Here is a 57,281-nt window from a genome sequence, read left to right on the forward strand (position 1 = left end):
CTCCCCGGTCACGGCCGCGCACAGCAGGACGCCCAACGACCACAGATCGGCCGCCGGTCCGGCCTCCGCGCCCTTCATCCGCTCGGGGGCGGTGTACTCCGGTGATCCGACGAAGGCCCCCGCCTCGCTGATGGTCGTCGCCCCGGCGAGCCGGGCGATCCCGAAGTCGGTCAGCACCGCCCGGCCCGTGCCCGCTTCGATGAGCACGTTGGCCGGCTTCACGTCCCGGTGCAGCACCCCGCGCTCGTGCGCCGCACCGAGGGCGCCCAGCAGCGAGATCCCGAGCCGGGCCGTCTCCCGGGGCGTCAGCGGTCCGGCAGTGGCGAGCCGGTCGGCCAGGGAACCGCCCTCGACGAGCTCCATGACGATGTGGGCGACGCCCTCGTGTTCCACGACGTCGTGCACGACCACGACGTGCGGATGCCTGATCTGTGCGACGACCCGGGCCTCCCGCAGGGCCCCCATGGCCCGGGTGCCGGCGTCGACGTGGAGCTCTTTGACGGCCACGGCCCGCCCGAGCAGCTCGTCCGAGGCCCGCCAGACGGTCCCCATGCCACCCCGGCCCAGCCGCTCCTGAAGCCGATAACGGCCACCGATCACCGTGCCGTTGCCCGGACCGCCCTGCGTCACTCCGATACCCCCCGTCCGCTGGTCAGGGGCCATGATGCCGTACCGGCCGTGCCGCACACCGCACGGGGCGAACGCAAAGAACCCCACCGAAGTGGGGTTCTCGCTCTTGTGTCCGAGGGGGGACTTGAACCCCCACGCCCGATAAAGGGCACTAGCACCTCAAGCTAGCGCGTCTGCCATTCCGCCACCCGGACAAGGTGTCTGTCTCGCGTCCCTCGCGGGCCGTTCCGACGTGGAAAACATTACCAAACATTCCGGGGTCCTCGATCACACCCCCCGGTGGCCGGGGATCTCCCTTGGGGAGAGCGGCCCGGAGCGGGAGGATGGGGGCAGTTCGGTACCGATCAGTGGGAGGAAGCAGCGTGAGCGAGTCGAACGCGGGCAGGACCGTCTCGGGCGAGGACGAGGTCGTCGACCTCTGCCGGGACCTCATCCGGATCGACACCAGCAACTACGGGGACCACTCCGGCCCCGGCGAACGCAAGGCGGCCGAGTGGGTCGCGGAGAAGCTCGCCGAGGTCGGCCTGGAGCCGCAGATCTTCGAATCGCACAAGGGGCGCGCCTCCACGGTCGCGCGGATCGAGGGCGAGGACCCCTCCCGCCCGGCGCTGCTCATCCACGGGCACACCGACGTGGTTCCGGCCAACGCGGTCGACTGGACGTACGACCCCTTCGCCGGCGAGATCGCCGACGGCTGCGTGTGGGGCCGCGGCGCCGTCGACATGAAGGACATGGACGCGATGACGCTGGCCGTCGTCCGCGACCGCATGCGCAGCGGCCGCAAGCCCCCGCGCGACATCGTGCTCGCCTTCCTCGCCGACGAGGAGGCCGGCGGCATCTACGGGGCCCGGCACCTCGTCGACAAGCACCCGGGGCTCTTCGAGGGGGTCACCGAGGCCATCGGCGAGGTCGGCGGCTTCTCCTTCACCGTGAACGAGAACCTGCGCCTCTACCTGGTGGAGACCGCCCAGAAGGGCATGCACTGGATGCGGCTCACGGTGGAGGGCACCGCGGGCCACGGCTCCATGACCAACACCGACAACGCGATCACGGAGCTGTGCGAGGCCGTGGGGCGCCTCGGCCGCCACCAGTGGCCGGTGCGCGTCACCAAGACCGTGCGCAGCTTCCTGGACGAGCTCTCGGACGCCCTCGGGACCCCCCTGGACCCGGACGACATGGACGCCACGCTCGCCAAGCTCGGCGGCATCGCCAAGATGGTCGGCGCGACCCTGAGGAACTCGGCCGCCCCGACGATGCTCGGCGCCGGCTACAAGGTCAACGTCATCCCCGGCCAGGCCACCGCGCACGTCGACGGCCGCTTCCTGCCCGGATACGAGGACGAGTTCTTCGCGGACCTCGACCGGATCCTCGGCCCGCGCGTGAAGCGGGAGGACGTGCACGGGGACAAGGCCCTGGAGACGGACTTCGACGGCCGGCTCGTGGACGCCATGCAGGGCGCCCTGCGCGCGGAGGACCCGATCGCGCGCGCGGTCCCGTACATGCTCTCCGGCGGTACGGACGCCAAGTCCTTCGACGACCTCGGCATCCGCTGCTTCGGCTTCGCGCCGCTGCAGCTGCCGCCGGAGCTGGACTTCGCCGGGATGTTCCACGGGGTCGACGAGCGGGTGCCGGTGGACGGGCTGAAGTTCGGGGTTCGGGTGCTCGACCGATTCATCGACAACGCCTGACGCCGAGGAATCGGGAGGGTGTGCGGATTCCACTGAGAAGAGTGAATGCGCTCATACGCTCGTAGCCCCGGTGATCCCTCCTCGTTACAGGTGTTGCGGTCCGCGGCTGGGACCGCATTGCCTACTAGGAGGAACAATGATCAAGAAGGTTGTCGCCGCTGCGGCTGCCACCGGTGCTGTGGTTCTCGCGGGTGCGGGCCTGGCCCACGCCGATGCCGGTGCCCAGGGCGCGGCCGTCGGTTCGCCCGGTGTCCTGTCCGGCAACGTGCTCCAGGTCCCCGTCCACGTTCCGGTGAACGTGTGCGGTAACACGGTGAACGTCATCGGCCTGCTGAACCCGGCCTTCGGCAACACCTGCGTCAACGCCTGACGCGTCTGAAGTCTTGGGCCCCGGAGCGCATTCCAGCGCTCCGGGGCCACCGGCCTTTCAGGCCCCGAATTTCTTATCGTCTTCGGCGCGACAGGCAGGGGAGCCTGGCCGAAACACATGCAGGAGGGGACGAGCACACATGCGACGACGACCGGCACAGGCCACCAGGAAGACCCTGATCACCATGGCTGCCGCGGGAGGTGTCCTCGCCCTGGGCGGGGGGTACGCGCACGCGGACTCCGGCGCCTCCGGGCACGCGGCGAACTCGCCGGGCGTGCTGTCCGGGAACAACGTGCAGGCACCGGTGGACGCGCCGGTGAACATCTGCGGCAACACCGTCTCCGTGGTCGGCCTGCTCAACCCGGCCTTCGGAAACCACTGTTCCAACGACTCGGGCCACGGCGGGAAGCCGGGCCCGGAGCAGCCCCCGTGCGACGACCACGGCCCCGGCGGCCACCCGGGAGGCCCGGGCACACCCGGCCACCCGGGCAACCCCGGAAACCCGGGCACGCCGGGCGGCCACCACCCGGGCAACCCCGGGAACCCGGGCACGCCCGGCGGCCACCACCCGGGTCAGCCCGGGAACCCGGGTACGCCCGGCGGACAGCACCCGGGCAACCCCGGCACTCCGGCCCAGCCGGGGAACCCGGGAACGCCCGGTACACCTGGTGGTCAGCTCCCGGGCAACCCCGGCACTCCGGCCCAGCCCGGGAACCCGGCCACTCCGGGTCAGCCGGGCGGCCCGGGGGCGCCCGGTACCGGCGGCACCGGCGGATCCGGCGGCGACGCCGCGGCAGGGGGCTCCGTGACCCCCGTCACCTCGCCGGGGACGGGACTGGCCGCCACCGGCACCGGTGACGTCCTCACCGCCGGGCTCCCGCTCGCCGGCGGGCTCCTGCTGGCCGGCAGCGTGCTCTACCGCCGCGTCCGCAACGCCGCCTGACGGACGATCAGGACGCGGGCCCCGACGCCGGGGCCCGCGTCACACCACGTCACCAGGTCGCGCGGACCTGGCGGATGATCCGGCGGCGCAGCCGCACGCGGCGGCTGCCGTCCCGGTGCAGGGTCAGCCGGTCGAGCTCCCAGTTCCCGTACTCGGCATGGTCGGTCAGCAGGCGGGTCGCCTCTTTGCGGGGGACCCCGCGAGGCACGTACACGTCGACAAATTCGTATTCCGGCATCGGTATCTATTGTGCGGGCAGAGGCCTGCTACGGATAGCGTCTGCCCTATGTCTGATGCCGCTCTGCCCACTGTTGCCGAGGTACGTGCCGCCGCCGAGGCGGTAAAGGCCGCCCTCGACCGTCACCTCGCCGCGGTCGAGCGCAGGACCGGGGACGAGGACCCGGCCGTCTACGCCGCCTTCAACGAACTCGCCGCCGCCGCCGAGGAGTACGACGAACTCCTCTACGACCGCTACGACGAGGTCACCCCCTTCGAGATCCCCACCCCCGAGGACGGGGTCCCGTACAGCGGCCCCGCCGAGCCCGCCGCGTTCAGCGTGCTCATCCGCCGTGACTACGCCGTCGTCGAACCGCCGCGGCTGATCGCGCAGGCCGAACGGGTCGCCGCGCACGACCGCGACGCCGAGCTCGTCCACGGCGGCACCGCCGGCGCGCTGGGCGTGCTCTTCGGGGAGTACGAGCCCGACGAGATCGCCTCCCGCTACAAGGAGTTCGGCCTCGAGGAAGGCGATTCCACCCTCTGGATCGCGGCCTCCGAGGAGATGGCCGAGCCGGGGGAGTGGCTGGCCTCGCCCTTCGGGCACACGGACGCGGAGGACGTCCTGCACCGGTTCGACGTCAGCTCCGTCTTCGACGAGGAACTGGACGAGTTCGACGAGGACGAGGAGCCGGGGCTGACCCCCGCCTGACGCGGGCCCGACCCCCGGTCGGCCCTCGCTCGAACCCCGCTCGGTCCACACCGGAGGCCGTGGCGCCACGCCCGCAGGGGCCGGCGCCACGGCCTCCGGCCGTTGCCGCTCTACTCCGGCTGCTGCGCCGCTGCCGCCGCGAGGGCCGCCAAGAGGCCCGTCAGACGCGTCGTACGCGGCTTCGGCAGCACCTCCGCGACCGCGCGGGGCAGCGCCTGGTCGACGCCGTGCACCACCGACAGGTGCCGCTCGGCCCGTCCGAACGCCGTGTACACCCAGTCCCGTGACAGCGCCTGCGCCGCGTCACCCGGCAGTACGACGACCACCGCGGGCCAGCGGGCCCCCACGGCCTGGTGCGCCGTCACCGCCCAGCCGTGCCGCACCTGCGCCTCGACGAGCTCCTTCGGTACGACGACCCGCGCTCCCGCCCGGTCCAGGTGCAGGCCCGCCGCGTCGGCCGACACCACCCGGGCCGGCAGGGCCCGCCCGGGCGAGGGCACGTGGACGACCCGGTCACCCGGGTCGAAGCCGCCGAACCGGCCGGGGCCCGGGTTCAGCCGCTCCTTCAGCGCCGCGTTCAGCGCCCGGGTCCCCGCGGAGCCGCCGTGGCCCGGGGTGATCACCTGCACGCTGTCGGCCGGGATCCCGAACGCCCGCGGCACGGACTCGGCCACCAGCTGAACGGCCCGGTGCACGGCCTCCCCGGCGTCGCGCACCGGGACGATGACGACCTCCTTGCCGGGGGCGTCGACCTGGGCCAGCTCGCCGATGCCGACCCCGGAGACCAGCTCGCCGAGGGGGCCCGGGTCGGGCACGCGGGAGACCACCTGAGGACAGAACCGGGCCGCCAACAGATCGGCGAACACCCGCCCGGCCCCCGCCGACCCGAGCACGGCGGGATCGCCGGACAGCACCAGCCGGGCCCCGTCGGGGACGGACTCCACCAGCGCGGCCGCCGTCTCCACGTCCAGCTGCGGGGCGTCCAGGACGATCAGGAGGTCGAGCGCGAACTGCCCGTCCGCGTCCCGGCCGGGACCCTCCGCGCCCGACAGCAGCCCGGCGACGGTGACGCCGTCCGGGGTGGGCGCGTGCGCGGCGAGACAGGCGCGCAGGCCCAGTTCGCGGGCCGCCGCCAGCAGGGCGAGGGGTTCGGCGCGGGCGGCCTCGCCGCCGGTGTGGGTGACCAGGCCGTGGCCCGCGACGGCGCGGATCAGCTCCGAGCCGTCCCAGTCGGCCGCGCCCTCGAAGGTGTTGGCCAGCCGGGCCAGGCCGTCGGCGAGGCTCTCCTCGGCCATGGCGGAACCCTCCAGGCCCACGAGCACGCGCACGGGCTGCTCCTCGCCCTCCTGGGCGGGCGGGCCGAGGGGCTCGTGGAAGACCAGCACCGAGCCCTCGCCGATCGCCTGCTCCAGGGCTTCGGCGGGATCCGGCACCCCGTACTGGACCAGGGCCTTCTCCAGCACCGGGGCCTCCAGCGCGGTGTGCCCCTTCAGCCCGGCCTGCGCCAGCAGCCAGCCCACGAGGGCGGTGGTGCGGCGCTCGTCGGCCGGGCCGGCCCCGGGGCCCAGCAGGGCGCGGGCGAAGCCGTCGGCCTGGGCCGGGCGGACGGCGGCCACGGCCAGCAGTCGCCAGGGGTTCTCGGCGAGCTGCTCGGCGGCGCCGTCCCCGAGCGCGGTCGCCGCGGGGGCGGCCAGCGCCTCCGGGGCGCCGCCGCGGGCCAGCACGGCCCGTACGGCGTCCACGTCGGCGGGGGTGGCCGCGGCCACGGGTGCGGGTGCGGGCCGCGGGGGCTGAGCGGGGGCGGCCGCGGCCTTGCGCGGGGCGGCCGCGGTCGTGCCCTCGTCGAAGTACACGGCCCCGCCCGGTGCCTTGGCGCCGCTCTCGACGGCCCGTACGGCGGCCAGCAGGTCGGCGGCCTTCCCGCTGAGCTTGGCTCCCGCCTCCACGGGGCCGGCGCGTTCGGCCTTGCGGCGGGCGATGCGCTCGCGCTCGATCTTCTGCGCGGCCAGTTCGGCCTGCGCCTCACTCAACTCGGGCGCCGTCGCGGCCGCCTCGCCGCCACCCGCCGCCGTCTCGCTGCTCGTGCCGCCCTCTGCCTCGCCGTCGCCGTCGGCGCCGTCCGCGTCCTGCGCCTGATCGGAGTCGGGCTCGGCGGGGCCTTCCCCCTCCCCGCCCCTTCCCGAAACCGAGGGCTCAGCCTCCGGCCCCGCGGCCTGCGACCCACCGTCCTCGGCCGCGCCATCCGCTGCGGCCCCCAGCCGGTCCGGGACCTCCGGACCGTCGTCCTCGGCTCCGACGACGGCACCGGGCCCCGGCTCACCGTCCTCGGCGTCCGGGCCGCCCCCGGCCTGCGGCCCGCCACCCTCGGCTCCGCCGTGGAGCCCGGCACCGGCCTCCCGCCCGTCGGCGCCGGGGTGCGGGCCGTCGGTCGCGGGGTCTTCCGCGTCAGCGGGCCCGGCGTCAGCGGGGTCGGCGTGGTGGTCCGTGCTCACAGGGTGCTCCAGTCCTGATCGGGGTAGCGGTGCACGGGTGCTGAGACGTCGTCCAGCGCCCGGCAGATCTCCTCGGGAAGGGTAAGGGTCTCCACCGACAGTGCCTCCGCGAGCTGCGCCGACGTCCGTGCGCCGACGATCGGCGCGACCACCCCCGGCCGGTCGCGGACCCACGCCAGCGCCACCTGGAGCGGGGTGACGGCCAGGCCGTGGGCGGCCGTCGCGACCGCGTCCACGATCCGGCCCGCCGCCTCGTCCAGGTACGGGGCCACGAACGCGGCCAGGGACTCCGACCCGCCCCGGGAGTCCGCCGGGACGACGCCGGAGCGGTACTTCCCCGTCAGGACCCCGCGCCCCAGTGGGGAGGACGGGAGGAGGCCGACCCCCAGGTCCAGGGCTGCCGGGAGCACCTCGCGTTCGACCCCGCGCTGGAGGAGGGAGTACTCCATCTGCGTCGAGGCGACGCGAGTGCGTGCGCCCGGTGCCGACAGCTGCCACGTCGCCGCCTTCGCGAGCTGCCAGCCGCTGAAGTTGGAGACCCCCGCGTACCGGGCCCGCCCGCTGCTCACCGCCAGGTCCACCGCCTGCAGGGTCTCCTCCAGAGGCGTCGCCGGGTCGAACGCGTGGACCTGCCACAGGTCGACGTAATCGGTGCCCAGCCGGTCCAGCGAGGCGTCGAGCGCGGCGAGGAGGTGCCCGCGCGAACCGTCGAAGCGCCGCTCCCGGTCGGGCACGCTGCCCGCCTTCGTCGCGATCACCACGTCCCGACGCGGTATCAGCCCGCCCACCAACTGCCCGAGGAGGTACTCCGCCTCCCCGCCGCCGTACACGTCCGCCGTGTCCACGAGCGTGCCGCCCGCGTCCCAGAACGTCTTCATCTGCTCGGCGGCGGCTTCCTCGCCGGTGTCGCGGCCCCAGGTGAGGGTGCCGAGCCCGATCCGGGAAACACGCAGTCCGGTGCGGCCGAGATGCCTCTGCTCCATGAGCGCTGAGACTACTGGGGCGCTGACGAATGGGACCCGGGCGCGCTACAGTCCCCGCACATACACGTTACTGATCGGTAAACCGGTAAGGGGACGACTTATGCGGCTCGGCATCAATCTCGGCTACTGGGGTGCGGGCATGGACGCCGACAACCTCGCCGTCGCCCAGGAGGCCGACCGCCTCGGCTACGACGTCTGCTGGGCCGCCGAGGCCTACGGATCGGACGCCCCGACCGTGCTGGCCTGGGTCGCGGCCCAGACCGAACGCATCGACGTCGGCTCGGCCATCATGCAGATCCCGGCGCGCCAGCCGGCCATGACCGCCATGACCGCGGCCACCCTCGACTCCCTCACCAAGGGCCGCTTCCGCCTCGGCCTCGGCGTCTCCGGCCCGCAGGTCTCCGAAGGCTGGTACGGCGTCAAGTTCGACAAGCCCCTCGCGCGCACCCGCGAGTACGTCGAGATCGTCCGCAAGGCCATGACCCGCGAGCGCCTCAGCTACGACGGCGAGCACTGGACCCTGCCGCTGCCCGGCGGCCCCGGCAAGCCGATCAAGCTGACCGTGCACCCGGAGCGCGAGCACATCCCGCTCTACATCGCCGCGATCGGTCCCAAGAACCTGGAGCAGACCGGCGAGATCGCCGACGGCGCCCTGCTGATCTTCCCGGCCGCCGAGCACCTGGAGGAGACGGCCCTGCGCCACATCCGCGCCGGACGCGAGAAGGCCGGGCTGACCATGGACGGCTTCGACGTCTGCCCGACCGTGCCGCTGGCCCTCGGCGAGGACGTGAACGCGCTCGCCGACATGTTCCGCCCCTACACCGCCCTGTACGTCGGCGGCATGGGCAGCCGCAAGCAGAACTTCTACAACCAGCTCGCCCAGCGCATGGGCTACGAGAAGGAAGCCGCCGAGATCCAGGACAAGTACCTGGCGGGCGACAAGACCGGGGCCGCCGCCGCCGTCCCGCACTCGCTGATCGACTCGACCACCCTGCTCGGCCCGGTCGAGCGCATCGCGGACGGGATGCGGGCCTACGCGGAGGCCGGGGTCACCACCCTCACCCTCGCCCCGGCCGGCTTCACCCTGGACGAGCGGATCGCCGCCCTGCGCGCCGGCACCGAGGCCATGGAGCGGGCCGGACTCGCCTGACCCGCGAAGTCTGCGGCCGTGGTGGGGGCTCGGGGGGTCTTCCCCGCCACGGCCGACACAGCCAACAACGCTCCGGGCGGCCCCCGGGTTACGCACCCCGGGCAACGGCCTCGTTTCGTTCATTCGGACGAGCGCGGCGAGCCCTCGGTTGCCCGTCCCCGTGACCGGGGTTTGACTCGATGCATGCTCTCTGCCCGCAGCGTGTTCCAGGAGATCGTCGACAACGACGACGCCTTCCAGCTGTTCTGCTCCATCGCCGCCAGCGGGGAGGCCCAGGGCGGCTGGGAGAACGGCCGCATCGCGGCCCTGGTCCCCGACTCCATGCGCCACCTCGCGCCCAAGATCGCCCGGCACGGCGCCGACGAGGACAAGCACGGACGGATCTTCGACGCGCTGCTGCGCAAACGCGGCCTGCGGCCCGTCCCCGTACCGCCCGAGACCGACTACACGATGCTGCTGGAACGCGCCGGCATCGGCCTCGCCCACGAGAAGCTGCGACGGGACGAACCCCTCAGCGAGCGGGACGTCGTCGTCTACCTCGCACACAGCCGCGTCACCGAGCAGCGCGCCGCCGACCAGATGGACCGGCTCGTCAAGGACTTCGGCGACCACCCCGAGCTCGGCAGGGCCGTCCGCATGATCAGCAACGACGAGGTCAACCACCTCGCCTACTGCCACGAGGAGTTGCTGCGCCTGGCCCGCCAGGGACACGGCCACACCATCCGGCGGGTGCTGCGGGACAGCGCGCTCGTGGAGATCCGCGTCTACCGCGACGTCAGCCTCGCCGTCATGGGCCACATGGGACGCCTGCTGAACTGGCCCGCCCCCAAGACGGCCGCGTTCGCCGCCGGCATCCGGGGCGTGCACGCGTACGAGCGCTTCAGCGGCTGGCACCGGGCGTTCGGCCTGCGCATGCCCGAACGACGCGACGCGCTGGGAGGAGCGCCGACGGCCGCCCCCGAGTTCGCCTGAACCGGCCCCCGCGCGGACGGGCTACAGCCAGCCCCGGCGCTTGAACATCCGGTGCAGGCCCAGACACGCCCCCACCATGACCGCCAGCACCACGGGGTAGCCCCAGGTCTGCTTCAGCTCCGGCATGTCGTCGAAGTTCATCCCGTAGATCCCCGCCACCATCGTGGGGACGGCCGCCATGGCCGCCCAGGCCGAGATCTTGCGCATGTCGTCGTTCTGCCGCACGCCCATCTGCGCCAGATGCGCCGCCAGAGCGTCCGACAGCAGCCGGTCCAGCCCCTCGATGTACTCGTTCGCCTTCGTCAGGTGGTCCGCGACGTCGCGGAAGAACGGCTGCGCGTGGTCGTGGACGAAGGGCACGTCCCCGAACGCGAGCCGGTCCATCGGCTGGAGCAGCGGGCTCGTCGCCCGGCGGAACTCCAGGACCTGCCGCTTGAAACCGTAGATGCGGGCGGCGGTGTTCTTGGTGTCCGACGCGTTCGGCGCGAACACGTCGGCCTCCAGTTCCTCCAGGTCCGCCTGGAGCTCGGCCGCCACCTCGATGTAGTGGTCCACCACCGCGTCGGACACCGCGTACAGGACGGCCGTCGGACCGTGCCGCAGCACCTCCGGCTCGTGCTCCAGCCGGCGGCGGACGGCGGCCAGCGGGGCGCCCTCGCCGTGCCGGACCGTGACCACGAACGAGTCGCCGATGAACACCATCAGCTCGCCCGCGGTCACCGTGTCGGTGTCCTCGTCGTACAGCACCGGCTTGAGGACGACGAACAGCGAATCGTCGTACACCTCCAGCTTCGGGCGCTGGTGCGCGGTCAGCGCGTCCTCCACCGCCAGCGGGTGCAGCCCGAACTCCTCGCGGACGTGGTCGAATTCCTTCTCCGTCGGCTCGTGCAGGCCCAGCCACAAGAAGGCGTCACCGGTCGCCCGCGCCTCGTCGAGGGCATCGGAGAAATCCGCCGGCCCTTCGGCGCGAGCACCGGACTTGTAAATCGCGCAGTCCACAATCACCCGGGGCATTCTTCCCTGCCCACGGCCCGCCCGCACTCCCACCTCACCGCGCCGCGCCTTTCCCGGCGGCCCTAGGCTGTACCCCATGGCCACGCTGATCCTCGTACGACACGGGCGGTCCACCGCCAACACCGCCGGGTTGCTCGCCGGATGGACTCCGGGAGTCGCCCTCGACGAGCGCGGCGCCGAACAGGCCGCCAAGCTGCCCGGACGACTGGTCGGCGTGCCCCTCGCCGCCGCCGTCACCAGCCCGCTGCAACGCTGCCGCGAAACCCTCGCGCCGCTCCTGGCCGCCCGACCCGAGCTCGAACTGCACACCGACGAGCGGATCGGCGAATGCCACTACGGCGACTGGTCGGGCCGCAAACTCTCCGAGCTGGCCGATGAACCCCTGATGAAGATCGTCCAGCAGCACCCGTCGGCGGCCGCCTTCCCCGGCGGCGAGTCCATGCGCGCCATGCAGGCCCGCGCGGTGGAGGCCGTACGGGAATGGAACGCGCGCATCGAGCAGGAGCACGGCGCCGACGCCGTCTACCTCATGTGCTCGCACGGCGACATCATCAAGTCCCTTGTCGCCGACGCCCTCGGCATGCACCTGGACCTCTTCCAGCGCATCCACGTCGACCCCTGCTCGGTCACCGCCATCCGCTACACGCCGACCCGCCCCTTCGTCTTCCGGCTCGGCGACACCGGTGACTTCGGCTCGCTCGTCCCCGGCGACCAGGCCCGTACCGCCGACAAGGCCGCCGAGGACGCCGGGAACGCCGTCGTGGGCGGCGGCGCGGGCGCGGCGTGATCGAACGGCGCAGTAGGGTGGACTGGCCATAGCAAAGAGCACAGCCACGCGCAGAGCACCCCCTGCCGCCGAGACTTGGAGACTGGACGTGCCCCGTCAGGTGTTCCTCTACGACCCGCCGGACCGCTTCGTGGCCGGCACGGTCGGTCTGCCGGGACGCCGTACGTTCTTCCTGCAGGCCTCCGCCGGCCCCCGCGTCACCAGCGTCTCCCTGGAGAAGACCCAGGTCGCGGCGCTCGCCGAGCGGATGGACGAGCTGCTGGACGAGGTCGTACGGCGCACCGGGGGCAATGCCCCGGTCCCGGCCGTCGCCCCCGCCGAGGCCGCCGACACCGCCCCCCTGGACGTTCCCGTCGAGGAGGAGTTCCGCGTCGGCACCATGGCCCTGGCCTGGGACGGCGAGGAACAGCGGATGATCGTCGAGGCCCAGGCCCTCGTCGAACTCGACGCCGACTCCGACGAGGACCTCGCCGAGGCCGAGGAGCGGCTGCTCCAGGACGAGGAGAACGGCCCGCCCATGCTGCGGGTCCGCCTCACCGGCGCCCAGGCCCGCGCCTTCGCCAAGCGGGCCCTGGACGTCGTCAACGCCGGCCGCCCGCCGTGCCCGCTGTGCAGCCTCCCGCTCGACCCGGAGGGCCACGTGTGCCCGCGCCAGAACGGCTACCGGCGCCAGGCGTGAACGCGACGGGGGAACTGGAGGAACTGCTCGCCAAGGGCGAGCTGACCGTCGTCGGCCGGATCCGGGAGGCGTCCAACGCCGTCCTGCTGTGCACCGTCACGTACGGGGGCGAGAGCGCCGACTGCGTGTACAAGCCGGTCAAGGGCGAGCGGCCCCTGTGGGACTTCCCCGACGGCAACCTCGCCCAGCGCGAGGTGGCCGCCTACCTGGTCTCCGAGGCCACCGGCTGGGGACTGGTGCCCACCACCGTGCTGCGCGACGGCCCCTACGGCGAGGGCATGGTCCAGCACTGGATCGAAGCGGCGGGGGAGGACGACCCGGCGGCCGGGCTCCTCGCCCTCGTGGACGGCGAGGAGGCGGGGGAGGGCTGGAAGGCCGTCGCCTTCGCCGACGTCGGAGAGGGCCGCACCGCCCTGCTCGTCCACGCCGACGACCCCAGGCTGCGCCGGCTCTCCGTACTCGACGCCGTGATCAACAACGGCGACCGCAAGGGCGGCCACCTGCTGCCCGCGCCCGACGGACGGCTCTACGGCATCGACCACGGCGTGAGCTTCCACACCGAGGACAAACTGCGCACCCTCCTGTGGGGGTGGGCGGGGGAACCGCTGACCGACGAGGCCCGCGAGGTCCTGACCGACCTCGCCGCCCGCCTCGCCGAGGGAGCGCCCCTCGCCACCCGGCTGGCCGAACTGATCACACCCGTCGAGCTGGCCGCCGTACGGGAACGGGTGGCACGGCTGCTGGACACCGGGACCCACCCGGAACCCTCCGGGCAGTGGCCGTCGATCCCCTGGCCACCGGTCTGAGGCACCGGTACGAACCGGCCAGTACGAGACGCACAGATCCGGCCAGACCGCAAGAGTGCCGATCAAGACAACAGTGCAGGTCCGGTTCGTTTAAGGAACACCCGTCCGGTTAGGCTCGACACATGCATGCCTGGCCCGCTTCTGAGGTCCCCGCCCTTCCCGGCAAGGGCCGCGACCTCCAGATCCACGACACCGCGACCCAGGGGACGATCACCCTCGACCCCGGTCCCGTCGCCCGTATCTACGTCTGCGGCATCACCCCGTACGACGCGACCCACATCGGTCACGCGGCGACCTACAACGCGTTCGACCTCGTACAGCGCGTGTGGCTCGACACCAAGCGGCAGGTCCACTACGTCCAGAACGTCACGGACGTGGACGACCCGCTCCTGGAGCGGGCGCTGCGCGACGGCCACGACTGGACCGAGCTCGCCGAACGCGAGACGGCCCTCTTCCGCGAGGACATGACCGCCCTGCGGATGCTGCCCCCGCAGCACTACATCGGCGCCGTCGAGGCCATACCGGGCATCGTGCCGCTCGTGGAGCGGCTGCGGGACGCCGGCGCGGCGTACGAGCTGGACGGCGACGTCTACTTCTCGGTGGAGTCCGACGCGAACTTCGGCAAGGTCTCCCACCTCGACGCCGAGGCGATGCGGCTCCTCTCCGCCGAACGCGGCGGCGACCCCGACCGCCAGGGCAAGAAGAACCCCCTCGACCCGATGCTGTGGATGGCCGCACGACCCGGCGAACCGAGCTGGGACGGCGGCTCGCTGGGCCGCGGCCGGCCGGGCTGGCACATCGAGTGCGTCGCCATCGCCCTGGACCACCTGGGCATGGGCTTCGACATCCAGGGCGGCGGCTCCGACCTGGCGTTCCCGCACCACGAGATGGGCGCCTCGCACGCGCAGGTCCTGACGGGCGAGTTCCCGATGGCCAAGGCGTACGTCCACGCGGGCATGGTCGCCCTGCACGGCGAGAAGATGTCGAAGTCGAAGGGCAACCTGGTCTTCGTCTCCGCGCTGCGCCGGGCCGGGGTCGACCCGGCGGCGATCCGCCTGGCGCTCCTGTCGCACCACTACCGGGCCGACTGGGAGTGGACGGACGAGGTCCTCGCCGAGGCGGTGGCCCGCCTGGAGCGCTGGCGCGCGGCGGTGTCCCGCCCGGACGGCCTGCCGGCCGACGCCCTCGTAGAAGAGGTCCGCGAGGCCCTCTCCAACGACCTGGACGCCCCTGCCGCGCTGGCGGCGGTGGACCGCTGGGTGGACGCACAGAACGCCTCCGACGGCGACGACGAGTCGGCCCCCGGCCTGGTCTCCCGCACGGTGGACGCGCTGCTGGGCGTGGCCCTGTAGCCCCGGGCGGGTGGCGGGGCCGCTGCGCGGAGCCGGTCCCCTACCCGCCCTTTCACCGTTTCCCGGGGCTCCGCCCCGGACCCGCGCCTCAAACGCCGGCGGGGCTGGACAATCCAGCCCCGCCGGCGTGGTCTTTCCCCCGGCCCCCGCCCGACCCGCTACGCCTGCGGCGGGGACTCGGGGGAGTCGTCCCCCGGAGCGGCGTCGTCCGGCGGGGACGCCGGGGGCTCCTCCGCCGAGGAGTCCGGCTTGCGCTTCGGCGGCCGCGTCAGCCCACTGGACGTGTCCCGCAAGTACGACCCGTCACCCGGCTCCCCACCCGCGGCCGGGTCGCGACGGCGCAGGTACCGCTCGAACTCCCGCGCGATGGCGTCCCCGGACGCCTCCGGCAGATCGGCCGTGTCCCGCGCCTCCTCCAGCGTCTGGACGTACTCCGCCACCTCGCTGTCCTCCGCCGCGAGTTGGTCCACGCCCAACTGCCACGCCCGCGCGTCCTCGGGGAGTTCACCCAGCGGGATCCTGATGTCGATCAGATCCTCCAGCCGGTTCAGCAGCGCCAGCGTCGCCTTCGGGTTCGGCGGCTGCGACACGTAGTGCGGCACCGCCGCCCACAGCGACACCGCCGGCACCCCGGCGTGCGTGCAGGCCTCCTGCAGCACGCCCACGATCCCCGTCGGACCCTCGTACTTGGTCTCCTCCAGGTCCATCGTCCGCGCCAGGTCCGCGTCCGAGGTGACCCCGCTCACCGGCACCGGCCGGGTGTGCGGGGTGTCCCCGAGCAGCGCGCCGAGGACGACGACCATCTCCACGCCCAGCTCGTGCGCGAAACCCAGCAGCTCGTTGCAGAACGACCGCCACCGCATGGACGGTTCGATGCCCCGCACCAGCACCAGGTCGCGCGGCTTCGCGCCGCCGATCCGCACCACCGAAAGCCGGGTCGTCGGCCACGTGATCTTCCGTACCCCGTTGTCCAGCCACACCGTCGGCCGGTTGACCTGGAAGTCGTAGTAGTCCTCGGCGTCGAGCGCCGCGAACACCTCGCCCTTCCACTCCCGGTCCAGGTGCGCGACCGCACCGGAGGCCGCGTCACCCGCGTCGTTCCAGCCCTCGAACGCGGCCACCATGACCGGGTCGATCAGCTCGGGCACGCCCTCAAGCTCGATCACCCAGGTCTCCTTCCGAAGTTCCCTTGTGTACGTGGGTCAGCCTATGCCTTGAGACGACACCGGCCACAGCCCACGACAGAGGGGCGGTTCCCCCCTGGAACCGCCCCTCTTCCCCACCTGTGGGAGACCTATGCCTTGCGGCCCAGCATCTCCTCGACACGGGCCCGCACGGACTCGTCGTCCAGGCCCCGGATCGTCACCGTCGTACGCCGGCGCAGCACGTCGTCGACCGTCTCGGCCCACTCGTGGTCACGGGCGTACGCGACCTGCGCCCAGATCTCCGGACCGTCCGGGTGGATGCGCTCGGCCAGCGCCGGGTCCTCGTTCGCGATCCGCGCGATGTCGAAGGCCAGCGAACCGTAGTGCGAGGCCAGGTGGCGCGCGGTCAGCGGGTCCATGCGGGCACCGGGCTCGCGGTCCACGAGCAGTCGGTGCGCGACCGCGTTCGGGTTCGCGACACCGGGCAGCGGCACCCGGCGCACCAGGGACTTCACCGGCTCCATGTCCTCGGTCAGCGGGCTGCCCGGGAGCTTGGCCAGCTTGTCCATGACCACACGGCCGATGTGGCGGTACGTCGTCCACTTGCCGCCGGCCACCGACAGCATGCCGCCCGCGCCCTCGGAGACCACCGTCTCGCGCTTGGCCTTCTCGACCCCGCCGGGGCCGCCGGGCAGCACCCGCAGGCCCGCGAAGGCGTAGGTCATCAGCGAGCGGTCCAGGTCGGCGTCCTTCACCGAGAAGGCCGCCTCGTCCAGGATCTGCTGGATGTCGGACTCGGTCGCGCGCACGTCGGCCGGGTCGCCCTCGTACACCTCGTCGGTGGTGCCGAGCAGGAGCTGGTCCTCCCACGGCAGGGCGAAGGTGATGCGGTACTTGTCGATCGGGGTGGCCATGGCGGCCTTCCACGGCGACTTGCGCTTCATGACGATGTGCGCGCCCTTGGAGAGGCGGATCGACGGCAGCGAGTGCTTGTCTTCCATGCGCCGCAGGTGGTCCACCCACGGGCCGGTGGCGTTGAGCACGACGCGCGCGTCGACCCCGAACTCGGTGCCGTCCAGGCGGTCCTTGAGCTCGGCGCCGGTGACCCGGCCGCGCGTCATGCGCAGGCCGGTGACCTCGGCGTGGTTGAGGACGACCGCGCCCGACTCGACGGCCGCGCGGACCGTCATGACGGCGACGCGGGAGTCGTTCATCTGGTGGTCGTAGTAGACCGCGACGGCCTTGAGGTTGTCGGTCTTCAGACCGGGGTTGTCGGCGACGGCACGGGCCGGGGATATGACCTTGCCCATGCCGTCGCCGAAGGCCGAGAGGGCGGAGTAGGCGAAGACGCCCGCGCCCAGCTTGGCCGCACCCACCGGACCGCCCTTGTAGACCGGCAGGTAGAACGTGAGCGGGTTGACCAGGTGCGGGGCCACGTCCTTGGCCAGCACCCGCCGCTCGTGGTGGTTCTCGGCCACCAGCTTGACCGCGCCGGTCTGCAGGTAGCGCAGGCCGCCGTGGACGAGCTTGGAGGAGGCGGAGGAGGTGGCGCCGGCGAAGTCGCCGGCGTCCACCATGGCGACCCGCAGACCCGACTGCGCGGCGTGCCAGGCCACCGAGGTGCCCAGGATGCCACCGCCGATGACCAGGAGGTCGTACGTGGCCTTCGCCAACTGCTCGCGGGTCTCGGCGCGGCTCGCGTTCGAACCGGCGGTCGGGTGCGTGCCCAGTGCGGTCACGCTCTGCAGGCTGCTCATATCTCTCTTAGCTCCTCGTCGATAGCGTCGGCTGAGTGAGGTCAGCTGGCGTCTTCGTCGTCGACCCAGCCCATGGACCGCTCGACGGCCTTGAGCCAGCTCTTGTACTCGCGCTCCCGCTGCTCGGCGGGCATCCGCGGGGTCCACTCGGCCGCGCGGCGCCAGTTGGCGCGCAGGGCGTCGGTGTCGGGCCAGAAGCCGACGGCCAGGCCGGCGGCGTAGGCGGCGCCGAGGCAGGTGGTCTCGGCGACCATCGGGCGCACCACGGGGGCGTCCAGGAAGTCCGAGAGCGTCTGCATCAGCAGGTTGTTGGAGGTCATGCCGCCGTCGACCTTGAGGGCCGTCAGCTCGACGCCCGAGTCCTTGGTCATGGCGTCGGTGATCTCGCGGGTCTGCCAGGCGGTGGCCTCCAGGACGGCACGGGCGATGTGCGCCTTGGTGACGTACCGGGTGAGGCCGGCGATCACACCACGGGCGTCGGAGCGCCAGTACGGGGCGAACAGGCCGGAGAACGCCGGGACGAAGTACGCGCCGCCGTTGTCCTCCACGGAGGAGGCCAGGGTCTCGATCTCGGCCGCGGACTTGATCAGGCCCATCTGGTCGCGCATCCACTGGACGAGCGAGCCGGTGACGGCGATGGAGCCCTCCAGCGCGTAGACCGGCTTCTGGTCGCCGATCTGGTAGCCGACCGTGGTCAGCAGACCGCTGTAGGAGTTGATGATCTTGTCGCCGGTGTTCATCAGCATGAACGTTCCGGTGCCGTACGTGGACTTGGCCTCGCCCTCGGCGAAACAGGTCTGGCCGAACAGGGCGGCCTGCTGGTCACCGAGCGCCGAGGCGACCGGGACACCGGCGAGGACGCCCTCCTTGACGTGGCCGTAGACCTCGGCGGAGGACTTGATCTCCGGGAGCACGTTGAGCGGGACGCCCATGGACTCGGCGATCTTCTCGTCCCAGGCCAGGGTGTGCAGGTTCATCAGCATGGTGCGCGAGGCGTTGGTCACGTCGGTGACGTGGTGACCGCCCTGGGCGCCGCCGGTGAGGTTCCAGATGACCCAGGAGTCCATGGTGCCGAAGAGGATGTCCCCGGCCTCGGCGCGCTCGCGCAGGCCCTCGACGTTGTCGAGCAGCCAGCGGACCTTCGGGCCGGCGAAGTAGCTGGCCAGCGGCAGGCCGGTCTCGCGGCGGAAGCGGTCCTGGCCGACGTTGCGGCCGAGCTCCTTGCACAGGGCGTCGGTGCGGGTGTCCTGCCAGACCAGCGCGTTGTGGACCGGCTCGCCGGTGTTCTTGTCCCACAGGACGGTGGTCTCGCGCTGGTTGGTGATGCCGACGGCCTTGACGTCGGCGGCGGTGATCTCGGCCTTGGCGATGGCCCCGGCGACGACCTCCTGGACGTTGGTCCAGATCTCGGTGGCGTCGTGCTCGACCCAGCCCGGCTTCGGGAAGATCTGCTCGTGCTCCTTCTGGTCGACGGCGACGATGCGGCCGTCGCGGTCGAAGACGATGCAGCGGGAGGAGGTGGTGCCCTGGTCGATCGCGGCGATGAAGGGGCCGGTGCTGCTGGTCATGTGGCTGCTCCTGGCAGGTCTATGAGTAGGCGGAATCAGGATGCGGTGCGGATCTTACGAGCGCGGGCCGATGCTGATCAGGCGAACGCGATGTTGTACAGACCGCCGGCGAGTGCGGCACCGACGAGCGGGCCGACGACCGGGATCCAGGAGTACCCCCAGTCCGAGCCGCCCTTGTTGGGCAGCGGGAGCAGGGCGTGGACGATGCGGGGACCGAGGTCGCGGACCGGGTTGATGGCGTAGCCGGTCGGACCGCCCAGCGAGAGGCCGATGCCGACGACCACGAACGAGGTGATCAGGACACCGATGACGCCGAGGCCCTTGCCGCCGTCCTGGAGACCCTGGGTCAGGATCGCGATGACCAGGACGAAGGTGCCGATGATCTCCGTCGCGAGGTTCTGGACCACGTTGCGGATCTCGGGGCCGGTCGAGAAGATGCCGAGCACCGGGCCGGCCTGGTTGTGCGGGTGCGGGTCCTCGGGGCCGAGGCGCGCGTCCTTGATGTTCTCCGGGTCCGCCAGGTGCGCGGCGAACTGGCCGTAGTAGGCGACCCACATCACGACCGCGCCGAGCATGGCGCCGAGGAGCTGGCCGGCGAAGTACACGGGGACGTCGCCCCACTCGCCGGTCTTGATGGCTATGCCGACCGTGACCGCCGGGTTCAGGTGCGCGCCGGAGAGCGGTGCGGAGACGTAGGCGGCGATCAGGACCGCGAAGCCCCAGCCGAAGGTGATCGCGAGCCAACCCGCGCCGCGGGCTTTGGAGCTCTTGAGCGTGAGGGCGGCGCAGACGCCACCGCCGAGCAGAGTGAGCAGGGCGGTACCGATGGTCTCGCCGATGAAGATGTCGGAGCTGGACACCCGCGACTCCTTTGTCTTACGTCCAGGGGTGGGCGGACACCGGGTACCTCCGGTGGTTCCGCGCACTCGGTGAGTGCTGCACCGGTCCTTGGCCTTGTCGCATCCTAACGCGTATTGCCGGTAGGTGTTCGACATTGCCGACCGATGAACGGCAGTTTTCCGCCTGTGTGAAGAACCCGTCAAGGCCTGGCCAGGTCAAAGAATCGGATCGTTACCACTAGGTACGATCGACCAAATCCAGCCACTTCATGATCAGTAAACGACGAAACCCACCCATATGCAGCCTGAAGCTGCACGGGGTGGGTCCTGGTTGGGGCGAACGAGTCAGGTCAAGCTCAGAACCGGCCCGCCCCCAGATCGCGTGAAACCGACCGTGCGCAGTCCCGCACGGAGGCCACCAGGGCCGCCCGGGGCTCCCCGGACTCCCCGCAGACCCGCTCCACGGCCCCCGCCACGGCGACCGCGCCGACCGGCATCCTGCGCCGGTCGTGGATGGGCGCCGCGACCGAGGCGATGCCCTCCCAGGTCTCCTCCACGTCCGAGGCCCAACCGCGCGCCCGCGTCAGCCCGAGGACCTCCTCGAAGCCGAGTGGATCCGTGACCGTACGCGGAGTGAACGCCTCCCGCTCCACTTCCAGGGCCTCCGTGTGCGCCACCGGGTCGTAGGCGGACAGCACCTTGCCCAGCGCCGTGGAGTGCAGCGGCTGCATGGCCCCCACCTCCAGCACCTGGCGGCTGTCGTCGGGCCGGAACACGTGGTGCATGATCAGCACCCCGCTCTTGTGCAGCACCCCCACGTACACGCTCTCGCCGCTCGCCCGGGCCAGGTCGTCCGTCCACACCAGCGCGCGGGCGCGCAGCTCGTGCACGTCCAGGTAGCTGTTGCCCAGGCGCAGCAGCTCGGCGCCCAACTGGTAGCGGCCCGAGGCCGGGTCCTGCTCGACGAAACCCTCCGCCTGCAGGGTGCGCAGAATGCCGTGCGCCGTGCCCTTGGCCAGGCCCAGGGCGGACGCCACGTCCGACAGTCCCAGCCGGCGCTCCCCGCCCGCCAGAAGTCGCAGCATCGCAGCGGCTCGTTCGAGCGACTGGATGTTCCGTGCCATCGCGCAGCCTCCTGCTGACGTAGTTCGACAATGCTGAACACTATCGGTCGATGCCGACCTTTTGCATGGGAAGGCCGTCACACCGTGAGCCCCGGCACCCCCACCCACCCGGAGCAACCCGTCGGACGTCCCGCGCAAAGGATGCAGTCCGCCAAGTGGGACGACCGCACCGGGGCAGGTCCGCCCGGTTACCCTGACCGAGTGCACCCCTGACGAAGCGGGGGTGCAAAGCCGACAGCCGTCGCATCCCAGGGAGCCCCGCCATGGCCTCGTTGCCGAACCCGCCCGCAGACACCACGACCCGGGTCGACGCCCTCCGAGAGGCCCTCGCTACCCGAGTGGTCGTCGCCGACGGAGCCATGGGAACGATGCTCCAGGCGCAGGACCCCTCGATGGAGGACTTCCAGCAGCTCGAAGGCTGCAACGAGGTCCTGAACATCACCCGGCCCGACATCGTGCGCACGGTCCACGAAGCGTACTTCTCGGTGGGCGTCGACTGCGTCGAAACGAACACCTTCGGTGCGAACTACGCGGCGCTGGCCGAGTACGACATCGCCGAACGCAACTTCGAGCTGTCCGAGGCGGGCGCCCGGATCGCCCGCGAGGTCGCCGACGAGTTCACCGCCTCCACCGGTCAGCAGCGCTGGGTGCTCGGCTCCATGGGCCCGGGAACCAAGCTGCCCACGCTCGGACACATCACGTACGACCAGATCCGCGACGCCTACCAGGAGAACGCCGAGGGCCTGCTCTCCGGCGGCTCCGACGCGCTGATCGTGGAGACCACGCAGGACCTGCTCCAGACCAAGTCCGCCATCATCGGCGCCCATCGCGCCATGGACCGACTGGGCCTCACCGTCCCCCTGATCTGCTCCGTGACCGTGGAGACCACCGGCACGATGCTGCTGGGCTCGGAGATCGGTGCGGCGCTGACCGCGCTGGAGCCGTTGGGCATCGACATGATCGGTCTGAACTGCGCGACGGGCCCGGCGGAGATGAGCGAGCACCTGCGCTACCTCGCCCGCAACTCCCGCGTCCCGATCTCCTGCATGCCCAACGCCGGCCTCCCGGTGCTGGGCAAGGACGGCGCGCACTACCCGCTCTCCGCCTCCGAGCTGGCCGACGCCGAAGAGACCTTCGTCCGCGAGTACGGGCTCTCGCTCGTCGGGGGCTGCTGCGGCACCACGCCCGAGCACCTGCGCCAGGTGGTGGAGCGGGTCCGCGGCATGGTCCCGACCGCACGGACCCCGCAGCCGGAGCCGGGTGCGGCGTCGCTGTACCAGACGGTGCCGTTCCGGCAGGACACCTCGTACATGGCGATCGGTGAGCGGACGAACGCGAACGGGTCGAAGAAGTTCCGCGAGGCGATGCTGGAAGCGCGTTGGGACGACTGTGTGGAGATGGCGCGGGACCAGATCCGCGAGGGCGCGCACATGCTCGACCTGTGCGTGGACTACGTGGGTCGTGACGGCGTCGCGGACATGCAGGAGCTGGCCGGCCGCTTCGCGACCGCCTCCACGCTCCCCATCGTCCTGGACTCCACCGAGGTCCCGGTCATCCAGGCGGGTCTGGAGAAGCTCGGCGGCCGTGCGGTCATCAACTCGGTCAACTACGAGGACGGCGACGGCCCCGAATCCCGCTTCGCGAAGGTGACCCGCCTCGCGCGGGAGCACGGTGCGGCGCTGATCGCGTTGACCATCGACGAGCAGGGCCAGGCCCGCACGGTCGAGCACAAGGTCGCGATCGCCGAGCGCCTCATCGAGGACCTCACCACCAACTGGGGGATCCGCGAGTCGGACATCCTCATCGACACCCTGACGTTCACGATCTGCACCGGTCAGGAGGAGTCCCGGGGCGACGGCATCGCCACGATCGAGTCGATCCGCGAGCTCAAGCGCCGCCACCCCGACGTCCAGACGACGCTGGGTCTGTCGAACATCTCGTTCGGCCTCAACCCGGCCGCCCGTGTGCTGCTGAACTCGGTCTTCCTCGACGAGTGCGTGAAGGCCGGCCTGGACTCGGCGATCGTCCACGCCTCGAAGATCCTGCCGATCGCCCGCTTCGACGAGGAGCAGGTCAACACCGCGCTCGACCTGATCTACGACCGCCGCGCCGAGGGTTACGACCCGCTGCAGAAGCTGATGGCCCTCTTCGAGGGCGTCAACACCAAGTCCCTGAAAGCCGGCCGCGCCGAGGAACTCCTGGCCCTGCCGCTGGACGAGCGCCTCCAGCGCCGCATCATCGACGGCGAGAAGAACGGCCTGGAGGCCGACCTCGACGAGGCGCTCCAGGAACGCCCCGCCCTGAACATCGTCAACGACACGCTCCTGGAGGGCATGAAGGTCGTCGGTGAGCTCTTCGGCTCGGGCCAGATGCAGCTGCCGTTCGTGCTCCAGTCGGCCGAGGTCATGAAGACCGCGGTGGCCTACCTGGAGCCGCACATGGAGAAGTCGGACGCGGAGGGCAAGGGCACGATCGTGCTGGCCACCGTCCGCGGCGACGTCCACGACATCGGCAAGAACCTCGTCGACATCATCCTGTCCAACAACGGCTACAACGTCGTCAACATCGGCATCAAGCAGCCGGTCTCCGCGATCCTGGAGGCCGCGCAGGAGCACAAGGCCGACGTCATCGGCATGTCGGGTCTGCTCGTGAAGTCGACCGTGATCATGAAGGAGAACCTGGAGGAGCTGAACCAGCGCAAGCTGGCCGCCGACTACCCGGTGATCCTCGGCGGCGCCGCGCTTACCCGCGCCTACGTCGAACAGGACCTCCACGAGATCTACGAGGGCGAAGTCCGCTACGCCCGCGACGCCTTCGAAGGCCTCCGACTCATGGACGCGCTCATCGCCGTCAAGCGCGGAGTCCCCGGCGCCACCCTGCCCGAGCTGAAGCAGCGCCGCGTCGCCAAGCGGGACACCCCCGTCCTCCAGGTGGAGGAGGCGGACGAGCCCGGAGGCCGGTCCGACGTGGCCGTCGACAACCCGGTGCCCGCCCCGCCGTTCTGGGGCACCCGCGTGGTCAAGGGCATCCCGCTCAAGGACTACGCGTCCTGGCTCGACGAGGGCGCCCTGTTCAAGGGTCAGTGGGGTCTGAAGCAGGCCCGAGCGGGCGGGGCGACGTACGAGGAGCTCGTGGAGGGCGAGGGCCGTCCGCGGCTGCGCGGGCTGCTGGAGAAGCTGCACACCGACAACCTCCTCGAGGCGGCCGTCGTCTACGGCTACTTCCCGTGCGTCTCCAAGGGCGAGGACCTGATCATCCTCGACGACGCCGGCAACGAGCGGACCCGCTTCACCTTCCCGCGCCAGCGCCGCGGACGCCGCCTGTGCCTGGCCGACTTCTTCCGCCCGGAGGACTCCGGCGAGACCGACGTCGTCGGCCTCCAGGTCGTCACCGTCGGCTCGAAGATCGGCGAGGCCACGGCCAAGCTGTTCGAGTCCGACTCCTACCGCGAGTACCTCGAACTGCACGGCCTGTCCGTGCAGCTCGCCGAGGCCCTCGCCGAGTACTGGCACGCCCGGGTCCGCGCCGAGCTCGGTTTCGGCGGTGAGGACCCGGCGAAGGTCGAGGACATGTTCGACCTGAAGTACCGCGGCGCCCGTTTCTCCCTCGGCTACGGCGCCTGCCCCGACCTGGAGGACCGCGCGAAGATCGCCGACCTCCTCCGGCCGGAGCGGATCGGCGTGCACCTCTCGGAGGAGTTCCAGCTCCACCCCGAGCAGTCCACCGACGCCATCGTCATCCACCACCCCGAAGCGAAGTATTTCAACGCACGCTGAGGCGGATCGGCGTACACTGGTCGGTCCCAAACAGGCCGGTCACCTGTTCCCCGAGGGGGTATCCCCGCGGGTCGAGGTGGCCGGCCTTGTCGTCCCCGGAGAAAGGCGTAACAGATGACCAGCACCGTTCCCGCTCCCGTCGCCCGCACGGCAGACGGGCACGCCCTGCAGGCGGTGCTGCTCGACATGGACGGCACCCTCGTGGACACCGAGGGCTTCTGGTGGGAGATCGAGGCGGAGATCTTCCACGAGCTGGGCCACCGGCTCGACGAGGCCTGGCGTGACGTGGTCGTCGGCGGCCCCATGAGCCGCAGCGCGACCTTCCTGATCGAGGCCACCGGAGCCGCCATCGGCCTGGCCGAGCTCAGCGTCCTGCTCAACGAACGCTTCGAGGCCCGCATCGCCGACCGCGTACCGCTGATGCCCGGTGCCGAGCGGCTGCTGAGCGAGCTGGCCCGACACAACGTGCCCACCGCCCTCGTCTCCGCCTCGCACCGCCGCGTCATCGACCAGGTCCTGCTCACCCTGGGCCGCGACCGCTTCACCATGACCGTCGCCGGGGACGAGGTCGTCCGTACGAAGCCCCACCCCGACCCGTACCTGCTCGCCGCGAGCACGCTGGGCGCGCACCCCTCCCGATGCGCCGTCATCGAGGACACCGCCACCGGCGTCGCCGCCGCGGAGGCCGCCGGCTGCCGCGTCGTGGCCATCCCCTCCGTCGGCAGCATCGACCCCGCACCGGGCCGCACCATCGTGGGCTCGCTGGAGGACGTGGACCTGGCCTTCCTGCGCTCCCTCATCGTCCCCATGAACTGAGCGCACACACCACCACACGCTCCGTACCGAACGAAACACCGCCGGGCCCCAGGTCCTGCGGAAGAATCTTCCGCCACAGGCAGCGGAGGCTGAAATTCCATCCTGTCCGGCGGAGTTGCCCAGGGTGACCTTGGTCACCCGTCACCGCCCCTACGGACCTGTCTCGGGCCCCCTGCGCCTACCGCTCTGTCCGGATTGATCAGCACCTGACCGAATCCGGACAGAGCGTCGCGTGAACAGCCGGTTCACTCCCGTCACGGTGCGATTACACCGCATGTCCGGCCGGTTCAAGCCATCCCGTCCCGGACCACTAGTGTCATTGCGGGCACTGCGCCGCACCTCAGCCGCCCCGGACACACACCCCTGTGCCGGGACCGCGTGGACCGATCGTCACTACACCGGCCCGATCGTTCCGCCCTGAACGGGCGACCGCCGCGAAGTGCCCTTCACACCGCTTTGAGCAAGTGCCGGTAACAGGGAGTACTTCCAGCATGAACCGCAAGACCATGGTGCTGACGGCCGCGGCCGGACTGCTCACCCCCACGCTGGCCGCCTGCGGCACCGCGACGGGCGGAGGAGCGGGATCCGGAGCGATCGTCGTCGGAACCACCGACCGGTTCGAGGCCGCCGAATACGCCCCCGCCCCGTTCGACCCGGCGTACGCCTACGACGCCGGCGCCTGGAACGTACTGCGCCAGACCGTCCAGACCCTGATGCACACCCCGCGCGCCGGCGGCCAGCCCGTCCCCGAAGCGGCCTCCGACTGCCGCTTCACCGACACCGGCAACGAGAGCTACCGCTGCACCCTGCGCCCCGGCCTCAAGTTCGCCTCCGGCGACCCCCTCACGGCCAAGGACGTCAAGTTCTCCATCGACCGCGTCCTCACCATCAAGGACGAGAACGGCCCCTCCTCGCTCCTGGCCAACATCGACTCCGTCGAGGCCAAGGCCGCCGACACCGTCGTCTTCCACCTGAAGACCCCGGACGCGACCTTCCCGTACAAGCTCTCCACCCCCGCCACGGGCATCGTCAGCGAGAAGAACTACGACGCCAAGAAGCTCCGCGAGGGCTTCGCCGTGGACGGCTCCGGCCCGTACACGATGAAGGCCGAAGTCAAGAACAACCAGCTCGTCCGCGCCGTCTTCAGCAAGAACCCGAACTACAAGGGCGACCTCAAGCTGCAGAACGACAAGGCCGAACTGCGCACCTACGCCGACTCGACGGCCATGGGCAGGGCACTCGCCGACGGCAAGATCCACATGATCTCCCGCACCCTGTCGCCCGCCCAGATCGGCGAGTTCTCCACCAAGCCCCCCAAGGGCGTCAGGCTCACCCCGCTGTCCGGGCTGGAGATCCGCTACATCGGCTTCAACACCGACGCCCCCGTCGTCAAGGACAAGGCCGTACGCCAGGCCCTCGCCGCCGCGGTCGACCGCAACGCCCTCATCGACAAGGTCTACGGCAAGTCCGCCCAGCCCCTCTACTCGCTGGTCCCCACCACGGTCACCGGCCACGTCAACTCCTTCTACAACAAGTACGGCGCCCCCAACACCGCCAAGGCCGCCGGCCTGCTGAAGGACGCCGGGATCAAGACCCCGGTCAAGCTCACCCTCAACTACACCAACGACCACTACGGCGACGGCACCGCGGCCGAGTTCGAGGCCCTCAAGGCCCAGCTGAACTCCACCCAGCTGTTCGACATCACCGTCCAGGGCAGCGACTGGGCCGACTTCCGCCCCGCGCAGAAGAAGGGCGACCACGCCGCCTACGGACTCGGCTGGTTCCCCGACTACCCCGACGCCGACAACTTCCTCGCCCCGTTCCTGGAGCAGGACAACTTCCTGGGCACCCCGTACGCCAACGCCGCCGTACGCACCCGCCTCCTTCCCGAATCCCGGCGCGCCGCCGACCGCAACGTCGCCGTCCCCGCGATCACGGAAATGCAGGACATCGTCGCCGAGGACGTACCCGTCCTGCCCCTGTGGCAGGGCAAGCAGTACGTCGCCGCACGCGACGGGATCACCGGAGTGGAGTGGTCCGTCAACGCCATCTCCGACCTCCAGCTGTGGGAACTCGGCCGCGGCGTAAGCGGCTGACGCACCGAACCACCGGCAGCGGGTGTCGCGGGCCGGCCCGACGAATCTGTACGACTGAGAAGGACGTGACCGTGAATCGACGTAACCAGTGGCTGGCGGCCCCGCTCGGCGCAGCCACCGCCGCCGCGCTGCTGAGCGGTTGCGGCTCGACCGATGGCTCCAACGCCGGCAGCGGCAAGGGCGTGGTCATGGGCATATCCGACAAGGTGAAGGCCACCGACCCGGCCTCGGGCTACGACCCGGGCTCCTGGGTGCTCTTCAACAACGTCTTCCAGTCGCTCCTCAGCTTCCCCAAGGGCGGCACCACCCCCGAGCCCGACGCCGCGGAGTCCTGCGGCTTCGAAGGCGCCGACAGCAAGACCTTCAAGTGCACCCTGCGCGGCGGCCTGAAGTTCAGCAACGGCCACAGCCTCACCTCGAAGGACGTCAAGTACTCCTTCGAGCGCACCCTGAAGATCGGCGACGCGAACGGCCCCGCCGTCATGCTCGCGTCCATCGGCTCCATCGACGCCCCCGACGACAAGACCGTCGTCTTCCACCTCAAGACCTCCGACGCGACCTTCCCCAGCAAGATCGCCTCGGGCGCCGGCTCCATCGTCGACCACGCCGAATACCCCGCCGACAAGCTCCGCACCGACGGCAAGGCCATCGGCTCCGGCGTCTACAAGCTCGACTCGATCAACGAAAAGAGCGCGAGCTTCTCCGTCAACGAGTCCTACACCGGCAAGGCCAAGGTGCGGAACTCCGGCGTCACCATGAAGTTCTACAACGACGACCAGGCCGGCCTGAAGAAGGTCCTCGAAAGCGGAGGCGTCGACTTCGCCTTCCGCGGCCTCGCCGCCAAGGACATCGCCGGCCTCTCCGCCAACACCGGCGACAAGAAGGTCGAGGTCGTCCAGGGCACCGGCGCCGAGGTCCAGCACCTCGTCTTCAACATGGCCGACCCGGTCGCCGGAAAGATCCACGTCCGCAAGGCCATCGCCTACCTCGTCGACCGCGAAGCGCTGGTCAAGGAGGTCTACCAGGGAACCGCGACCTCCCTCTACTCCATCGTCCCGGCCGGCATCCCCTCCCACACCACCCCCTTCTTCGACCGCTACGGCGGCAGCCCCCAGCCGGAGAAGGCCAAGGCCGTCCTGCGCGCCGCCAACGTCAAGGACAAGGTCAAGATCACCCTGTACTCGACGGCCAGCCGCTACGGCTCCTCCACCGACCAGGAACTCCAGCTCATCGCCAAGCAGCTGAACGACAGCGGCCTCTTCGAAGCCGACGTCAAGTCCGTCGAGTTCGAGCAGTACGAGAAGGACATCCAGGCCGGCAAGTACGGCGTCTACGTCAAGGGCTGGGTGCCCGACTACCCGGACGCCGACAACTTCACCCAGCCGTTCTTCGGCCCCGACAACGTCCTCGGCAACAACTACGACAACAAGGAGATCACCGGGACCATCATCCCCTCGACCTCCGCGAAGTCCGACCGCTCCACCGCCAACACGGACTACAACCGCCTCCAGGACATCGTCGCCGACGAACTCCCGATCCTCCCGCTCTGGCAGAGCAAGCAGTACGCCGTCACCCGCCCGGACGTGACCGGCCTGCAGTGGTCCCTCGACGCGTCGACCGTCTTCCGCTTCTGGGAGATCCGCAAGGGCTGATCCCCACCCCCGGAGCACGACGGGCCGGCAGCCGCACCACGCGGCTGCCGGCCCGTTCGCCGTACAGAAGCCCTACCGGAGAAGCCCTACCGGAGGAAGTCCCACCCGCCCTACTGGCCCGCGCCCGGACGCACCAGACCGCTCTCGTACGCGTAGACCGCGGCCTGCACCCGGTCCCGCAGCCCCAACTTCGTCAGCACGTGCCCCACATGCGTCTTCACCGTGGTCTCGCTCACGAACAGGTCCGCCGCGATCTCCGCGTTCGACAACCCCCGGGCCACCAGCTTCAGCACCTCGACCTCCCGCTCCGTCAACGAGCCCAGCGTGTCCGGCACGCTCTCCTCACCCGACGGCAGATGCCCCGCGTACTTGTCCAGCAGCCGCCGCGTGATGCTCGGCGCGAGCATCGCCTCGCCACCCGCCACCACCCGGATCGCCTGCACCAGCTCATTGGCCGGCGCGTCCTTCAGCAGGAACCCGCTCGCCCCCGCCCGCAACGCCTCCACCACGTACTCGTCCAGATCGAACGTGGTCAGCACCAACACCTTCGCCGGACCGTTCCGCTCCGGACCCGTGATCTGCCGGGTCGCCTCCACCCCGTCCATCCGCGGCATCCGGATGTCCATCAGCACCACGTCCGGCTGGAGCGCCCGCACCTGATCCAGCGCCTGCAGACCGTCCCCGGCCTCACCGACCACCGCCAGATCCTCCTCGGCCTCCAGGATCATCCGGAAGCCGGTGCGCAGCAGCGGCTGGTCATCGACCAGAAGGACGCGGATCGCCACGGGGTCTACCTCGTATTCGTACGGCGGACGGACGCCGCCCATTCTGCCCTGACCGACCGACGACCCAGCGGCCTACGACCTAGCGGGGAACGATCGTCAGAGGATAGGCCGGGGGAGTGCCCCCGAACTCCGGACACACCGCCTGATGATCACACCAGCCGCACAGCTTCGTCGGCCGCGGCCGCCAATCACCCGACTCCGTCGCCTCCCGGATCGCCTCCCACAACGCGTGCAGCTTGCGCTCCACCCGCTCCAGATCCTCCACGACCGGGTCGTACGTCAGCACCTCACCACTGCCCAGATACACCAACTGCAACCGCCGCGGCACGACCTGCTTCAGCCGCCACACCACCAGCGCGTAGAACTTCATCTGGAACAACGCACCCTCGGCATACTCCGGCCGCGGCGCCTTGCCCGTCTTGTAGTCGACGATCCGCACCTCACCCGTCGGCGCCACGTCCACCCGGTCGATGATCCCGCGCAGCCGCAACCCCGACGCCAGCTCCGTCTCCACGAAGAACTCCCGCTCCACCGGCTCCAGCCGCGTCGGGTCCTCCAACGTGAACCACCGCTCCACCAGCGCCTCGGCCTCCGTCAGCCACCGCGCCAGCCCCGCCCCCTCGTCCCCTGACGGAAACAGGTCCGCCAGCTCCGGCTTCGATTCCAGCAACCGCTCCCACTGCCCCGGAATCAACGCCTTCGCCACCGGAGCCGTACGCTCCGCCGCAGGATGATCGAAAAGCCGCTCCAGCACCGCGTGCACCAGCGTCCCGCGCGTCGCGGCCGCACTCGGCTTCTCCGGCAGCTTGTCGATCACCCGGAACCGGTACAACAGCGGACACCGCATGAAATCACTCGCCCGCGAAGGGGAGAGCGAAGAAGGCGCCACAGCGGCCGGCGCCACCGCGACATCCGCGGCGACACCCTCATCGGCGGCACCCGACACGGCACCCGAGCTCGTCGTCATGCACAAAACCCTACGACCCGCCACCGACAGCCCACGCCATACCATCGACGACGGACCCCCTCGCACTGCATGATCGGAACATCACAACCCGCTACACACCGGCCAAAGCGCCATTCGAGCCACACCTGAACCACACTGGAAACACCAGCACCGACCGAAGGACAGCCGTGGCAGACACCGACGAAACCGGCGAGCGCGCAGACCGGCGCTCAGGACCGGGCGGCGGAATCCTCATGGGCCGCCCCTTCGGCGTGCCCGTCTACGTCTCGTCCAGCTGGTTCCTCGTCGCCGCCCTCATCACCTGGGTCTTCGGCAACCAGCTCGACCGCGTCCTGCCCGAACTCGGACCGGTCCGCTACCTCGTCTCCCTCTTCTTCGCCGTCGCCTTCTACGCCTCCGTACTCGTCCACGAACTCGCCCACACCGTGGCCGCCCTCCGCTTCAAACTCCCCGTCCGCCGCATCCAGCTCCAGTTCTTCGGCGGAGTCTCCGAAATCGAGAAGGAATCCGAGACCCCCGGCCGCGAATTCGTCCTCGCCTTCGTCGGCCCCCTCCTCTCCCTCCTCCTCGCCGGCGCCTTCTACCTCGGCATGAAGGCCGTCGACCCCGCCACCGTCCCCGGCGTCCTCCTCGCCGGACTGATGATCTCCAACCTCCTCGTCGCCGCCTTCAACCTCCTCCCCGGCCTCCCCCTCGACGGCGGCCGCATGCTCCGCGCCGTCATCTGGGGCATCACCGGCAAACCCATGACCGGCACCATCGCCGCCGCCTGGATCGGCCGCGCCCTCGCCATCACCGTCCTCATCGGCCTCCCGCTGCTCACCCACACCGGGACCCTCGGCAACCGCACGGACGACACCGGCGGCATGAACACCGTCATGGACGCCCTCCTCGCCGCCATCCTCGCCGCCATCATCTGGACCGGAGCCGGCAACAGCCTCCGCATGGCCCGCCTGCGCGAACACCTCCCCGAACTGCGCGCCCGCACCCTCACCCGCCGCGCCGTCCCCGTCGAGAACACCACCCCCCTCTCCGAGGCCCTCCGCCGCGCCAACGAAGCGGGTGCCCGCGCCCTCGTCGTCGTCGACGGCCAAGGACACCCCACCGCCATCGTCCGCGAAACCGCCATCGCCTCCGTACCCGAACACCGCCGCCCGTGGGTCGCCGTCAGCACCCTCGCCCAGGACCTCACCGACGGCATGAAGGTTTCCGCGGACCTCACCGGCGAAGAACTCCTCGACCACCTCCGCGCCACCCCCGCCACCGAATACCTCGTCCTCGAACCCACCGGCCAGATCTACGGCGTCCTCTCCACCCTCGACGTCGAAAAGGCCTTCGTGAAAGCCATGGCACGGCCCCAGTCCTGAAGCCAATACACTGGTCACATGTCCGAACCGACCGGTGCCGCCCGCCGACGCGGGCCCTTCGAGGTCGGGGACCAGGTACAGCTGACCGACCCCAAGGGCCGCCACTACACGTTCACGCTCGAAGCAGGGAAGAACTTCCACACCCACAAGGGTTCCTTCCCGCACGACGAGCTGATCGGCGCACCCGAGGGCAGCGTTGTCCGCACCACCGGCAACGTCGCCTACCTCGCGCTGCGCCCCCTGCTCCCCGACTATGTCCTGTCCATGCCCCGCGGCGCCGCCGTGGTCTACCCCAAGGACGCCGGCCAGATCCTGGCCTTCGCCGACATCTTCCCCGGCGCCCGCGTCGTGGAAGCCGGCGTCGGCTCCGGCTCCCTGAGCAGCTTCCTGCTCCGCGCCATCGGCGACCAGGGCATGCTCCACAGCTACGAGCGCCGCGCGGACTTCGCCGAGATCGCCACCGCCAACGTCGAGCGCTACTTCGGCGGCCCCCACCCGGCATGGAAGCTCACCGTGGGCGACCTCCAGGACAACCTGGACGAGACCGACGTCGACCGCGTCATCCTCGACATGCTCGCCCCCTGGGAGTGCCTGGAAGCGGTCAAGAAGGCCCTCGTCCCCGGCGGCATCCTCTGCTGCTACGTGGCCACCACCACCCAGCTCTCCAAGACCGTCGAGTCCATCCGCGAGATCGGCTGCTTCGCCGAACCGCAGCCCTGGGAATCGATGATCCGCAACTGGCACGTGGAAGGCCTCGCCGTCCGCCCGGACCACCGCATGATCGGCCACACCGGCTTCCTCGTCACCGCCCGCCGCCTCGCCGACGGCGTCGAGCCCCCCATGCGCCGCCGCCGCCCCGCCAAGGGCGCCTACGGCGAGGACTACGAGGGACCCGGCAGCGACCGCTCCGCGTAACCACCCCGCACACCCAACACCAAGGCGCTGTGGCGCAGTTCCCCGCTCACCCCGGGAACTGCGCCACAGCGCCTTTTCGTTGTCGGGTCAAACGCCCCGCCGGAGCCGGACCCGACCGTTCCACCATCGTGTGAGGTATGGCACGATGCTGGCTCCCCGTCACCCCTCGCACAGGAGACACCCAGCGTGCTGCACAGCCCCGCCGAGCCGGCACTGGGACACACCCGCACCAAACCCGTCCACTGGATCGCCACCGCATCCGCCATGGCCGCCGTCATAGCCGGCGCGGGACTTCTCCAACCGGCCGCCGCCGGAACCGCCCCACAGGCCGCCGAAGGCCCCCGCGCCACCGCCCCCGACCCGGCGGGGGTCACCTACCCCCTCGACTGCAAGGGCGCCCCCCAGACCGTCACCGCCACCGCACAGGGCGACCTCGACGGCGACGGCCGCCCCGAAACCGTCGCCGCCGTCCGCTGCGACGCGGGATCCGGCACCCCGCCCCACGCCATCTACGTACTCGTCCAGGACCGCACCGCGGGAGCCCGCCCCCGCGTCGTCGCCACCCTGCTCGAAGCCGGCCTGCGCAAGACCGCCACCGACCTCACCGTGCGCGACGGAGTCGTCACCGCGAGCCTCGTCGGCTACTCCTCACCCGACGTCCCCCGCTACAGCCCCGACCTCAAACAGCGCGCCAAGTGGCGCTGGAGCGACGGAAAATTCCGCCAGGAGCTGACGGACTCGGCCGCCAGGAGTGTTTGAACCCTCACTCCGCGTCCGGACCGAACACCTCCACCCGGTCCGAAACACGCCTCACGTGGATGCAGTCACCCGGACATTCCTTCGCCGAATCGACCACGTCCTGCAACAGCACCAGCGGAACCGGAGTCGTCGCCCCCGCCTCCTGCAGCAGCTCGTCGTCAGCACCCTTCACGTACGCCAGACCATCGATGTCCAGCTCGAACACCTCCGGCGCGTACTGCACGCAGATGCCGTCCCCGGTGCACAGGTCCTGGTCGATCCAGACCTCGAGCGGCTCGCCCGACCCGCCCGCGACGCCCGCCGGAGCCTCCTGCTGCACGCTCATATCTCCTGCCGTTCCCTGCCCTGAGTGATCCATCCCGGTCGCAACTCGCGGCAAGTCGCGCGAGCCCTGACGGGTGTTGAACGGTTCGACCTTACAACCGGCCGCTTTCAGATGTTGATGGGTGGGTATTTCCTTGGCGTGAGGGAGTACGCAAGGGTGAAGATCGGACACGCCTCTACCGTCTTTGTGATCTAGGGGTTTCAATCACCACCAGCCCAGGTAGGGTCAGGAAGCGTCCAGCTCCCCTTGGAGGAGGTGAGGACCGTGGCAGCCCACGACGACGACATCAACCGCGGCATCCGGCCCGGGCGAGGGTCTGAGGACCCCGCCGGCCAGGTTGCCTATCTCGAGCAGGAAATCGCCGTCCTGCGCCGCAAGCTCGCCGACTCTCCGCGACACACGAGGATTCTCGAAGAGCGGATCGTCGAGCTTCAGACAAATCTGGCCGGCGTCTCCGCACAGAACGAACGACTCGCGAATACCCTCCGTGAGGCCCGCGACCAGATCGTGGCCCTCAAGGAGGAAGTCGACCGGCTCGCACAGCCGCCGGCCGGCTTCGGCGTCTTCCTGCAAGCCAACGAGGACGGCACCGTCGACATCTTCACCGGAGGCCGAAAGCTCCGCGTGAACGTCAGCCCCAGCGTCGACCCGGAAGACCTCCGGCGCGGCCAGGAAGTCATGCTCAACGAAGCGCTCAACGTGGTCGAGGCCATGGAATTCGAGCGAGCCGGGGACATCGTCACCCTCAAGGAAATCCTCGAGGACGGCGAGCGCGCCCTGGTGGTCGGGCACACCGACGAGGAAAGGGTGGTGAGGCTCGCCGAGCCGCTCCTGGACATCACCATCCGCCCCGGCGACGCCCTCCTGCTCGAACCCCGCTCCGGCTACGTCTACGAAGTGGTCCCCAAGAGCGAGGTCGAAGACCTCGTCCTCGAAGAGGTCCCCGACATCGACTACGACAAGATCGGCGGCCTGGGCGACCAGATCGAGCTGATCCGCGACGCGGTCGAGCTCCCGTACCTCTACCCCGACCTCTTCAAGGAACACGAACTGCGGCCCCCGAAGGGCATCCTGCTCTACGGCCCGCCCGGCTGCGGCAAGACGCTCATCGCCAAGGCCGTCGCCAACTCCCTTGCCAAGAAGGTCGCCGAAGTGACCGGACAGGCAGCAGGAAAGTCCTACTTCCTGAACATCAAGGGACCCGAACTCCTCAACAAGTACGTCGGCGAGACCGAGCGCCACATCCGCCTCGTCTTCCAACGTGCCCGCGAGAAGGCCAGCGAGGGCACCCCCGTCATCGTCTTCTTCGACGAGATGGAATCCCTCTTCCGCACCCGCGGATCCGGCGTCAGCTCGGACGTGGAGAACACCATCGTCCCCCAGCTGCTCGCCGAGATCGACGGCGTGGAAGGCCTGGAGAACGTCATCGTCATCGGCGCCTCCAACCGCGAAGACATGATCGACCCGGCCATCCTGCGCCCCGGACGCCTCGACGTGAAGATCAAGATCGAGCGCCCGGACGCGGAAGCCGCCAAGGACATCTTCGCCAAGTACCTCAAGGCCTCCCTGCCCCTGCACACGGACGACCTGTCCGAACACCAGGACAGCCCGGCCGGCACCGTCCACAGCATGATCCAGACCGTCGTCGAGCAGATGTACGCCGAAAGCGAGGAAAACCGCTTCCTCGAGGTCACGTACGCCAACGGCGACAAGGAAGTCCTCTACTTCAAGGACTTCAACTCCGGCGCCATGATCCAGAACATCGTGGACCGGGCCAAGAAGATGGCCATCAAGGCCTTCCTCGAACACAACCAGAAGGGCCTCCGCGTCTCCCACCTCCTCCAGGCATGCGTGGACGAGTTCAAGGAGAACGAGGACCTGCCCAACACCACCAACCCGGACGACTGGGCCCGAATCTCCGGAAAGAAGGGCGAGCGGATCGTATTCATCCGCACCCTCGTCACCGGAAAGCAAGGCGCGGACACCGGACGCTCCATCGACACGGTGGCAAACACCGGTCAGTACCTCTGACCGAGCGGAGCGGCTGCGGATGCCCTCCCCGGGCATCCGCAGCCGACTGCTTTACCGGCCGATTTTCAGCCGGTGACGAGGCCAATTCAATGACGGAAATGATCTCCCCACGAACCCGAAGTGGTTCTACGCTCTTCCTTACCGCCGCCGGACGCGCAGTGCGGGGACGGGCACCGCACAGGAACAGGCACAGGCACGCGCACCGGAGCACCAGCGGTACTTAGCGCCGCTCCCGACGAGGAGCGCCGCCGGGCAAGGAGGGCCGCATGACCGTACGGCGAGTAATGGGGATCGAGACGGAGTACGGGATCTCCGTCCCGGGCCACCCGAACGCCAATGCCATGCTCACCTCGTCCCAGATCGTCAACGCCTACGCGGCGGCGATGCACCGGGCGCGCCGCGCCCGCTGGGACTTCGAGGAGGAGAATCCGCTGCGGGACGCCCGGGGCTTCGACCTCGCCCGCGAGGCCGCGGACAACAGCCAGCTCACCGACGAGGACATCGGCCTCGCCAACGTCATCCTCACCAACGGCGCACGGCTCTACGTCGACCACGCCCACCCCGAATACAGCTCCCCGGAGATCACCAACCCGCTCGACGCCGTCCTCTGGGACAAGGCCGGCGAGCGGATCATGGCCGAGGCCGCCGTACGGGCAGCCCAGCTGCCCGGCGCCCAGCCGATCCACCTCTACAAGAACAACACCGACAACAAGGGCGCCTCCTACGGCACGCACGAGAACTACCTGATGAAGCGGGAAACCCCCTTCTCGGAGATCGTGCGCCACCTGACCCCCTTCTTCGTCTCCCGCCAGGTCGTCACCGGCGCCGGCCGCGTCGGCATCGGCCAGGACGGCCGCGAGCACGGCTTCCAGATCAGCCAGCGAGCGGACTACTTCGAGGTCGAGGTCGGCCTGGAGACCACCCTCAAGCGGCCCATCATCAACACCCGCGACGAGCCGCACTCCGACGCCGAGAAGTACCGCCGGCTCCACGTGATCATCGGAGACGCCAACCTCTCCGAGATCTCCACCTACCTCAAGCTGGGCACGACTTCGCTGGTCCTCGGGATGATCGAGGACGGGTTCATCAGCGTCGACCTCGCCGTCGACCAGCCCGTACGCACCCTCCACCAGGTCTCCCACGACCCGGACCTCCAGCACCTGATCACGCTGCGCAGCGGGCGCACACTCACCGCGGTGCAACTCCAGATGGAGTACTTCGAGCTGGCCAGGAAGTACGTGGACGAGCGCTACGGGACGGACGCGGACGAGCAGACCAAGGACGTCCTGGCGAGGTGGGAGGACGTCCTGGGCCGGCTGGAGACCGACCCGATGAGCCTGTCGGGGGAGCTGGACTGGATCGCCAAGCGGGAGATCCTGGAGGGCTACCGGCGCCGCGACGGCCTGGAGTGGGACGCGGCCCGACTGCACCTGGTGGACCTCCAGTACTCGGACGTACGGCCGGAGAAGGGCCTGTACAACCGCCTGGTGGCCCGCGGCAAGATGAAGCGACTGGTGGACGAGCCGGCGGTGGAGCGGGCCCAGAGCAAGCCCCCGGAGGACACCCGGGCCTACTTCCGCGGCCGCTGCCTGGAGCAGTACGCGGACGACGTGGCCGCGGCCTCCTGGGACTCGGTGATCTTCGACCTCCCGGGCCGGGATTCCCTGCAGCGGGTCCCGACCCTGGAACCCCTGCGGGGGACCCGGAACCACGTCAAGGAGCTCCTGGACCGCTGTCGTACGGCGGAGGACCTGGTGCGGGTGCTTTCCGGTCAGTGAAGTGCTGCCTTCGAGGCGCCTTCGAGGTGCCTTCGAGGCCTGAAAGGGCCCCGGTCCGGGAATCATGAAATCAGCCGGACGTTATGAAAGTGCGGGGACGAATGTCGGACCCAACTTGTAGGGTCCGACGTAGGGTCTGATCTTGAGAGATCCCGAATCCCGGGGTCTCTCGACATGAGCGTGCGAACCGAGCGGGGTGAGGTAGACATGGCGACCAAGGACACCGGCGGCGGACAGCAGAAGGCGCAGCGCTCGACCGAGGAGGTCGAGGAGGCTGCGGTCGAGGAATCGACGGACCTCAAGGAGAGGCAGGAGAAGCTCTCCGACGACGTCGACTCCGTTCTTGACGAGATTGACGATGTCCTCGAGGAGAATGCTGAGGACTTCGTGCGGTCCTTCGTTCAGAAGGGTGGCCAGTAAGGCCATTTGACCTTCGAATCGAAGGTGGGGGGCAGGGTAAGTGTCAGAGGTTACCAAGCGGTGTTCGCGATGTAAGCAGGACAAACCGCGGGGGGAGTTCGCGAGCAACCGCTCGGCGGCCGACGGCTTACAGGCCTACTGCCGTGAGTGTTGGGCGGAGTACTACAAAGCCCGGCAGGAGGCAAAAGGGCGGACGGTACGGGTCAAGGTGGACGTGCCGTCCGGCCACAAACGGTGTCCGCAGTGCGAAGAGATCAAGCCGCACTCGGAATGGGAGCCCAACAAAACCACCTCGGACGGATGGTCTAGCTACTGCCGTTCGTGTCGGGCGAAGCGCAACAGGGCGAGTTACTTCATGCGGAAGTACGGCATTACCGAGGCCGAGCGCGACGAGATGATCGCAGCTCAGGGTGGCGTGTGCGTGATCTGCCGGGACGCTCCTGCCGAGCACGTGGATCACGATCATCAGACGGGTAAGGTCCGAGGCGTACTGTGCTTCAGCTGCAACGCAGCCCTGGGGCAGTTCAAGGATCGGCCGGACGTCATAAGGCGTGCAGCCGCTTACGTGGAAGGAAACCTGTGGAACCCAACACTCGTAGCACAGGGCGTCTACCGGCAGCCTTCCTGACGCCGGGGTCGTCGTCCTTCATGGACTTCCTGGGCGCGCACGCGCCCGAGATGCTGCCGGGGAACCGGAAGCTGCCCGAGGGGATCGTCGAGGCGCCGCACGGGACGACCATCGTCGCGGCCACCTTCCCCGGAGGGGTCGTGCTCGCCGGTGACCGGCGGGCGACCATGGGGAACATGATCGCGCAGCGGGACATCGAGAAGGTGTTCCCGGCCGACGAGTACTCCGCGGTCGGCATCGCCGGTACGGCCGGCCTGGCCGTGGAGATGGTGAAGCTGTTCCAGCTGGAGCTGGAGCACTTCGAGAAGGTGGAGGGGGCGACCCTCAGCCTGGAGGGCAAGGCGAACCGGCTGTCGACCATGATCCGGAGCAATCTGGGGATGGCCATGCAGGGCCTGGCGGTCGTGCCGCTCTTCGCCGGGTACGACGAAGGCAAGGAGAAGGGCCGGATCTTCTCCTACGACGTGACCGGCGGCCGCTCCGAGGAGCACGGTTACGCGGCCACCGGATCGGGCTCGATCTTCGCCCGCGGTTCGATGAAGAAGCTCTACCGTCCCGATCTGACGGAGGAGCAGGCCACCACGCTGGTCGTGCAGGCGCTGTACGACGCCGCCGACGACGACTCGGCGACCGGTGGGCCGGACCTGTACCGCCACATCTACCCCATCGTCACCGTCATCACCGACGAGGGCTTCCGCAGGCTGGACGAGGACGAGTCGCAGGCGCTCGCCCGCAAGGTGACGGACCGACGGCTCCAGGAGCCCGACGGTCCGCGCGCCGCCCTGCTCTGACCAGTCCTCTCGTCGCCCAGAAGAAAGGGACGGAAAGCCGGTGTCGACTCCGTTCTATGTGTCACCCCAGCAGGCCATGGCCGACCGGGCGGAATACGCCCGGAAGGGCATCGCCCGCGGCCGCAGCCTTGTTGTGATCCAGTACGCCGACGGCATCGTGTTCGTCGGCGAGAACCCGTCCCGTGCGCTGCACAAGTTCAGCGAGATCTACGACCGGATCGGCTTCGCGGCCGCCGGCAAGTACAACGAGTACGAGAACCTGCGGATCGGCGGTGTGCGGTACGCGGATCTGCGGGGATACACCTACGACCGTGACGATGTGACGGCCCGTGGGCTGGCGAACGTGTACGCGCAGACGCTCGGCACGATCTTCTCCTCGGCGGGTGAGAAGCCCTATGAGGTGGAGTTGGTCGTCGCCGAGGTCGGGGCGACGGCGGCCGGGGACCAGATCTACCGGCTTCCGCACGACGGGTCGATCGTCGACGAGCACGGTTCCGTCGCCGTCGGTGGCAATGCCGAGCAGATCAGCACGTACCTGGATCAGCGTCACCAGGACGGGATGACCCTGTCCGAGGCGCTGAAGCTGGCGGTGCAGGCGCTGTCCAGCCAGGCCAACGGTGCGGACAAGACGATTCCGGCGGAGCGGCTGGAGGTCGCGGTGCTGGACCGTACGCGGTCGCAGCAGCGGAAGTTCAAGCGGATCCGTGGCCGGCAGCTGGCGCGGTTGCTGGAGGCGGAGGTTCCGGCGGCGGCCCAGGCGGATGCCGTGTCGAACGACGAGGCGCCGGAGGACGACGCCGAGTAGGGGATCGTTCAGTGCGTGGCCCCGGTTCGCCGTTTCGGCGGGCCGGGGCTTTCGTGTGTTCAGGGGGTGGGGGCGGGTCCCGAGGAGTCGCGTACGACGAGGTTCACGGGGAGGTCGGGGGCGGTCCAGGGGGTGCCTTCGAGGACGGCGAGGAGGGCGGTCATGCCCTGTTCGCCGATGCGTTCGGCGGGGAGGTGGACGGTGGTGAGTTCGGGTTCGACGGCGGTGGCGAGGGCGAGGTCGTCGAAGCCGGTGACGGAGAGGTCTTCGGGGACGCGCAGGCCGAGGCGGCGGGCGGCTTTGCAGGCGCCGGCGGCGAGGATGTCGTCGTCGCAGATGACGGCGGTGGGGCGGGGGCCGGGGGCGGCGAGGGCGGCTTCCATCGTGGTGCGGGCGGCGTCGACGCTGAGGGGGGCGCGGACGGTGCGCAGTTCGGTGTGGGGGCCGAGGTGGGTGGTGAGGGCTTCGGCGCGGACCCGGAAGGTCCAGGTGTCGATGGCGGAGGCGAGGTGGAGGAAGCGGCGGTGGCCGTGGGTGAGGAGGTGTTCGGTGACCTGGCGCATGCCGTCGGCCATGGCGAGGTTGACGTGGGCGGAGCCGCCGGCGGCGGGGTCGCTGTCGAGCATGACGAGAGGGAGGGTGGCTCCGCCGATGGCTTCGAGGGTGTCGGCGGCCATGGAGGAGGCGATGACTCCGTCGAGGGCGGCGCGGGCGGAGGCGAAGGGGTCGCGGGCGGGGCCGGTGCCGTCGGGGGAGGGGTAGAGGACGACGCCGAAGCCGTGTTCGGCGGCGATGCGGGCGGCGCCGGTGTAGACGCGGGCGAAGAATTCGTTGGTGAGGGCGGGGACGACGAGGAGGGCGGTGCGGGTGGTGCCGAGGCGGAGGTTGCGGGCGGCGAGGTTGGGGCGGTAGCCGAGGGTGGTGGCGGTTTCGCGGACGAGGTCGGCGGTGCGTTCGGAGACGCGGCCGCGCCATTTGTCGCCGAGGACGAGGGAGACGGTGGCCTGGGAGACCCCGGCGGCGGTGGCGACGTCCCGGCTGGTGGGTCTCGTCACAGGGGGCTCCCGAAGTGCGTGGTCAGAACGGATCCGGTGTTCCGGTGGGTGGACCGGTGGACTGGGGCCATGGTACGTATGACCCGTCACGTTATACGTATTACCCCGGCGTGGGTCCGGGCAGAAGGGGGCGGTCATGGCCGCGGGATACGCGGAGCTGCTCAGGACCCGGCATGCCGCGAGGCTGCTGGTGGGCACGTTGGTGGGGCGACTGCCGAACGCGACGGCGCCGATCGCGATCGTGCTGTTCACGCGGGCCGAGGGCGGCAGCTACAGCCTGGCGGGCGCGCTGGCGGCCGTGTACGGCGTGGCGAACGCGGTGGGTCAGCCGTTGCTGGGGCGGGCGGTGGACCTGTACGGGCAGCCGCGGGTGCAGCTGCCGGCGGCGGTGGTGTCGGCGTTGGGGATGGTGTGGCTCGCGGTGGCGGGTACGGGGTCGGCGGTGGCGGCGTACGCGGCCGTGGTGATCGCGGGTCTGTTCACGCCGCCGCTGGAGGGTGGGCTGCGGGCGCTGTGGCCGGGTGTGCTGGGCGGCCGTGAGGAGCGGGTGCACCAGGCGTACGCGATGGACGCGGTGGCCCAGGAGGTCATGTTCACGGTCGGTCCGCTGCTGGTGACGCTGTTCGTGGCGCTGTGGTCTCCGGCGGGGGCGCTGCTGGCGCTGAACGCGATCGGGGTGCTGGGTGCGCTGTCGGTGGTGGTTTCGGAGCCGTCGAGGGCGTGGCGGTCGGAGCCGCGTGAGGCGCACTGGTTGGGGGCGCTGCGTTCGCGGGGGCTGCTGGCGTTGCTGGGCGCGTTCTTCTTCGTGGGTTCGGCGCTGGGGTCGATCACGGTGGCGGGGGTGGCGTACGCGGACGGTCACGGTGGGCAGGTGGTGTACGGCTGGCTGATGGCGGCGCTGGGTCTGGGTGCGTTGGTGGGTGGTGTGGCGTACGGGGCTCGGCAGTGGGCGGGTGCGCCGGAGCGGCGGCTGCGGTTGCTGGTGGCGTTGTTGGCGGTGTGTTATCTGCCGTTGATGTCGGTTCCGGGTGCGGTGGCGATGACGGCTTTGACGGCGCTGGCGGGGGTGTTCCTTGCTCCGGCGATCGCGTGTGCGTTCATCGTGGTGGACCGGCATGCTCCGGTGGGGACGGTCACGGAGGCGTTCTCGTGGCTGGTGACGTTCTTCGGGGTCGGGGCGGCGATCGGTACGGCGGTCGCGGGTCCGGCGGTGGAACTGGGTGGTACGGCGGCGGGCTTCGGTGTGGCGAGTGCGGGTGGGGCCGCGGCGTTGGTGGTCCTGATGGCCACTCAGCGGGTGCTTGCGGCGCGGGGGCGCAGTCGTGAGGTGGCGGGTTCGGCGGGTGCGGCGGGCGCGGTGGAGGTGTCCGCGGAGCAGGGCTGAGGTTTCGCGGGTTTCGTCGGGGGCGGGTCGGGTATGCACAGGCGTCGTGTCGTGCTTTTCCGGCCGGCCCCCGGGTGTTTTGCGGCGGGTCGTCGGCGGTTTCGGGGAAACTGATCGAACCGCGCCGGCGAACCCGGTTTCAGAAGGGGGCAGAAGGCGTAATGTTCAGTCATGGACCGCCGCATTTTCGGGCTGGAGAACGAGTACGGCGTCACGTGCACGTTCAGGGGACAGCGCCGACTGTCTCCTGACGAAGTGGCGCGCTACCTCTTCCGCCGTGTTGTGTCATGGGGCCGCAGCAGCAATGTCTTCCTGCGGAACGGTGCCCGCCTGTACTTGGACGTGGGTTCGCATCCGGAATACGCAACACCCGAATGCGACAACGTGACCGAGCTGGTCACGCACGACAAGGCCGGCGAGCGCATTCTCGAAGGACTGCTCGTCGATGCAGAGCGTCGCCTGCACGAGGAGGGAATCGCGGGCGACGTCTATCTGTTCAAGAACAACACCGACTCGGCGGGCAACTCGTACGGCTGCCACGAGAACTACCTGGTGGCGCGGCACGGGGAATTCTCGCGCCTGGCGGACATCCTCATTCCGTTCCTCGTCACGCGGCAGTTGATCTGCGGTGCGGGCAAGGTGCTGCAGACTCCGCGGGGTGCGGTGTACTGCGTGAGTCAGCGGGCCGAGCACATCTGGGAGGGTGTCAGTTCGGCGACGACGAGGTCCCGGCCGATCATCAACACGAGGGACGAGCCGCACGCGGATGCGGAGCGTTACCGTCGGCTGCACGTGATCGTCGGGGACTCGAACATGTCCGAGACGACGATGCTGCTGAAGGTCGGGGCGACCGATCTGGTGCTGCGCATGATCGAGGCGGGCACGGTGATGCGTGACCTGACGCTGGAGAACCCGATCCGGGCGATCCGTGAGGTCAGTCACGACATCACGGGTCAGCGCAAGGTGCGTCTGGCGAGTGGTCGGGAGGCCTCGGCGCTGGAGATCCAGCGGGAGTACTACGACAAGGCGGTGGACTTCGCCGAGCGCCGGGGGATCCGTACCGGCACGGTGGAGCAGGTGCTGGAGCTGTGGGGTCGGACCCTCGACGCGATCGAGGCGGAGGACCTGGACCGGATCGGGACCGAGATCGACTGGGTGATGAAGTACCAGTTGATCGAGCGGTACCGGGCCAAGCACAACATGACCATGTCGAATCCGCGGGTGGCTCAGATAGACCTCGCGTATCACGACATCCACCGGCGGCGCGGGCTGTACTACCTGCTGGAGCGCAAGGGGCAGGCGGCGCGGATCTGCAACGACCTGAAGATCTTCGAGGGCAAGTCGGTGCCCCCGCAGACGACGCGTGCGCGGCTGCGCGGTGATTTCATCCGTCGGGCGCAGGAGCAGCGGCGGGACTTCACGGTGGACTGGGTGCATCTGAAGCTGAATGACCAGGCGCAGCGGACGGTGCTGTGCAAGGACCCGTTCCGGTCGGTGGACGACCGGGTGGAGAAGTTGATCGCCGGGATGTAGATCTCACCGGTGTGTGGTCAGGGCCCCGTAGCTGTCTCGTACGGGGCCCTGTTCACGGCTTAGAGTGGCGGCGACCGTTTGCCGTCTGAGATCTGAGGAACACGTGCGCCGACTTGCCGGCCTGCTTGTCGTACCCCTTCTGCTGCTGTCGACAGCGGCGTGTGGTGACAGCGGCTCCGACTCCGCCCAGATGAAGAACGGGGCGCCCGCGATCACGAAGGGTGCCGAGTTCGGGCAGAAGCCCACCCTGTCGACGGGTAAGGGGACGCCGCCGAAGGAGCTGAAGGTGGTGACCGTCAGCGAGGGCAAGGGCCCGGCGCTGAAGAAGGGCGACATCGCCCAGGTCAATTACCTCGGCCAGGTGTGGGACGGCAAGGAGCCGTTCGACCAGAGCTTCGACCGGGGTCAGACGTTCGATCTGACCGTCGGTGCGGGTGCCGTCATCAAGGGTTGGGACCAGGGTCTCGAGGGTCAGAAGGTCGGCAGCCGTGTCGAGCTGGTGATCCCGCCGGACCTGGGTTACGGGGCCCAGGGTTCGGGCGAGAAGATCAAGCCGAACGCGACGCTGGTCTTCGTGGTGGACATCGTCAAGGGTGCTTCCGTTCCGGTTTCGGCGACGGGCAAGGAGGTCCCGCAGGACGACAAGGCGCTGCCGAAGGTCGGTACGAACACGGACGGCAAGGAAGTCGCCGTGACCGTTCCGAAGGACACGGAGCCGCCGGCGAAGCTGGTGTCGAACTACGTCCTCGAGGGTGATGGCGCGGCAGTGAAGGACACCGACAGCGTGGTGGTCAAGTTCCACGGCAAGACGTGGAAGGACGACAAGACGTTCGAGAGCACGTACGCGTCGGACACGACGGTGACGTGGCCGATGTCGCAGCTGTCGGTCAAGGGCCTGAAGGACGGCATCACCGGCAAGAAGGTCGGCAGCCGGATCCTCCTGGTGATTCCGCCGGACATGGCGTTCGGGGACAAGGAGAAGGGATCCATTCCGGCTAACTCGACGCTGGTCTTCAGTCTCGACATCCTCGCGGTGATGTAAGACTGTCCCGGTTGACCGGTTCGTAAGTTTGAGGAGCAGTTCCGTGAGCGACAAGCTCGAGAAGCCCGAGATCGATTTCCCCGAGGGTCCGGTTCCGACCGACCTGGTGATCGAGGACATCTGGGTGGGCGAGGGTGCCGAGGCCAAGGTCGGCGCCTTCGTCAAGGTCCACTACGTGGGCGTGGCCTTCTCCACCGGTGAGGAGTTCGACGCTTCGTGGAACCGCGGCAGCGCGCTGCAGTTCCAGCTGGGTGTCGGTCAGGTCATCAAGGGCTGGGACCAGGGTGTCCAGGGCATGAAGGTCGGCGGTCGTCGCAAGCTGACGATCCCGGCGCACCTGGCCTACGGTGACCGCGGCGCGGGCGGTGCGATCGCCCCGGGCGAGACGCTGATCTTCGTCTGTGACCTGATGGACGCCTGATAGGGCGACTGTTTGATCGGCTTTGGGGCCCCTGCCTGTCGGTGGGGGCCCCTCGCTTTTGTCCGGGCGCGCCGGGGCGGTACGGTCGACGGTCACGGCTGTGTCCGCGAGTGGGCGCGTACGAGGGAAGCGGGGATGGGCGTCGATGGCGATTGCCAAGGCCGAGCGGCTGATGAATCTGGCGCTGTGTCTGCTGGGGACGCGTCGGCCGCTGAGCAAGCGGGAGTTGCGGGGTTCGATCGAGGCGTACCTCGAGGCCGGCAACGACGAGTCCTTCAACCGCATGTTCGAGCGGGACAAGGACGATCTGCGTGAACTCGGCCTGGTGATCGAGACGGTGGAGAACCTGGAGGGCGAGATCGGGTATCTCGCGCGCCGGGACAGCAATCGGCTGCCTCCCGTCTCGCTGGACGCCGAGGAGGCCGCGGCCCTGGGGCTGGCGGCGAAGGTGTGGCAGCAGGCTCGGTTGGCGGGGGCGGCGAGCGGAGCCCTGCAGAAGCTGCGTGCGGGCGGGATGCCGGAGGCGGGGGATCCGTACGAGGGCCAGCACAGTGCCATCGAGCCGCGGATCCCGGTGCACGAGGCGGCTTTCGAACCGTTGATGCTGGCGTGCCGGGACCGGCGGCCGGTGGTGTTCGACTACCGCAAGTCGACGGCGGCGCGGCCGGAGACCCGGCAGGTGGAGCCGTGGGCGCTGGAGTGCTGGCGGGGTCACTGGTACCTGGCCGGGTACGACCGGGACCGCGGTGCGGAGCGGGTGTTCCGGTTGTCGCGGATCACGGGGAAGGTCCGTTCGCGGGCGGGGAAGTACGTCGCGGAGGTGCCCGACGTGGTGACCGTGCGGGAGACCGTGGCGAGCTGGGCGGGGGAGAGCGCGGACCGTTCGGCGCTGATCCGGTTGCGGGCCGGGGCGGGGTATCCGCTGCGGGCCAAGGCGACGGCCGTGCGGGAGGGCGGGGACGGCTGGGACGAGCTGGAGATCCCGTACGGGCACGGGCTGGACGCCTGGCTGGTGGAGTTCGGGCCGGACGTCGTCGTGGTCGGACCCGCCGATCTGAGGGCGGACGTGGTGGACCGGTTGAGGGCCGTGGCCAAGGCCTGAGCCGACGTGGCCGGCCGGGGCGCAGGTCTCCCGCCGCCGGTCCCTCGCGCAGGGGGCCCACCGCCGGGGCCCCGCCGCCGGGGTGGAACGGCCGGGCCGGTCGGCCCGTGCCCCTACGCATTGCAAGCGCACCATTCGAAGAGCACGCCCTGAGGGGGAGACGTACCAGCATGGCTGCCAACGCCATCGACCAGACCCGCCGGATGCTGTCCCTGGTCACGTATCTGCGGGAGCGCCCGGGCGCGCACGTCGCCGACGTCGCGCGGGCCTTCGGGATCACCGAGGACGAGCTGATCTCGGACCTCGACGTGCTGCCCATGTGCGGGACCAGTTTCCGGGGCGGTGACCTGCTCGACATCGACACCGACGGGGAGCGCATCTGGTGGCGCAACCCCGACGCGTCGGGGGAGTCCACGGCGGAGCCGCTGCGGCTGGCGGCCGACGAGGCGACCGCGCTGCTGGTGGCGGCGCGGGCGGTGGCGACCCTTCCGGGGCTGCGGGAGAGCGACCGGCAGGCGCTGCTGCGGGCCACCGCCAAGCTGGAGGCGGCGGCGGGCGAGGCGGCCGGGGCTTCTTCCCGGCTGTCGGTGACCTTCGAGTCCGAGGGCGGGGTCTTCGCGGACGTGGACCGGGCCATCGCGGAGCGCCGCAGGCTGTGGCTGCGGTACTACTCGCCGGCGCGCGACGAGCTCACCGAGCGCAAGGTCGACCCGATCCGGTTGTTCGCGGTGGGGCACACGTACATGGAGGGGTGGTGCCACCTCTCGGAGGCGCGGCGCACCTTCCGCCTCGACCGGGTCGCGGAGATCCGGCTGCTGGACGAGCGGGCCGAGCCGCCCGCGATCGAGCCGCGGGACCTGTCCGAGGGCCTGGTGCAGCCGGCCGCGGAGGATCCGGAGGTCGTGGTCGAGGTGGGGCCGGGCGGGCGTTGGGTCGCCGAGTACTACCCGCACGACAGCGCGGAGGAGCTGCCCGACGGGGGGCTGCGGATCACGCTGCGCAGCCCGGATCCGGCGTCGCTGCGCCGGCTCGCGCTGAGGCTGGGCCGGGAGGGGCGGATCGTGGCCCCTGCCGGGCTGGCGGAGAGCGCGCGGAGCGCGGCTCGAGAGGCACTCGCGGGGTACGGGGAAACGGTCTGAGGGGCGGGGGCGATGTCGCAGAAGTCCGGGCCCGTCGCCTTCAAGGCGTCCTGTCCCGACTGCCGGGCCCGCTTCGAGTTGGACGCGGGTGCGCTGCGTCTGGCGATCGGGGGCAGCCGCAGGGCCACGTTCTACTCCTTCACGTGTCCCGCGTGTGGTGTGGCCGTCCGCAAACCGGCTGGTGAGCGGATTGTGGAGCTGTTGACGGGTGGTGGCGTGAGCACCCTGCGCAGTGTCTGACGGTGCTCCTCGTCTAGGCTCCTTCCATGCTGTGGCCGATGATCGCAATCGCCTTGGGTTTCCTGGGGCTCGCCGTCCTGTCCGTGCTGGCCGTACGGGTGTTCGTGGAGGTGCGCAGGCTGTCCGGGCAGGTGGAGCGGGCCAGCCGGCGGATCTCGGACGCCTCGGGGGAGCTGGAGCGGGCGGCGCTGGACCTCGCTCGGGCGGGTCGCGGCGTACGGCAGTGACATAGTCCACATAGCGGGACGGAACCGTGTGACCGGGGCGTGAACAATCCGGTGTTCGCGCAAGCGGGGGTACGCCGGGGGATTGCCGACCGTTTACCCCAGGGGGTTACGATCCTCGGAAGGTCGGTCGCCGGTTCTTCGAGGTGGCCGGGCACAGCCACCACAACCAGCCGTTTCGGTGAGAAGGACGACACACATGATCGGCAATCTGAAGCCCCTCGAGATCCTCCTGATCGTCGCCGTTATCTTCCTGCTGTTCGGCGCCAAGAAGCTCCCCGACATGGCCCGCTCCCTCGGCAAGTCGGCCCGCATCCTCAAGAGCGAGGCCAAGGCCATGAAGAAGGACGGCGAGGCCGAGGACGCCGCCGCGGCCGCCAACGTCGCCGACCAGGCCGCGCAGCAGCCCGTCGCCCCGCGCACCATCCAGGCCGCGCCCGGTGACGTCACCAGCTCCCGCCCGGTGAGCGAGCCGAACCGTACCGCCCAGGGCTGACCCGCCCCGGTCACGCCAGTCATCTGCAACGAGACAAGGGACGTGGGTTGCTCAAGTCTGCCCGCAAGCAGGAGAAGAAGGACCGGAAGGCACAGGACGCCGAAGGGCGGATGCCTCTCGTCGACCACCTGCGTGAGCTTCGTAACCGTCTGCTGAAGTCGGTCCTGGCGATCGTGGTGATCACGACCGTCGCTTTCTTCTTCTACAAGGACATCATCAACTTCCTGTTGAAGCCGATGCTGGATTCCGTCGGCTGCATCGGTGGGGTGGTGACCCAGCGCAACGGCCGTCCCTGCGCGGACATGACCGTGAACGGCCTGATCTCGGCGTTCTCGATCGCTCTGAAGGTCTCGCTGATGACCGGTGTGGTGCTCTCCACGCCGGTGTGGCTGTACCAGCTGTGGGCGTTCGCCGCGCCCGGGCTGCACAAGCACGAGAAGAACTACGCGCGGGGCTTCGTCGCGGTCGGAGCTCCCCTGTTCCTGACCGGCGCGGTCCTCGCGTACAAGATCCTCCCGCAGACGGCGACGATCCTGCTGGAGTTCACGCCCGACAACGCGCGCAACCTTCTGCCGGTCGACGACTACCTCGACCTGGTCGCCCGCATGGTGATCGTGTTCGGCCTGGCCTTCGAGCTGCCGCTGCTGTTGATCCTGCTGAACTTCACCGGGGTGCTCACGGCCAAACGGCTGGCGGGCTGGTGGCGCGGGATGGTCCTCGGGATCACGATCTTCGCGGCGTTCGCCACGCCCACGGGTGACCCGCTGACCATGCTGACGCTGGCGGCGCCGATCGTCGCCCTGTACTTCGCGGCGCTCGGGCTGTGTCTGATCAACGACCGCAGGCGGCAGCGGAAGAACCCCGATGCCCTGCTCGACGACGACGAGGCCTCCTCGCTGGACCTGACGCCGGCGCCGATCGGCGAGCGGGAAGAGATCCAGGCTCCGGCCGCGCTGCCCGGTCAGGACGACGGCGGCCGTGGGCGGATCAACGGTTACGACGACGCCACCTGACAGGTACGCCCCCGGCTACCGCTGGGAGGTGCCCCCGGGGGTGACCGAGGCTCGAGGACGGGCTCCGGTACATTCCCCGGGGTGAGCTCTGAGATCACCCTCTTCGTCAATCCCACCGCGGGTCGCGGCCGGGGCGCGCACGCCGCGCAGCCGGCCGCTTCCGCGTTGCGGGACGCCGGTTTCTCGGTGCGCGTGGTCGTCGGTGCGGACGGCCCGGACGCCCTGGAGCGGCTGCGGGCCGCCGTCCGCGAGGGCACCGGCGCGGTGGTCGTGGTGGGCGGTGACGGGATGGTCTCCCTCGCGCTGCAGGCCCTCGCGGGGACGGCGGTGCCGCTCGGGGTGATCGCGGAGGGCACGGGCAACGACTTCGCGCGGGCGCTGGGGTTGCCCGTACGGGAGCCCGCGCGGGCGGGGCGGCTGATGGCCGGGGCCCTGAAGGAGGGCCGGATCCGCGAGGTCGACCTGGGTCGGGTGGCCGGCGCCGACGGGGGGTCCTGGTACGGGACGGTGCTGTGCGCCGGCTTCGACTCCCGGGTCAACGACCGGGGCAATCGGATGCGGCTGCCGGTGGGCCGGTTCAAGTACGACCTGGCGATGCTCGCGGAGCTGGCCGCGTTCCGCCCCTTCCCGTACCGGATCACCCTGGACGACGGGCCGGTGATCGAGACGGAGGCCACGCTGGTGGCCGTCGGCAACGGCTCCTCCTACGGCGGCGGGATGCGGATCTGCGCGGGCGCCGTCCCCGACGACGGGCTCTTCGACATCACGGTGGTCGGGGCGTGCGGCCGGGCCACGCTCCTGTCGGTCTTCCCCCGCGTGTACAGGGGGACGCACCTGGACCATCCGAAGGTGACCGTGCACCGGGCGCGGAAGGTGACGTTGGAGGCGGCCGGGATGACGGCGTACGCGGACGGGGAGCCGCTGGGGCCGCTTCCGGTGACCGCCGAGTGCGTCCCGGGGGCGGTCCGGATCCTGTCCTGACCCCTGCCCCGCGGCCGGTCCCGCAGCCCGTTTAAATGATCGCGACTGTTGTCAGAGCCGGCGGGTAGGCTCGATCCCAAGATGACCGAAGAACTCTCACCCGCCGAGCGGTACGCCGCTGCCCGGATCCGCGCCGCCGAAGAGGCCAGTGCACTGCACCCCTTCCGCGAGATGTACGAATTCGATCTGGACCCGTACCAGGTCGAGGCCTGTAAGGCACTGGAGGCCGGCAAGGGCGTCCTGGTGGCCGCCCCGACCGGTTCGGGCAAGACGATCGTCGGCGAGTTCGCCGTGCACCTGGCCCTCCAGCAGGGCCGCAAGTGCTTCTACACGACGCCGATCAAGGCCCTGTCGAACCAGAAGTACGCCGACCTCGTCAAGCGCTACGGCGCCGACAAGGTGGGGCTGCTGACCGGTGACAACAGCGTCAACTCCGAGGCGCCCGTGGTCGTGATGACCACCGAGGTGCTCCGCAACATGCTCTACGCGGGCTCGCAGTCGCTGTTGGGCCTCGGCTACGTCGTGATGGACGAGGTCCACTACCTCTCCGACCGGTTCCGCGGGGCCGTGTGGGAGGAAGTGATCATCCACCTCCCCGAGTCGGTGACGCTGGTGTCGCTGTCGGCGACCGTGTCCAACGCGGAGGAGTTCGGCGACTGGCTGGACACCGTGCGCGGCGACACCGAGGTGATCGTCTCCGAGGAGCGGCCGGTTCCGCTGTGGCAGCACGTCATGGCCGGCCGCCGGATCTACGACCTGTTCGAGGAGGAGTCCGACCACGGAGGCCGCGGCTCCGCGCGCCGGGAGGTCAACCCCGACCTGCTGCGCATGGCGCGCGAGGAGAACAGCCGCACCTACAGTCCGAAGGACCGGCGGCGCGGCAGGATGGTCCGCGAGGCCGACCGCGAGCGCGAGCGGCGCTCCCGCGGCCGGATCTGGACCCCGTCCCGGCCCGAGGTCATCGCCCGCCTCGACGGGGACGGGCTGCTGCCCGCGATCAACTTCATCTTCAGTCGGGCCGGCTGCGAGGCGGCCGTCCAGCAGTGCCTGTACGCGGGGCTGCGGCTGAACGACGAATCGGCGCGGCTCAAGGTCCGTGAGCTCGTCGAGGCGCGCACCGCCTCCATCCCGGCCGAGGACCTGCACGTCCTGGGCTATTACGAGTGGCTGGAGGGCCTGGAGCGGGGCATCGCCGCGCACCACGCGGGCATGCTGCCCACCTTCAAGGAGGTCGTGGAGGAGCTGTTCGTCCGCGGGCTCGTCAAGGCCGTCTTCGCCACCGAGACCCTGGCGCTGGGCATCAACATGCCCGCGCGCACGGTGATCCTGGAGAAGCTCGTCAAGTGGAACGGCGAGCAGCACGCCGACATCACCCCCGGCGAGTACACGCAGCTGACCGGCCGGGCCGGGCGGCGCGGCATCGACGTCGAGGGTCACGCGGTGGTGCTGTGGCAGCGCGGCATGGACCCGGCGGGCCTGGCCGGGCTCGCGGGTACGCGCACGTATCCGCTGCGGTCCAGCTTCAAGCCCTCGTACAACATGGCGGTGAACCTGGTCAGCCAGTTCGGGCGGCACCGTTCGCGCGAGCTGCTGGAGACCTCCTTCGCGCAGTTCCAGGCGGACCGGTCGGTCGTCGGGATCTCCCGGCAGGTGCAGCGCAACGAGGAGGGCCTGGAGGGCTACCAGGAGGGCATGACCTGCCACCTGGGGAACTTCGAGGAGTACGCGCGGCTGCGCCGCGACCTGAAGGACCGTGAGACGGAGCTGGCCAAGCAGGGCGCGGCGCAACGCCGGGCGCAGGCGGCCAGTTCGCTGGAGAAGCTCAAGCCGGGCGACATCATCCACGTGCCGACCGGCAAGTTCGCCGGGCTCGCGCTGGTCCTGGACCCGGGCGTGCCGGCCGGGCGGGTGCACGGGCACCGCGGGCAGGATTGGTCCGAGGGCCCGCGTCCGCTGGTGCTCACGGCGGAGCGGCAGGTCAAGCGGCTCGCCGCGATCGATTTCCCGGTGCCGGTCGAGGCCCTGGACCGGATGCGGATCCCGAAGACCTTCAACCAGCGTTCCCCGCAGTCCCGTCGGGACCTGGCGTCCCAACTGCGCAGCAAGGCCGGGCACATCACGCCGGAGCGGCGTACGCGCGGCCGTGCCGCGGCGGCGGACGACCGCGAGATCGCCCGACTGCGGACCGAGTTGCGGGCGCACCCCTGCCACGGCTGCGACGAGCGCGAGGACCACGCCCGCTGGGCGGAGCGCTACTGGCGGCTCAAGCGGGACACGCAGGCGCTGGAGCGGCGCATCGAGGGCCGGACGAACACCATCGCCCGCACCTTCGACCGGATCCACGCGCTGCTCACCGAGCTGGACTACCTGCGCGAGGACGAGGTCACCGTGCACGGGCAGCGTCTGGCGCGGCTCTACGGGGAGCTCGACCTGCTGGCTTCGGAGTGTCTGCGCGCCGGGGTCTGGGAGGGGCTGAGTCCTGCCGAACTGGCCGCGTGTGTCTCCGCGTTGGTCTTCGAGGCGCGGCAGTCCGACGACGCGGTCGCGCCGAAGGTGCCGGGCGGCGCCGCGAAGGCGGCGCTGGGTGAGATGGTGCGCATCTGGGGTCGGCTCGACGCCCTGGAGGAGGAGCACCGCATCAACCAGGCGGAGGGCGTGGGTCAGCGCGAGCCGGACCTCGGCTTCGCGTGGGCTGCCTACCAGTGGGCTTCGGACAAGAGCCTGGATGAGGTGCTGCGCGAAGCGGAGATGCCGGCGGGCGACTTCGTGCGCTGGTGCAAGCAGGTCATCGACGTGCTCGGCCAGATCGCGGCGGCGGCCCCCTCGGCTTCCGGCGGGAGCGGGAGCACGGTGGCGAAGAATGCCCGCAAGGCCGTGGACGCGCTGTTGCGGGGTGTGGTGGCCTACAGCTCCGTCGGGTAAGCGGACTTGGAGGTTCCCCCAAGTGTGGGGCCGGCCCGATCTGTTCTCTTGCCATGATCGGATCGGCGTGCCGTGTGCGACGATCGGCCCATGAGTGGGGGATTGGCCGGGGGGCCTAAAAGGGTCGGTCGGCCGCGCGCCGACCAGGCGAGACCGGAAAGTGGCCGGCCGCCGCGCGAGGAACTCCTCAGTGCGGCGGCCGAGCTTTTCACCGCCAGAGGATATGCGGCGACGACCACGCGGGCGGTCGCCGAACGGGCCGGAATGCGCCAGGCCACGATGTACCACTACTTTGGCGGCAAGGAGGAACTCCTCGCCGAGCTACTGGAGTCCACGGTCGCGCCGTCGCTGGTGCTGGCCCGGCGGCTGCTCGCCGAAAGCGAGCGGCCCGCGGCGCGCCGGCTGTGGGAGCTGTGCCGCTCGGACGTGCTGCTGCTGTGCGGCGGGCCGTACAACCTGGGGGCGCTGTACCTGCTGCCCGAGGTGGCCGGTGCGCGTTTCTCGCAGTTCCGCCGGATGCGGGGCGAACTGAGGGACGCCTACCGGACGTTGCTCGACGGAACGTCCGTCGGGGACGAACTGGCGGGGGACGAGGCCGGGTTGGACCTGCGCAACGATCTCGTGTTCGGGCTCATCGAGGGCGTCATGCTGATACACCGCTCCGATCCGCAGCGGCCCGTGGCGGTCTTCGCGGAGGCCACGGCCGACGCGGCGCTGCGGATCGCGGGCGTTCGTTCCGGATAGGTCGTTCCGGACAGGCCGTTTCGACTGGGTCGTTCCGGCTAGGTCGATCCGGTGCCGGCCTCCCAGCCGGGCCGGTCGGTCCAGGCCTGGAGCTCGCGGCCGCTCTCGAAGCGGTGGGCGGTGCCGGTGACCGGGTCGGTGAACTCCAGCACCCGGGCCAGGAGTTGCAGCGGGCGGCGGTAGTCGTCCGGGGCGGGGTCGGTGACCCGCGGGTAGACGGGATCGCCGAGGATGGGCATGCCCAGGGCGTTCATGTGCACCCGTAGCTGGTGGGTGCGGCCCGTGTGCGGGGTCAGCCGGTAGCGGGCCAGGTCGCCGCGGGTGGCGATGAGTTCGACGAGGCTCTCGGCGTTCGGTTCGCCGCCCGGGACCTCGACCGCCGCGATGACCCCGCGCGTCTTCTCGATCCGGCTGCGGACCGTGCGGGGGAAGGTCGCCGCCGGATCGTGGGCCGCGAGGGCCTCGTACTCCTTGTGCACCGCGCGCCTTTGGAACAGGAGCTGGTAGGCGCCGCGGTCCTCGGGCCGGATGCTGAACATGACCAGCCCCGCGGTCAGCCGGTCCAGCCGGTGCGCCGGACTGAGCTCCGGCAGGTCCAGCTCCTCGCGGAGCCGGGCCAGGGCGGTCTGCGTGATGTGGCTGCCGCGCGGGGTGGTCGCCAGGAAGTGCGGCTTGTCCACGACCAGCAGGTGCGGATCGCGGTGCACGACGCGCACGGCGAAGGGCACGGTCGGCTCGGGCTCCATGTCCCGGTGGAACCACAGGTACCCGCCGGGCTCGTACGGGTCCCGCGCGCTCAGGACCCTTCCGCCCGGGCCGAGGACCCGGCCGGCGGCCAGCAGGTGCGCCATGGAGTCCGCGCCGCGCGTGCCCGCGTACCGCTCGGTCAGGTACGTGCCCAGATCGGGCCACTGCCCTTCCGGGTCGGCGGGCAGCCGCAGGCGCACCGGGTCGATTCCGGCGCGCTGGGGGAGGGGCGAGGGCGGTACCTGGGCTTTGCGTCTCATCGGGGACAGGCTATGCGGGAGGGGAGCGCACCCCTCACCGCCGGGTGAAGGTGCCGAGGTGGTTGGCGTCGAGGTACTCCACGCGGAGGGTGCCGTCGGAGAAGAAGACCCCGGTGCGGCCGACCGCGTTCTCGCCCGTCGTCTCGAAGCTGAAGGTGTCGCCTTCGTAGTGCGTGAGCCGGTAGCGCAGGGGTTTCGGGCCGAGGGAGAGGGTGAGCGCGCCGGAGTCGTCGGCGGTGACGGTGGCCTTGCCGTAGTACGCGTTGTCGTAGGTGCCGGTGTACGCGGCGCTGTCCTGGGCCGGCTTCGCTCCCGAGGGCGGGTGTGCGTAGTCGGTGGGGGAGCGGAGCGCGAAGTCCCCCTGCTCGTACACGGCCGCCAGCAGGGGGAGCCAGTCGGTGGTGGCCTTGCCGTGTTCGGCGAAGTCGAAGAAGTCCAGGGCGATGGCGTCGGCGGCGCCGACCGGGGCGCCGTTGGTGAGGACGACGATGCCGAGCTGCTCCAGCGGGAGCATGGTGACGTTGGTGTTGGCGCCGAGTTCGAAGCCGCCGGAGTGGCTCAGGCGCAGCCGGCCAGCGTCGTCGTAGGAGACGTTCCAGCCGAGGCCGTAGAAGCCGGTGTGGTTCGCGGGCGGGGTGGGCTGCTGCGACAGGATCTGAGGGAGGTGGGTGGCGGCGAGGTTGTCGGCCGGGATGATGCGCTTGCCGTCGAGGGTGCCGCCGGCGAGCTGGAGCCGCAGCCAGCGGGACATGTCGCGGGCGGAGGAGCTCACACCGCCGGCCGGTGCCTGGGCGTCGGGGTTGCGGACGTACCGCGGGCTCCAGGTGCCGTCGGGGTTCT

General features: G+C 70.3%; 52 protein-coding genes and 1 tRNA gene (2 of these 53 cut by a window edge). 36 read left to right on the forward strand and 17 right to left on the reverse strand.

Annotated elements, in window-relative coordinates:
- A protein-coding gene (locus ACFYZL_RS16745; protein WP_388679715.1) for a serine/threonine-protein kinase crosses the window boundary here: on the reverse strand, positions 1–552 show its 5' end (the start). 978 nt of this gene lie to the left of the window's left edge; the window shows 552 of its 1,530 coding nt (coding positions 1–552); the start codon lies at positions 550–552; the stop codon falls past the left edge of the window.
- A gap of 187 nt (positions 553–739) precedes the next feature.
- Positions 740–824, reverse strand: a tRNA-Leu gene (locus ACFYZL_RS16750).
- Between the two features lie 168 nt (positions 825–992).
- Between ACFYZL_RS16750 and ACFYZL_RS16755 the strand changes: the two genes are divergently transcribed.
- From ACFYZL_RS16755 to ACFYZL_RS16765, 3 genes are all read left to right on the forward strand, one after another.
- Positions 993–2,318 (forward strand): M20/M25/M40 family metallo-hydrolase, encoded by a 1,326-nt coding sequence (locus ACFYZL_RS16755; RefSeq protein ID WP_384735975.1) that lies wholly within the window; start codon positions 993–995, stop codon positions 2,316–2,318.
- Positions 2,319–2,454: 136 nt separating this feature from the next.
- Positions 2,455–2,688 (forward strand): chaplin, encoded by a 234-nt coding sequence (locus tag ACFYZL_RS16760; protein WP_376661507.1) that lies wholly within the window; start codon positions 2,455–2,457, stop codon positions 2,686–2,688.
- A gap of 139 nt (positions 2,689–2,827) precedes the next feature.
- Positions 2,828–3,631: a chaplin gene (locus ACFYZL_RS16765; RefSeq protein ID WP_384753088.1), complete on the forward strand. Its 804-nt coding sequence runs from the start codon at positions 2,828–2,830 to the stop codon at positions 3,629–3,631.
- Positions 3,632–3,680: 49 nt separating this feature from the next.
- Here the strand turns inward: ACFYZL_RS16765 and ACFYZL_RS16770 are convergent, their stop codons facing one another.
- Positions 3,681–3,869, reverse strand: coding sequence for a DUF5703 family protein (locus ACFYZL_RS16770; RefSeq protein ID WP_031146791.1), 189 nt, complete (start codon positions 3,867–3,869; stop codon positions 3,681–3,683).
- Between the two features lie 48 nt (positions 3,870–3,917).
- Here ACFYZL_RS16770 and ACFYZL_RS16775 point away from each other — a divergent pair, with 48 nt between their 5' ends.
- Entirely contained in the window at positions 3,918–4,559 is a 642-nt protein-coding gene (locus ACFYZL_RS16775; RefSeq protein ID WP_376661505.1) for a hypothetical protein, read from the forward strand.
- A gap of 110 nt (positions 4,560–4,669) precedes the next feature.
- Here ACFYZL_RS16775 and ACFYZL_RS16780 read toward each other — a convergent pair whose 3' ends face one another.
- Positions 4,670–7,051, reverse strand: a complete 2,382-nt coding sequence (locus tag ACFYZL_RS16780; RefSeq protein WP_388679595.1) for a helix-hairpin-helix domain-containing protein — start codon at positions 7,049–7,051, stop codon at positions 4,670–4,672.
- Positions 7,048–8,034: an aldo/keto reductase gene (locus ACFYZL_RS16785; RefSeq protein WP_384753095.1), complete on the reverse strand. Its 987-nt coding sequence runs from the start codon at positions 8,032–8,034 to the stop codon at positions 7,048–7,050. Before ACFYZL_RS16785 ends, ACFYZL_RS16780 begins: the two co-directional genes overlap by 4 nt.
- Before the next feature lie 100 nt (positions 8,035–8,134).
- On the opposite strand from ACFYZL_RS16785, the gene ACFYZL_RS16790 reads away from it, so the two are divergent.
- Both ACFYZL_RS16790 and ACFYZL_RS16795 read left to right on the forward strand, forming a co-directional pair.
- Positions 8,135–9,184, forward strand: a complete 1,050-nt coding sequence (locus ACFYZL_RS16790) for an LLM class F420-dependent oxidoreductase (RefSeq protein WP_384592279.1) — start codon at positions 8,135–8,137, stop codon at positions 9,182–9,184.
- Positions 9,185–9,367: 183 nt separating this feature from the next.
- On the forward strand, positions 9,368–10,156 hold the full coding sequence (locus tag ACFYZL_RS16795) for a ferritin-like domain-containing protein (protein ID WP_384753101.1): 789 nt from the start codon (positions 9,368–9,370) through the stop codon (positions 10,154–10,156).
- Positions 10,157–10,177: 21 nt separating this feature from the next.
- Here ACFYZL_RS16795 and corA read toward each other — a convergent pair whose 3' ends face one another.
- Positions 10,178–11,170, reverse strand: coding sequence for a magnesium/cobalt transporter CorA (gene corA / locus ACFYZL_RS16800; RefSeq protein WP_384753104.1), 993 nt, complete (start codon positions 11,168–11,170; stop codon positions 10,178–10,180).
- Between the two features lie 76 nt (positions 11,171–11,246).
- On the opposite strand from corA, the gene ACFYZL_RS16805 reads away from it, so the two are divergent.
- The 4 genes from ACFYZL_RS16805 to mshC all read left to right on the forward strand — a co-directional run bounded on the left by ACFYZL_RS16805 (position 11,247) and on the right by mshC (position 14,794).
- On the forward strand, positions 11,247–11,957 hold the full coding sequence (locus ACFYZL_RS16805; RefSeq protein WP_384753107.1) for a histidine phosphatase family protein: 711 nt from the start codon (positions 11,247–11,249) through the stop codon (positions 11,955–11,957).
- 88 nt (positions 11,958–12,045) lie between these two features.
- Positions 12,046–12,636: a DUF3090 domain-containing protein gene (locus ACFYZL_RS16810; protein ID WP_384753110.1), complete on the forward strand. Its 591-nt coding sequence runs from the start codon at positions 12,046–12,048 to the stop codon at positions 12,634–12,636.
- Positions 12,600–13,442: an SCO1664 family protein gene (locus tag ACFYZL_RS16815; RefSeq protein WP_384753113.1), complete on the forward strand. Its 843-nt coding sequence runs from the start codon at positions 12,600–12,602 to the stop codon at positions 13,440–13,442. The genes ACFYZL_RS16810 and ACFYZL_RS16815 overlap by 37 nt, the downstream gene beginning before the upstream one ends.
- Positions 13,443–13,564: 122 nt before the next feature.
- Positions 13,565–14,794, forward strand: a complete 1,230-nt coding sequence (mshC, locus tag ACFYZL_RS16820; RefSeq protein ID WP_384753116.1) for a cysteine--1-D-myo-inosityl 2-amino-2-deoxy-alpha-D-glucopyranoside ligase — start codon at positions 13,565–13,567, stop codon at positions 14,792–14,794.
- 158 nt (positions 14,795–14,952) lie between these two features.
- On the opposite strand, the gene ACFYZL_RS16825 is transcribed toward mshC, so the two are convergent.
- The 5 genes from ACFYZL_RS16825 to ACFYZL_RS16845 form a co-directional block, all read right to left on the reverse strand.
- Complete coding sequence (locus ACFYZL_RS16825; protein WP_388679602.1) at positions 14,953–15,960, reverse strand: PAC2 family protein; 1,008 nt, start codon at positions 15,958–15,960, stop codon at positions 14,953–14,955.
- Between the two features lie 128 nt (positions 15,961–16,088).
- Complete coding sequence (locus ACFYZL_RS16830; RefSeq protein WP_384758236.1) at positions 16,089–17,696, reverse strand: FAD-dependent oxidoreductase; 1,608 nt, start codon at positions 17,694–17,696, stop codon at positions 16,089–16,091.
- A 41-nt stretch (positions 17,697–17,737) separates the two neighbouring features.
- Positions 17,738–19,264 (reverse strand): glycerol kinase GlpK, encoded by a 1,527-nt coding sequence (glpK, locus tag ACFYZL_RS16835; RefSeq protein ID WP_384758239.1) that lies wholly within the window; start codon positions 19,262–19,264, stop codon positions 17,738–17,740.
- Between the two features lie 77 nt (positions 19,265–19,341).
- The gene (locus ACFYZL_RS16840) at positions 19,342–20,124 is read right to left on the reverse strand and encodes an MIP/aquaporin family protein (protein WP_384758241.1); all 783 of its coding nucleotides are present in this window, start codon (positions 20,122–20,124) and stop codon (positions 19,342–19,344) included.
- Positions 20,125–20,459: 335 nt separating this feature from the next.
- Positions 20,460–21,227: an IclR family transcriptional regulator gene (locus ACFYZL_RS16845; RefSeq protein ID WP_384595656.1), complete on the reverse strand. Its 768-nt coding sequence runs from the start codon at positions 21,225–21,227 to the stop codon at positions 20,460–20,462.
- A gap of 263 nt (positions 21,228–21,490) precedes the next feature.
- Between ACFYZL_RS16845 and metH the strand changes: the two genes are divergently transcribed.
- The 4 genes from metH (at position 21,491) to ACFYZL_RS16865 (ending at position 29,567) form a co-directional block, all read left to right on the forward strand.
- Complete coding sequence (metH, locus tag ACFYZL_RS16850; RefSeq protein WP_388679608.1) at positions 21,491–25,003, forward strand: methionine synthase; 3,513 nt, start codon at positions 21,491–21,493, stop codon at positions 25,001–25,003.
- Between the two features lie 114 nt (positions 25,004–25,117).
- Positions 25,118–25,819 carry an HAD family hydrolase gene (locus tag ACFYZL_RS16855; protein WP_384758536.1) on the forward strand — a complete coding sequence of 234 codons (702 nt, stop codon included), beginning with the start codon at positions 25,118–25,120 and terminating at the stop codon, positions 25,817–25,819.
- A 491-nt stretch (positions 25,820–26,310) separates the two neighbouring features.
- Positions 26,311–27,915 (forward strand): ABC transporter substrate-binding protein, encoded by a 1,605-nt coding sequence (locus tag ACFYZL_RS16860; protein WP_388679611.1) that lies wholly within the window; start codon positions 26,311–26,313, stop codon positions 27,913–27,915.
- A 71-nt stretch (positions 27,916–27,986) separates the two neighbouring features.
- Positions 27,987–29,567: an ABC transporter substrate-binding protein gene (locus ACFYZL_RS16865; RefSeq protein ID WP_384758542.1), complete on the forward strand. Its 1,581-nt coding sequence runs from the start codon at positions 27,987–27,989 to the stop codon at positions 29,565–29,567.
- A 110-nt stretch (positions 29,568–29,677) separates the two neighbouring features.
- Here ACFYZL_RS16865 and ACFYZL_RS16870 read toward each other — a convergent pair whose 3' ends face one another.
- Both ACFYZL_RS16870 and ACFYZL_RS16875 read right to left on the reverse strand, forming a co-directional pair.
- A complete protein-coding gene (locus ACFYZL_RS16870) occupies positions 29,678–30,352 on the reverse strand; it encodes a response regulator (protein WP_384582279.1) in 675 nt (224 codons plus the stop codon).
- 79 nt (positions 30,353–30,431) lie between these two features.
- On the reverse strand, positions 30,432–31,319 hold the full coding sequence (locus ACFYZL_RS16875) for a RecB family exonuclease (RefSeq protein WP_388679614.1): 888 nt from the start codon (positions 31,317–31,319) through the stop codon (positions 30,432–30,434).
- Positions 31,320–31,486: 167 nt separating this feature from the next.
- On the opposite strand from ACFYZL_RS16875, the gene ACFYZL_RS16880 reads away from it, so the two are divergent.
- The 3 genes from ACFYZL_RS16880 to ACFYZL_RS16890 all read left to right on the forward strand — a co-directional run bounded on the left by ACFYZL_RS16880 (position 31,487) and on the right by ACFYZL_RS16890 (position 34,360).
- Positions 31,487–32,686, forward strand: a complete 1,200-nt coding sequence (locus tag ACFYZL_RS16880; RefSeq protein WP_384750457.1) for a site-2 protease family protein — start codon at positions 31,487–31,489, stop codon at positions 32,684–32,686.
- Positions 32,687–32,704: 18 nt separating this feature from the next.
- Entirely contained in the window at positions 32,705–33,601 is an 897-nt protein-coding gene (locus ACFYZL_RS16885; protein WP_042814566.1) for a tRNA (adenine-N1)-methyltransferase, read from the forward strand.
- Between the two features lie 189 nt (positions 33,602–33,790).
- Entirely contained in the window at positions 33,791–34,360 is a 570-nt protein-coding gene (locus tag ACFYZL_RS16890; protein ID WP_384750462.1) for a hypothetical protein, read from the forward strand.
- A 4-nt stretch (positions 34,361–34,364) separates the two neighbouring features.
- On the opposite strand, the gene ACFYZL_RS16895 is transcribed toward ACFYZL_RS16890, so the two are convergent.
- Entirely contained in the window at positions 34,365–34,685 is a 321-nt protein-coding gene (locus tag ACFYZL_RS16895) for a ferredoxin (protein ID WP_384582283.1), read from the reverse strand.
- A gap of 264 nt (positions 34,686–34,949) precedes the next feature.
- On the opposite strand from ACFYZL_RS16895, the gene arc reads away from it, so the two are divergent.
- The 6 genes from arc (at position 34,950) to prcA (ending at position 41,138) form a co-directional block, all read left to right on the forward strand.
- Positions 34,950–36,716 carry a proteasome ATPase gene (arc, locus tag ACFYZL_RS16900; protein WP_376661335.1) on the forward strand — a complete coding sequence of 589 codons (1,767 nt, stop codon included), beginning with the start codon at positions 34,950–34,952 and terminating at the stop codon, positions 36,714–36,716.
- 266 nt (positions 36,717–36,982) lie between these two features.
- Complete coding sequence (gene dop / locus ACFYZL_RS16905; RefSeq protein ID WP_384750452.1) at positions 36,983–38,494, forward strand: depupylase/deamidase Dop; 1,512 nt, start codon at positions 36,983–36,985, stop codon at positions 38,492–38,494.
- A 207-nt stretch (positions 38,495–38,701) separates the two neighbouring features.
- Positions 38,702–38,914, forward strand: coding sequence for a ubiquitin-like protein Pup (locus ACFYZL_RS16910; RefSeq protein ID WP_133898495.1), 213 nt, complete (start codon positions 38,702–38,704; stop codon positions 38,912–38,914).
- A 355-nt stretch (positions 38,915–39,269) separates the two neighbouring features.
- On the forward strand, positions 39,270–39,542 hold the full coding sequence (locus ACFYZL_RS16915; protein ID WP_388679621.1) for an endonuclease VII domain-containing protein: 273 nt from the start codon (positions 39,270–39,272) through the stop codon (positions 39,540–39,542).
- The gene (prcB, locus tag ACFYZL_RS16920; protein WP_388679624.1) at positions 39,494–40,333 is read left to right on the forward strand and encodes a proteasome subunit beta; all 840 of its coding nucleotides are present in this window, start codon (positions 39,494–39,496) and stop codon (positions 40,331–40,333) included. Before ACFYZL_RS16915 ends, prcB begins: the two co-directional genes overlap by 49 nt.
- A 40-nt stretch (positions 40,334–40,373) precedes the next feature.
- Complete coding sequence (prcA, locus tag ACFYZL_RS16925) at positions 40,374–41,138, forward strand: proteasome subunit alpha (protein ID WP_384750443.1); 765 nt, start codon at positions 40,374–40,376, stop codon at positions 41,136–41,138.
- A gap of 59 nt (positions 41,139–41,197) precedes the next feature.
- Here prcA and ACFYZL_RS16930 read toward each other — a convergent pair whose 3' ends face one another.
- A complete protein-coding gene (locus tag ACFYZL_RS16930) occupies positions 41,198–42,193 on the reverse strand; it encodes a LacI family DNA-binding transcriptional regulator (protein ID WP_384750441.1) in 996 nt (331 codons plus the stop codon).
- 136 nt (positions 42,194–42,329) lie between these two features.
- Here ACFYZL_RS16930 and ACFYZL_RS16935 point away from each other — a divergent pair, with 136 nt between their 5' ends.
- From ACFYZL_RS16935 to ACFYZL_RS16995, 13 genes are all read left to right on the forward strand, one after another.
- A complete protein-coding gene (locus ACFYZL_RS16935) occupies positions 42,330–43,577 on the forward strand; it encodes an MFS transporter (protein ID WP_384750440.1) in 1,248 nt (415 codons plus the stop codon).
- Between the two features lie 171 nt (positions 43,578–43,748).
- The gene (gene pafA / locus ACFYZL_RS16940) at positions 43,749–45,110 is read left to right on the forward strand and encodes a Pup--protein ligase (protein ID WP_384582297.1); all 1,362 of its coding nucleotides are present in this window, start codon (positions 43,749–43,751) and stop codon (positions 45,108–45,110) included.
- A 103-nt stretch (positions 45,111–45,213) separates the two neighbouring features.
- Positions 45,214–46,152: an FKBP-type peptidyl-prolyl cis-trans isomerase gene (locus ACFYZL_RS16945; protein ID WP_384750437.1), complete on the forward strand. Its 939-nt coding sequence runs from the start codon at positions 45,214–45,216 to the stop codon at positions 46,150–46,152.
- Between the two features lie 43 nt (positions 46,153–46,195).
- Positions 46,196–46,573, forward strand: coding sequence for an FKBP-type peptidyl-prolyl cis-trans isomerase (locus ACFYZL_RS16950; protein WP_384750434.1), 378 nt, complete (start codon positions 46,196–46,198; stop codon positions 46,571–46,573).
- 145 nt (positions 46,574–46,718) lie between these two features.
- Positions 46,719–47,675, forward strand: coding sequence for a helix-turn-helix transcriptional regulator (locus ACFYZL_RS16955; protein WP_384582303.1), 957 nt, complete (start codon positions 46,719–46,721; stop codon positions 47,673–47,675).
- A 170-nt stretch (positions 47,676–47,845) separates the two neighbouring features.
- The gene (locus ACFYZL_RS16960) at positions 47,846–48,814 is read left to right on the forward strand and encodes a helix-turn-helix transcriptional regulator (RefSeq protein WP_384750430.1); all 969 of its coding nucleotides are present in this window, start codon (positions 47,846–47,848) and stop codon (positions 48,812–48,814) included.
- Positions 48,815–48,826: 12 nt separating this feature from the next.
- Positions 48,827–49,054, forward strand: a complete 228-nt coding sequence (locus ACFYZL_RS16965; protein WP_384582306.1) for a hypothetical protein — start codon at positions 48,827–48,829, stop codon at positions 49,052–49,054.
- Positions 49,055–49,080: 26 nt separating this feature from the next.
- The gene (locus ACFYZL_RS16970) at positions 49,081–49,281 is read left to right on the forward strand and encodes a hypothetical protein (RefSeq protein ID WP_384750428.1); all 201 of its coding nucleotides are present in this window, start codon (positions 49,081–49,083) and stop codon (positions 49,279–49,281) included.
- Between the two features lie 196 nt (positions 49,282–49,477).
- Complete coding sequence (gene tatA, locus ACFYZL_RS16975) at positions 49,478–49,774, forward strand: Sec-independent protein translocase subunit TatA (protein WP_384582310.1); 297 nt, start codon at positions 49,478–49,480, stop codon at positions 49,772–49,774.
- A 47-nt stretch (positions 49,775–49,821) separates the two neighbouring features.
- A complete protein-coding gene (tatC, locus tag ACFYZL_RS16980; protein WP_384750422.1) occupies positions 49,822–50,787 on the forward strand; it encodes a twin-arginine translocase subunit TatC in 966 nt (321 codons plus the stop codon).
- Between the two features lie 81 nt (positions 50,788–50,868).
- Positions 50,869–51,768 (forward strand): diacylglycerol kinase, encoded by a 900-nt coding sequence (locus ACFYZL_RS16985; protein ID WP_384750419.1) that lies wholly within the window; start codon positions 50,869–50,871, stop codon positions 51,766–51,768.
- Positions 51,769–51,849: 81 nt separating this feature from the next.
- Entirely contained in the window at positions 51,850–54,690 is a 2,841-nt protein-coding gene (locus ACFYZL_RS16990) for a DEAD/DEAH box helicase (RefSeq protein ID WP_384750416.1), read from the forward strand.
- Between the two features lie 90 nt (positions 54,691–54,780).
- Positions 54,781–55,434, forward strand: a complete 654-nt coding sequence (locus ACFYZL_RS16995; protein WP_384750414.1) for a helix-turn-helix domain-containing protein — start codon at positions 54,781–54,783, stop codon at positions 55,432–55,434.
- Positions 55,435–55,472: 38 nt separating this feature from the next.
- On the opposite strand, the gene ACFYZL_RS17000 is transcribed toward ACFYZL_RS16995, so the two are convergent.
- Both ACFYZL_RS17000 and ACFYZL_RS17005 read right to left on the reverse strand, forming a co-directional pair.
- Positions 55,473–56,441, reverse strand: a complete 969-nt coding sequence (locus ACFYZL_RS17000) for an RluA family pseudouridine synthase (protein WP_384750412.1) — start codon at positions 56,439–56,441, stop codon at positions 55,473–55,475.
- 34 nt (positions 56,442–56,475) lie between these two features.
- Positions 56,476–57,281 carry the 3' portion of a serine hydrolase gene (locus ACFYZL_RS17005; protein WP_384750409.1) on the reverse strand. Its footprint extends 727 nt past the window's final position, so only the last 806 of its 1,533 coding nucleotides appear in the window; its start codon lies beyond the right edge, outside the window; its stop codon occupies positions 56,476–56,478.

Source organism: Streptomyces sp. NPDC001717 (assembly GCF_042892775.1).
In the GTDB taxonomy this organism is placed as follows: domain Bacteria; phylum Actinomycetota; class Actinomycetes; order Streptomycetales; family Streptomycetaceae; genus Streptomyces.

Excerpts from the sequence above, each read along its gene's own strand:
- ACFYZL_RS16915 (WP_388679621.1), top strand. The coding sequence starts at position 39,270 with ATGCGGAAGTACGGCATTACCGAGGCCGAGCGCGACGAGATGATCGCA.
- ACFYZL_RS16990 (WP_384750416.1), top strand. The coding sequence starts at position 51,850 with ATGACCGAAGAACTCTCACCCGCCGAGCGGTACGCCGCTGCCCGGATC.
- ACFYZL_RS16895 (WP_384582283.1), bottom strand. The coding sequence starts at position 34,685 with ATGAGCGTGCAGCAGGAGGCTCCGGCGGGCGTCGCGGGCGGGTCGGGC.
- ACFYZL_RS16795 (WP_384753101.1), top strand. The coding sequence starts at position 9,368 with ATGCTCTCTGCCCGCAGCGTGTTCCAGGAGATCGTCGACAACGACGAC.
- ACFYZL_RS16805 (WP_384753107.1), top strand. The coding sequence starts at position 11,247 with ATGGCCACGCTGATCCTCGTACGACACGGGCGGTCCACCGCCAACACC.
- glpK (WP_384758239.1), bottom strand. The coding sequence starts at position 19,264 with ATGACCAGCAGCACCGGCCCCTTCATCGCCGCGATCGACCAGGGCACC.
- ACFYZL_RS16765 (WP_384753088.1), top strand. The coding sequence starts at position 2,828 with ATGCGACGACGACCGGCACAGGCCACCAGGAAGACCCTGATCACCATG.
- mshC (WP_384753116.1), top strand. The coding sequence starts at position 13,565 with ATGCATGCCTGGCCCGCTTCTGAGGTCCCCGCCCTTCCCGGCAAGGGC.
- ACFYZL_RS17000 (WP_384750412.1), bottom strand. The coding sequence starts at position 56,441 with ATGAGACGCAAAGCCCAGGTACCGCCCTCGCCCCTCCCCCAGCGCGCC.
- metH (WP_388679608.1), top strand. The coding sequence starts at position 21,491 with ATGGCCTCGTTGCCGAACCCGCCCGCAGACACCACGACCCGGGTCGAC.
- ACFYZL_RS16875 (WP_388679614.1), bottom strand. The coding sequence starts at position 31,319 with ATGACGACGAGCTCGGGTGCCGTGTCGGGTGCCGCCGATGAGGGTGTC.
- ACFYZL_RS16860 (WP_388679611.1), top strand. The coding sequence starts at position 26,311 with ATGAACCGCAAGACCATGGTGCTGACGGCCGCGGCCGGACTGCTCACC.
- ACFYZL_RS16790 (WP_384592279.1), top strand. The coding sequence starts at position 8,135 with ATGCGGCTCGGCATCAATCTCGGCTACTGGGGTGCGGGCATGGACGCC.
- ACFYZL_RS16965 (WP_384582306.1), top strand. The coding sequence starts at position 48,827 with ATGTCGCAGAAGTCCGGGCCCGTCGCCTTCAAGGCGTCCTGTCCCGAC.
- ACFYZL_RS16770 (WP_031146791.1), bottom strand. The coding sequence starts at position 3,869 with ATGCCGGAATACGAATTTGTCGACGTGTACGTGCCTCGCGGGGTCCCC.
- dop (WP_384750452.1), top strand. The coding sequence starts at position 36,983 with ATGACCGTACGGCGAGTAATGGGGATCGAGACGGAGTACGGGATCTCC.
- ACFYZL_RS16885 (WP_042814566.1), top strand. The coding sequence starts at position 32,705 with ATGTCCGAACCGACCGGTGCCGCCCGCCGACGCGGGCCCTTCGAGGTC.
- ACFYZL_RS16845 (WP_384595656.1), bottom strand. The coding sequence starts at position 21,227 with ATGGCACGGAACATCCAGTCGCTCGAACGAGCCGCTGCGATGCTGCGA.
- ACFYZL_RS16855 (WP_384758536.1), top strand. The coding sequence starts at position 25,118 with ATGACCAGCACCGTTCCCGCTCCCGTCGCCCGCACGGCAGACGGGCAC.
- ACFYZL_RS16775 (WP_376661505.1), top strand. The coding sequence starts at position 3,918 with ATGTCTGATGCCGCTCTGCCCACTGTTGCCGAGGTACGTGCCGCCGCC.
- ACFYZL_RS16910 (WP_133898495.1), top strand. The coding sequence starts at position 38,702 with ATGGCGACCAAGGACACCGGCGGCGGACAGCAGAAGGCGCAGCGCTCG.
- ACFYZL_RS16760 (WP_376661507.1), top strand. The coding sequence starts at position 2,455 with ATGATCAAGAAGGTTGTCGCCGCTGCGGCTGCCACCGGTGCTGTGGTT.
- ACFYZL_RS16995 (WP_384750414.1), top strand. The coding sequence starts at position 54,781 with ATGAGTGGGGGATTGGCCGGGGGGCCTAAAAGGGTCGGTCGGCCGCGC.
- ACFYZL_RS16955 (WP_384582303.1), top strand. The coding sequence starts at position 46,719 with ATGGCGATTGCCAAGGCCGAGCGGCTGATGAATCTGGCGCTGTGTCTG.
- ACFYZL_RS16935 (WP_384750440.1), top strand. The coding sequence starts at position 42,330 with ATGGCCGCGGGATACGCGGAGCTGCTCAGGACCCGGCATGCCGCGAGG.
- ACFYZL_RS16830 (WP_384758236.1), bottom strand. The coding sequence starts at position 17,696 with ATGAGCAGCCTGCAGAGCGTGACCGCACTGGGCACGCACCCGACCGCC.
- corA (WP_384753104.1), bottom strand. The coding sequence starts at position 11,170 with ATGCCCCGGGTGATTGTGGACTGCGCGATTTACAAGTCCGGTGCTCGC.
- ACFYZL_RS16970 (WP_384750428.1), top strand. The coding sequence starts at position 49,081 with ATGCTGTGGCCGATGATCGCAATCGCCTTGGGTTTCCTGGGGCTCGCC.
- tatA (WP_384582310.1), top strand. The coding sequence starts at position 49,478 with ATGATCGGCAATCTGAAGCCCCTCGAGATCCTCCTGATCGTCGCCGTT.
- ACFYZL_RS16960 (WP_384750430.1), top strand. The coding sequence starts at position 47,846 with ATGGCTGCCAACGCCATCGACCAGACCCGCCGGATGCTGTCCCTGGTC.
- pafA (WP_384582297.1), top strand. The coding sequence starts at position 43,749 with ATGGACCGCCGCATTTTCGGGCTGGAGAACGAGTACGGCGTCACGTGC.
- ACFYZL_RS16785 (WP_384753095.1), bottom strand. The coding sequence starts at position 8,034 with ATGGAGCAGAGGCATCTCGGCCGCACCGGACTGCGTGTTTCCCGGATC.